This window comes from Streptomyces sp. NPDC050145 (assembly GCF_044460245.1).
GTDB lineage: Bacteria > Actinomycetota > Actinomycetes > Streptomycetales > Streptomycetaceae > Streptomyces.
In genome coordinates this window covers 100,554-155,359 of sequence record NZ_JBITJS010000015.1, presented here as the reverse complement: position 1 = coordinate 155,359, position 54,806 = coordinate 100,554, and the positions used below count along the sequence as shown (strand labels likewise).

General features: G+C 72.3%; 53 protein-coding genes and 1 pseudogene (1 of these 54 only partly in view). 25 read left to right on the top strand and 29 right to left on the bottom strand.

Annotated elements, in window-relative coordinates; genetic code table 11:
* The 6 genes from ACIBTU_RS28460 to hemL form a co-directional block, all read right to left on the bottom strand.
* Positions 1-536, bottom strand: partial view of a cytochrome c biogenesis protein ResB gene (locus tag ACIBTU_RS28460; RefSeq protein WP_399129362.1) — the 5' portion only. 1,213 nt of this gene lie to the left of the window's left edge; only the first 536 of its 1,749 coding nucleotides appear in the window; it begins with the start codon at positions 534-536; its stop codon lies off the left edge, out of view.
* Between the two features lie 3 nt (positions 537-539).
* Positions 540-1,313 carry a cytochrome c biogenesis CcdA family protein gene (locus ACIBTU_RS28455; RefSeq protein ID WP_399129361.1) on the bottom strand — a complete coding sequence of 258 codons (774 nt, stop codon included), beginning with the start codon at positions 1,311-1,313 and terminating at the stop codon, positions 540-542.
* A 6-nt stretch (positions 1,314-1,319) separates the two neighbouring features.
* Positions 1,320-1,943, bottom strand: coding sequence for a TlpA family protein disulfide reductase (locus tag ACIBTU_RS28450; protein WP_399129360.1), 624 nt, complete (start codon positions 1,941-1,943; stop codon positions 1,320-1,322).
* A gap of 66 nt (positions 1,944-2,009) precedes the next feature.
* Positions 2,010-3,263, bottom strand: a complete 1,254-nt coding sequence (locus ACIBTU_RS28445) for a hypothetical protein (protein ID WP_399129359.1) — start codon at positions 3,261-3,263, stop codon at positions 2,010-2,012.
* A gap of 231 nt (positions 3,264-3,494) precedes the next feature.
* Positions 3,495-4,202: a histidine phosphatase family protein gene (locus ACIBTU_RS28440; protein WP_399129358.1), complete on the bottom strand. Its 708-nt coding sequence runs from the start codon at positions 4,200-4,202 to the stop codon at positions 3,495-3,497.
* Positions 4,199-5,524 carry a glutamate-1-semialdehyde 2,1-aminomutase gene (gene hemL, locus ACIBTU_RS28435; protein WP_399129356.1) on the bottom strand — a complete coding sequence of 442 codons (1,326 nt, stop codon included), beginning with the start codon at positions 5,522-5,524 and terminating at the stop codon, positions 4,199-4,201. Before hemL ends, ACIBTU_RS28440 begins: the two co-directional genes overlap by 4 nt.
* 237 nt (positions 5,525-5,761) lie before the next feature.
* Here hemL and ACIBTU_RS28430 point away from each other — a divergent pair, with 237 nt between their 5' ends.
* Complete coding sequence (locus tag ACIBTU_RS28430; RefSeq protein ID WP_399129355.1) at positions 5,762-6,388, top strand: hypothetical protein; 627 nt, start codon at positions 5,762-5,764, stop codon at positions 6,386-6,388.
* A 4-nt stretch (positions 6,389-6,392) separates the two neighbouring features.
* On the opposite strand, the gene ACIBTU_RS28425 is transcribed toward ACIBTU_RS28430, so the two are convergent.
* The 3 genes from ACIBTU_RS28425 to ACIBTU_RS28415 all read right to left on the bottom strand — a co-directional run bounded on the left by ACIBTU_RS28425 (position 6,393) and on the right by ACIBTU_RS28415 (position 9,661).
* Positions 6,393-7,259, bottom strand: a complete 867-nt coding sequence (locus ACIBTU_RS28425) for an LLM class flavin-dependent oxidoreductase (protein ID WP_399129354.1) — start codon at positions 7,257-7,259, stop codon at positions 6,393-6,395.
* Between the two features lie 225 nt (positions 7,260-7,484).
* Positions 7,485-8,942, bottom strand: a complete 1,458-nt coding sequence (locus tag ACIBTU_RS28420; RefSeq protein WP_399129353.1) for an ATP-binding protein — start codon at positions 8,940-8,942, stop codon at positions 7,485-7,487.
* The gene (locus tag ACIBTU_RS28415) at positions 8,939-9,661 is read right to left on the bottom strand and encodes a response regulator transcription factor (protein ID WP_399129352.1); all 723 of its coding nucleotides are present in this window, start codon (positions 9,659-9,661) and stop codon (positions 8,939-8,941) included. Before ACIBTU_RS28415 ends, ACIBTU_RS28420 begins: the two co-directional genes overlap by 4 nt.
* A 177-nt stretch (positions 9,662-9,838) precedes the next feature.
* Here ACIBTU_RS28415 and ACIBTU_RS28410 point away from each other — a divergent pair, with 177 nt between their 5' ends.
* Both ACIBTU_RS28410 and ACIBTU_RS28405 read left to right on the top strand, forming a co-directional pair.
* On the top strand, positions 9,839-11,200 hold the full coding sequence (locus tag ACIBTU_RS28410) for a glycosyltransferase family 4 protein (protein ID WP_399129351.1): 1,362 nt from the start codon (positions 9,839-9,841) through the stop codon (positions 11,198-11,200).
* 9 nt (positions 11,201-11,209) lie between these two features.
* Positions 11,210-12,805, top strand: a complete 1,596-nt coding sequence (locus ACIBTU_RS28405) for a hypothetical protein (protein WP_399129349.1) — start codon at positions 11,210-11,212, stop codon at positions 12,803-12,805.
* A gap of 11 nt (positions 12,806-12,816) precedes the next feature.
* Here the strand turns inward: ACIBTU_RS28405 and ACIBTU_RS28400 are convergent, their stop codons facing one another.
* Positions 12,817-13,485: an FMN reductase gene (locus tag ACIBTU_RS28400; protein ID WP_399129348.1), complete on the bottom strand. Its 669-nt coding sequence runs from the start codon at positions 13,483-13,485 to the stop codon at positions 12,817-12,819.
* Positions 13,482-14,573, bottom strand: coding sequence for an LLM class flavin-dependent oxidoreductase (locus ACIBTU_RS28395; protein ID WP_399129434.1), 1,092 nt, complete (start codon positions 14,571-14,573; stop codon positions 13,482-13,484). Before ACIBTU_RS28395 ends, ACIBTU_RS28400 begins: the two co-directional genes overlap by 4 nt.
* Before the next feature lie 107 nt (positions 14,574-14,680).
* Here ACIBTU_RS28395 and ACIBTU_RS28390 point away from each other — a divergent pair, with 107 nt between their 5' ends.
* Complete coding sequence (locus ACIBTU_RS28390) at positions 14,681-15,574, top strand: DUF6597 domain-containing transcriptional factor (protein ID WP_399129347.1); 894 nt, start codon at positions 14,681-14,683, stop codon at positions 15,572-15,574.
* Between the two features lie 34 nt (positions 15,575-15,608).
* Here the strand turns inward: ACIBTU_RS28390 and ACIBTU_RS28385 are convergent, their stop codons facing one another.
* From ACIBTU_RS28385 to ACIBTU_RS28375, 3 genes and pseudogenes are all read right to left on the bottom strand, one after another.
* Positions 15,609-15,815: a hypothetical protein gene (locus tag ACIBTU_RS28385; RefSeq protein WP_399129346.1), complete on the bottom strand. Its 207-nt coding sequence runs from the start codon at positions 15,813-15,815 to the stop codon at positions 15,609-15,611.
* Positions 15,816-15,817: 2 nt separating this feature from the next.
* Positions 15,818-16,585 (bottom strand): SDR family NAD(P)-dependent oxidoreductase, encoded by a 768-nt coding sequence (locus ACIBTU_RS28380; RefSeq protein ID WP_399129344.1) that lies wholly within the window; start codon positions 16,583-16,585, stop codon positions 15,818-15,820.
* Between the two features lie 56 nt (positions 16,586-16,641).
* A pseudogene (locus ACIBTU_RS28375) lies at positions 16,642-16,971 on the bottom strand (YnfA family protein); the annotation flags it as partial.
* Between the two features lie 77 nt (positions 16,972-17,048).
* Between ACIBTU_RS28375 and ACIBTU_RS28370 the strand changes: the two are divergent.
* Both ACIBTU_RS28370 and ACIBTU_RS28365 read left to right on the top strand, forming a co-directional pair.
* The gene (locus tag ACIBTU_RS28370) at positions 17,049-17,525 is read left to right on the top strand and encodes a hypothetical protein (RefSeq protein ID WP_399129343.1); all 477 of its coding nucleotides are present in this window, start codon (positions 17,049-17,051) and stop codon (positions 17,523-17,525) included.
* 78 nt (positions 17,526-17,603) lie between these two features.
* Entirely contained in the window at positions 17,604-18,026 is a 423-nt protein-coding gene (locus ACIBTU_RS28365) for a MarR family winged helix-turn-helix transcriptional regulator (protein WP_399129433.1), read from the top strand.
* Positions 18,027-18,080: 54 nt separating this feature from the next.
* Here the strand turns inward: ACIBTU_RS28365 and ACIBTU_RS28360 are convergent, their stop codons facing one another.
* Positions 18,081-19,274 carry an RtcB family protein gene (locus ACIBTU_RS28360; RefSeq protein WP_399129342.1) on the bottom strand — a complete coding sequence of 398 codons (1,194 nt, stop codon included), beginning with the start codon at positions 19,272-19,274 and terminating at the stop codon, positions 18,081-18,083.
* A gap of 185 nt (positions 19,275-19,459) precedes the next feature.
* On the opposite strand from ACIBTU_RS28360, the gene ACIBTU_RS28355 reads away from it, so the two are divergent.
* From ACIBTU_RS28355 to ACIBTU_RS28345, 3 genes are all read left to right on the top strand, one after another.
* Positions 19,460-20,326, top strand: coding sequence for a DUF3558 domain-containing protein (locus ACIBTU_RS28355; protein WP_399129341.1), 867 nt, complete (start codon positions 19,460-19,462; stop codon positions 20,324-20,326).
* 153 nt (positions 20,327-20,479) lie between these two features.
* Positions 20,480-21,331: a DUF3558 domain-containing protein gene (locus ACIBTU_RS28350; protein ID WP_399129340.1), complete on the top strand. Its 852-nt coding sequence runs from the start codon at positions 20,480-20,482 to the stop codon at positions 21,329-21,331.
* Between the two features lie 131 nt (positions 21,332-21,462).
* A complete protein-coding gene (locus ACIBTU_RS28345; protein ID WP_399129339.1) occupies positions 21,463-22,806 on the top strand; it encodes a DUF2637 domain-containing protein in 1,344 nt (447 codons plus the stop codon).
* 74 nt (positions 22,807-22,880) lie between these two features.
* Here the strand turns inward: ACIBTU_RS28345 and lysS are convergent, their stop codons facing one another.
* Positions 22,881-24,719 carry a lysine--tRNA ligase gene (gene lysS / locus ACIBTU_RS28340; RefSeq protein WP_399129338.1) on the bottom strand — a complete coding sequence of 613 codons (1,839 nt, stop codon included), beginning with the start codon at positions 24,717-24,719 and terminating at the stop codon, positions 22,881-22,883.
* A 140-nt stretch (positions 24,720-24,859) separates the two neighbouring features.
* On the opposite strand from lysS, the gene argS reads away from it, so the two are divergent.
* Positions 24,860-26,629: an arginine--tRNA ligase gene (gene argS / locus ACIBTU_RS28335; protein ID WP_399129337.1), complete on the top strand. Its 1,770-nt coding sequence runs from the start codon at positions 24,860-24,862 to the stop codon at positions 26,627-26,629.
* A 42-nt stretch (positions 26,630-26,671) separates the two neighbouring features.
* Here the strand turns inward: argS and ACIBTU_RS28330 are convergent, their stop codons facing one another.
* Positions 26,672-27,991 carry a helix-turn-helix domain-containing protein gene (locus ACIBTU_RS28330; RefSeq protein ID WP_399129336.1) on the bottom strand — a complete coding sequence of 440 codons (1,320 nt, stop codon included), beginning with the start codon at positions 27,989-27,991 and terminating at the stop codon, positions 26,672-26,674.
* Positions 27,992-28,179: 188 nt separating this feature from the next.
* Here ACIBTU_RS28330 and ACIBTU_RS28325 point away from each other — a divergent pair, with 188 nt between their 5' ends.
* The 3 genes from ACIBTU_RS28325 to ACIBTU_RS28315 all read left to right on the top strand — a co-directional run bounded on the left by ACIBTU_RS28325 (position 28,180) and on the right by ACIBTU_RS28315 (position 30,038).
* The gene (locus ACIBTU_RS28325; RefSeq protein WP_399129335.1) at positions 28,180-28,905 is read left to right on the top strand and encodes a DUF4232 domain-containing protein; all 726 of its coding nucleotides are present in this window, start codon (positions 28,180-28,182) and stop codon (positions 28,903-28,905) included.
* A 107-nt stretch (positions 28,906-29,012) separates the two neighbouring features.
* Complete coding sequence (locus ACIBTU_RS28320) at positions 29,013-29,378, top strand: PH domain-containing protein (protein WP_188337521.1); 366 nt, start codon at positions 29,013-29,015, stop codon at positions 29,376-29,378.
* Positions 29,379-29,381: 3 nt separating this feature from the next.
* Positions 29,382-30,038, top strand: a complete 657-nt coding sequence (locus ACIBTU_RS28315) for a nucleoside/nucleotide kinase family protein (RefSeq protein ID WP_399129334.1) — start codon at positions 29,382-29,384, stop codon at positions 30,036-30,038.
* 131 nt (positions 30,039-30,169) lie between these two features.
* Here the strand turns inward: ACIBTU_RS28315 and ACIBTU_RS28310 are convergent, their stop codons facing one another.
* Entirely contained in the window at positions 30,170-31,753 is a 1,584-nt protein-coding gene (locus ACIBTU_RS28310) for a FadD3 family acyl-CoA ligase (protein WP_399129333.1), read from the bottom strand.
* Between the two features lie 128 nt (positions 31,754-31,881).
* On the opposite strand from ACIBTU_RS28310, the gene ACIBTU_RS28305 reads away from it, so the two are divergent.
* The 3 genes from ACIBTU_RS28305 to ACIBTU_RS28295 are packed head-to-tail and all read left to right on the top strand — an operon-like array spanning position 31,882 to position 34,316.
* Positions 31,882-33,033 carry a lipid-transfer protein gene (locus ACIBTU_RS28305; RefSeq protein WP_399129332.1) on the top strand — a complete coding sequence of 384 codons (1,152 nt, stop codon included), beginning with the start codon at positions 31,882-31,884 and terminating at the stop codon, positions 33,031-33,033.
* 54 nt (positions 33,034-33,087) lie between these two features.
* Positions 33,088-33,531, top strand: coding sequence for a Zn-ribbon domain-containing OB-fold protein (locus ACIBTU_RS28300; RefSeq protein ID WP_399129331.1), 444 nt, complete (start codon positions 33,088-33,090; stop codon positions 33,529-33,531).
* A complete protein-coding gene (locus ACIBTU_RS28295; RefSeq protein ID WP_399129330.1) occupies positions 33,528-34,316 on the top strand; it encodes an enoyl-CoA hydratase/isomerase family protein in 789 nt (262 codons plus the stop codon). The genes ACIBTU_RS28300 and ACIBTU_RS28295 overlap by 4 nt, the downstream gene beginning before the upstream one ends.
* A gap of 8 nt (positions 34,317-34,324) precedes the next feature.
* On the opposite strand, the gene ACIBTU_RS28290 is transcribed toward ACIBTU_RS28295, so the two are convergent.
* From ACIBTU_RS28290 to ACIBTU_RS28280, 3 genes are all read right to left on the bottom strand, one after another.
* Positions 34,325-34,891, bottom strand: a complete 567-nt coding sequence (locus ACIBTU_RS28290; RefSeq protein ID WP_399129432.1) for a hypothetical protein — start codon at positions 34,889-34,891, stop codon at positions 34,325-34,327.
* A 41-nt stretch (positions 34,892-34,932) separates the two neighbouring features.
* The gene (locus tag ACIBTU_RS28285) at positions 34,933-37,311 is read right to left on the bottom strand and encodes a PQQ-binding-like beta-propeller repeat protein (RefSeq protein ID WP_399129329.1); all 2,379 of its coding nucleotides are present in this window, start codon (positions 37,309-37,311) and stop codon (positions 34,933-34,935) included.
* A gap of 162 nt (positions 37,312-37,473) precedes the next feature.
* Entirely contained in the window at positions 37,474-38,265 is a 792-nt protein-coding gene (locus tag ACIBTU_RS28280; RefSeq protein ID WP_399129327.1) for a VOC family protein, read from the bottom strand.
* Between the two features lie 163 nt (positions 38,266-38,428).
* On the opposite strand from ACIBTU_RS28280, the gene ACIBTU_RS28275 reads away from it, so the two are divergent.
* Positions 38,429-39,076: a TetR family transcriptional regulator gene (locus ACIBTU_RS28275; RefSeq protein WP_188337529.1), complete on the top strand. Its 648-nt coding sequence runs from the start codon at positions 38,429-38,431 to the stop codon at positions 39,074-39,076.
* A gap of 88 nt (positions 39,077-39,164) precedes the next feature.
* Here the strand turns inward: ACIBTU_RS28275 and ACIBTU_RS28270 are convergent, their stop codons facing one another.
* Positions 39,165-39,647: a nitroreductase family deazaflavin-dependent oxidoreductase gene (locus ACIBTU_RS28270; protein WP_399129326.1), complete on the bottom strand. Its 483-nt coding sequence runs from the start codon at positions 39,645-39,647 to the stop codon at positions 39,165-39,167.
* Positions 39,647-40,837: an acyl-CoA dehydrogenase family protein gene (locus ACIBTU_RS28265; RefSeq protein ID WP_399129325.1), complete on the bottom strand. Its 1,191-nt coding sequence runs from the start codon at positions 40,835-40,837 to the stop codon at positions 39,647-39,649. The genes ACIBTU_RS28270 and ACIBTU_RS28265 overlap by 1 nt, the downstream gene beginning before the upstream one ends.
* A gap of 103 nt (positions 40,838-40,940) precedes the next feature.
* Here ACIBTU_RS28265 and ACIBTU_RS28260 point away from each other — a divergent pair, with 103 nt between their 5' ends.
* Positions 40,941-42,143: a thiolase C-terminal domain-containing protein gene (locus tag ACIBTU_RS28260; RefSeq protein ID WP_399129324.1), complete on the top strand. Its 1,203-nt coding sequence runs from the start codon at positions 40,941-40,943 to the stop codon at positions 42,141-42,143.
* Positions 42,144-42,197: 54 nt separating this feature from the next.
* Positions 42,198-42,863: a pyridoxal 5'-phosphate synthase gene (locus tag ACIBTU_RS28255; RefSeq protein ID WP_399129323.1), complete on the top strand. Its 666-nt coding sequence runs from the start codon at positions 42,198-42,200 to the stop codon at positions 42,861-42,863.
* 1 nt (position 42,864) lies between these two features.
* Here the strand turns inward: ACIBTU_RS28255 and ACIBTU_RS28250 are convergent, their stop codons facing one another.
* The 3 genes from ACIBTU_RS28250 to ACIBTU_RS28240 form a co-directional block, all read right to left on the bottom strand.
* The gene (locus tag ACIBTU_RS28250) at positions 42,865-43,773 is read right to left on the bottom strand and encodes a GNAT family N-acetyltransferase (RefSeq protein ID WP_399129322.1); all 909 of its coding nucleotides are present in this window, start codon (positions 43,771-43,773) and stop codon (positions 42,865-42,867) included.
* A gap of 84 nt (positions 43,774-43,857) precedes the next feature.
* Positions 43,858-44,268, bottom strand: coding sequence for a Zn-ribbon domain-containing OB-fold protein (locus tag ACIBTU_RS28245; protein WP_399129321.1), 411 nt, complete (start codon positions 44,266-44,268; stop codon positions 43,858-43,860).
* Positions 44,268-44,717 carry a DoxX family protein gene (locus tag ACIBTU_RS28240; protein WP_399129320.1) on the bottom strand — a complete coding sequence of 150 codons (450 nt, stop codon included), beginning with the start codon at positions 44,715-44,717 and terminating at the stop codon, positions 44,268-44,270. Before ACIBTU_RS28240 ends, ACIBTU_RS28245 begins: the two co-directional genes overlap by 1 nt.
* A 256-nt stretch (positions 44,718-44,973) precedes the next feature.
* Between ACIBTU_RS28240 and ACIBTU_RS28235 the strand changes: the two genes are divergently transcribed.
* The gene (locus tag ACIBTU_RS28235) at positions 44,974-46,164 is read left to right on the top strand and encodes a flavin-containing monooxygenase (protein ID WP_399129319.1); all 1,191 of its coding nucleotides are present in this window, start codon (positions 44,974-44,976) and stop codon (positions 46,162-46,164) included.
* A 14-nt stretch (positions 46,165-46,178) separates the two neighbouring features.
* On the opposite strand, the gene ACIBTU_RS28230 is transcribed toward ACIBTU_RS28235, so the two are convergent.
* Positions 46,179-47,273: an epoxide hydrolase family protein gene (locus tag ACIBTU_RS28230; RefSeq protein ID WP_399129431.1), complete on the bottom strand. Its 1,095-nt coding sequence runs from the start codon at positions 47,271-47,273 to the stop codon at positions 46,179-46,181.
* Positions 47,274-47,396: 123 nt separating this feature from the next.
* Between ACIBTU_RS28230 and ACIBTU_RS28225 the strand changes: the two genes are divergently transcribed.
* From ACIBTU_RS28225 to ACIBTU_RS28215, 3 genes are all read left to right on the top strand, one after another.
* Positions 47,397-47,855, top strand: a complete 459-nt coding sequence (locus tag ACIBTU_RS28225) for a MarR family winged helix-turn-helix transcriptional regulator (RefSeq protein ID WP_399129318.1) — start codon at positions 47,397-47,399, stop codon at positions 47,853-47,855.
* 142 nt (positions 47,856-47,997) lie between these two features.
* On the top strand, positions 47,998-50,220 hold the full coding sequence (locus tag ACIBTU_RS28220; protein ID WP_399129317.1) for an acetate--CoA ligase family protein: 2,223 nt from the start codon (positions 47,998-48,000) through the stop codon (positions 50,218-50,220).
* A gap of 195 nt (positions 50,221-50,415) precedes the next feature.
* The gene (locus ACIBTU_RS28215) at positions 50,416-51,219 is read left to right on the top strand and encodes an enoyl-CoA hydratase/isomerase family protein (RefSeq protein WP_399129316.1); all 804 of its coding nucleotides are present in this window, start codon (positions 50,416-50,418) and stop codon (positions 51,217-51,219) included.
* A gap of 6 nt (positions 51,220-51,225) precedes the next feature.
* Here ACIBTU_RS28215 and ACIBTU_RS28210 read toward each other — a convergent pair whose 3' ends face one another.
* Positions 51,226-52,131, bottom strand: coding sequence for a hypothetical protein (locus tag ACIBTU_RS28210; protein ID WP_399129315.1), 906 nt, complete (start codon positions 52,129-52,131; stop codon positions 51,226-51,228).
* An 83-nt stretch (positions 52,132-52,214) separates the two neighbouring features.
* Between ACIBTU_RS28210 and ACIBTU_RS28205 the strand changes: the two genes are divergently transcribed.
* Entirely contained in the window at positions 52,215-52,817 is a 603-nt protein-coding gene (locus tag ACIBTU_RS28205; RefSeq protein WP_399129430.1) for a flavin reductase family protein, read from the top strand.
* Between the two features lie 18 nt (positions 52,818-52,835).
* Here ACIBTU_RS28205 and ACIBTU_RS28200 read toward each other — a convergent pair whose 3' ends face one another.
* On the bottom strand, positions 52,836-53,486 hold the full coding sequence (locus ACIBTU_RS28200) for an NAD(P)-dependent oxidoreductase (RefSeq protein WP_399129314.1): 651 nt from the start codon (positions 53,484-53,486) through the stop codon (positions 52,836-52,838).
* 155 nt (positions 53,487-53,641) lie between these two features.
* On the opposite strand from ACIBTU_RS28200, the gene ACIBTU_RS28195 reads away from it, so the two are divergent.
* Positions 53,642-54,547, top strand: a complete 906-nt coding sequence (locus ACIBTU_RS28195; RefSeq protein ID WP_399129312.1) for a helix-turn-helix transcriptional regulator — start codon at positions 53,642-53,644, stop codon at positions 54,545-54,547.
* Positions 54,548-54,806: the final 259 nt, after the last annotated feature.

Below are 54,806 nucleotides of genomic sequence, written 5' to 3'. Positions count from 1 at the left end.
CCCTCGGTGCGCCAGGTCGCGTAGGCGGGCAGCCGGGTCAGGATCCGGGGGGCGCCCGGGGGCCGGCCGCGGAGCTGGCCGACGAACTGCCAGGTGCGCGGGACGATGCAGCCGATGAGCGAGATGAACAGCAGGATGTAGATCGCGGAGAACCACACCGAGCTGTAGACGTGGAAGAGCCCGAGCTTCTCGTAGACCGGCGCGAGCGTGGTGTGCGCCTTCTGGAAGTCCTCGACCTTGAGCGGGTCGGTGCCGGTCTGCGGGATCAGCGATCCGGGGATCGCGCCGAGGGAGAGCAGGAAGAGCAGGATCAGCGCGACCCGCATGGAGGTCAGCTGCCGCCAGAACCAGCGGACCCAGCCGATGACGCCGAGCCGCGGCAGGGTGGGGCCGCTGTCCTCCCGGGGCGCGGTGGACAGGCGGTCAGCCGCCGTCTCCTGTTCGGACGCCTCGGTCGCGGCGGTCTCGGCCGGCTCCTGCGCCGGGCCGGGCGTCGCGTCCGTGGCGCTCTTGTTGCCGCTGTTCGTGGTGCTCATGGATCAGATTCCCACCGAGAAGCCGTTGGACCAGGTCTGCATCTGCTGCACCAGGGTGTCCCAGACACCTGTGAGCAGGAGGACGCCGGTCAGGATCATCATGATGCCGCCGATCCGCATCACCCAGGCGTAGTGCTTCTTGACCCAGCCGAAGGCGCCGAGCGCCTTGCGGAAGGCGACCGCGGCGAGCACGAAGGGCAGGCCGAGCCCGAGGCAGTAGGCGACCATCAGTATGGCGCCGCGGCCCGCGCTGCCCTCCTGGAACGCCAGGGTGTTGACCGAGGCGAGGGTGGGGCCGATGCACGGGGTCCAGCCGATGCCGAAGAGGGCGCCCAGTATCGGGGCCCCGACGAGTCCGGTCACCGGCCGCTTGTGGATACGGAACTCACGCTGGGTCATCCAGGGCATGAAGCCCATGAAGAAGACCCCCATGACGATCATGAGGATGCCGAGGATCCGGGTCAGGACGTCCTGGTACTCCTGGAGCGTCTGCCCGAAGAAGCCGAAGAGGGCGCCGCCGGACACGAAGACTGCGGTGAACCCGAGTACGAAGAGGGCGGCGCCGGCGGCCATCCGTCCGCGCCGGGCCTCGGCCAGGTCGGTGCCGGAGACGCCGGTGACGTAGGAGAGGTAGCCGGGCACGAGCGGCAGCACGCACGGGGAGAAGAAGGAGACGAGGCCACCGAGCACCGCGATGGGCAGGGCCACGACCAGGGCACCGTTCTCCACGGTGCCGCCGAGGCCGTCAGCGGCGAGGGTGACGAGAGTGGGGGACACCGTCGATCACTTTTCCGCGATGACGGGGTCGATCAGCTGGTGCAGGGTCTTCTCGTTGAGCGCCTTCAGCGAGCGCGCGGCGATCTTGCCGTCGCGGTCGATGACCAGGGTGTTGGGGATGCCCTGCGGGTTGAGCGTGCCCTTCTTGAACTTCAGGAGGAGCTTGCCCGAGGGGTCGTAGAAGCTCGGGTAGGGGATCCCGTAGTCCTTCTCGAAGGCGATCGCCTGGTCGGTCTGCGGGTCCCGGGTGTCGATGCCGAGGAACTGGACGTCCTTCGGGTCGGACTCCTTGGCGACCTTGGCGAAGTACTTGGCCTCGGCGCGGCAGGGCGGACACCAGGAGCCCCACACGTTGATGACGAGGACCTTGCCCTCGTGGTCGGCCGTGCTGAGCGGCTTGCCCTCGAGGTCCTTGCCGGACAGCACCGGCGCGGTGCCACGGTCGCTCTTGGCGACGGTGGAGATGCCGCCGGTGCTGGACACGAAGTTGGTGCTGTCGCCGCCCCCGGAGGTACCGCCGGGCCCGCAGGCGGTCAGCAGCAGCGCCGCGACGGCGGCGCCGGTGGCGAGGACGGCGGTGCGGCGCTTGGTCGCGGGGGTGGTGCGGGGGGCGCGTCGGGCGGCACTCATGTGAAAAGTTTCGCATGTCTGTTTAGGGGATCTTCCGCACCCCCCTCGCGCGGAGAAAATCCCAGTTCAGGAAGGGTTTGTCAGGAACTTGGCCCACCCCTGCGCGGGCTTCTGACCCACGTCCAGAGTGCGCATTTTGTCCAGCACGGCGGGGTCCTGAGCGTCCATCCAGTCGACGAACTGGCGGAAGGACACGAGCCGTACGTCCTTGTTCTTGTCGGCCTTCGCGGCGATGTGCTTGAGCGCGCCCTCGACGGCGTCCATGTAGATGCCGCCGTTCCATTCCTCGAAGTGGTTGCCTATGAAGAACGGCGCGCGGTTCGACTCGTAGGCGCGGTCGAAGCCGGCTATGTAGGCGTCGGTGGCCTGGCGGCGCCAGCGCGGGTAGTTGTGCGCGGGGGCCCGCGTCGAGTTCACGGACTGGTTGGCCAGCATGTTGTAGTCCATCGACAGGACCTCGAAGCCGCGGCCCGGGAAGGGGACGGCCTGCAGCGGCAGGTCCCACACCCCGTTGCTCTTCACCGGCCAGCGCTGGACGCCGCCGGGCGAGGAGGCGTCGTAGCGCCAGCCGAGCTCGCGGGCGGTCGGCAGCAGGTTCTGCTGGCCGAGCAGACAGGGGGCGCGGCCGCCGATGAGTTCCTTGTCGTAGTCGAAGGGCAGGGACGGCAGGTCGGTCCAGCCGGTGTTCGTCCGCCACTCCTTGACGAAGGACTTCGCCTGGTCGATCTCGCTGCGCCACTGCGCGGAGGTCCAGTTGGCGACGGAGCCGGAGCCGCCGCAGAAGTGCCCGTTGAAGTGCGTGCCGATCTCGTGGCCCTCCAGCCAGGCCCGGCGCACGTTCTTCAGGGTCTCCTTGACGTGGGCGTCGGTGAGGTAGCCGATGTCGGAGGCGCCGACCGGATTGTTCGGCGGCTGGTAGAGCCGCTTCTTGGACTCCGGCAGGAGGTAGATCCCGGACAGGAAGAAGGTCATGCCGGCGTTGTGCTCACGGGCCAGGTCGAGGAAGCGGGGGAACAGCCCGTTGCCCACCTCGCCCGCGCCGTCCCAGGAGAAGATCACGAACTGGGGCGGGGTCTGCCCCGGCTCCAGGCGCTCCGGCGGGGCCGGCTGGTGCGGCTGCTTGCCGGTGTACGCGGTCGAGCCGTCGCCGATCGGCTTGGCGGCGGGCGGGGTGGGTGTGCCCGGGGCGCTGGTCCCGCCCTGGCCGGGCTTCCCCGTCGAGACGGACGGCGCCTTCCCCGATCCGCAGCCGGCCAGAGCCAGGGCGGTGGCCGCCCCCGCTCCCAGTCCGAGCATTCCCCTGCGGCTGACATCGCGCATCGCGTCCCCATTCATCACGCCGCGCACCCGGTCTCGGTGCGCACTGCATTAGAGGGAGCGCCGGGCCGCCGGGTTCCTCGAATCGCGATGCTTTGGGCAGGTTTTGCCGAGCGGGCGGACGAGTGCGTGGGCGAGCACGTGGGCGAGCACGTGGGCGAGCACGTGGGCGAGCACGTGGGCGAGCACGCAAAAGGGCCGCCACGAAGTGACGGCCCTTCAGCTGGCAGCGGCTCAGGCGCCGAACGCCTTGTCCTTCCCCTTCACCGGCTTGGCGCCGGCGAGGAGGTGGGCGGGGACGAGGTCGCGGGCGGGCTCGGTGTAGCCCACGGACACGATCTTGTCGCCGAGGTAGGTGAACGTGGTGAGCGAGGCGAGCGTGCACTGCCGCTTGCGCGGGTCGTGCCACAGCCGGCGCCGCTCCACGTACGAGCGCACGATCCAGATCGGCAGCTGGTGGCTGACCAGGACCGCCTCGTGGCCGCGCGCCACGTCCTTCGCCGCGTCGAGCGCGCCCATCATCCGCACGACCTGGTCGACGTAGGGCTCGCCCCAGGACGGCTTGAACGGGTTGACGAGGTGCTTCCAGTTGTCCGGCTTCTTCAGGGCGCCGTCGCCGACACCGAAGGTCTTGCCCTGGAACACGTTGCCCGCCTCGATGAGCCGCGCGTCCGTGTTCAGGTCCAGGCCGTGGGCCTTCGCGATCGGCGTCGCCGTCTCCTGCGCCCGCTCCAGCGGGGAGGCCACGACGTGCGTGATGTCACGCGGGGCGAGGTGCTCGGCGACCCGGTCGGCCATCTGCCGGCCCAGCTCGGACAGGTGGTAGTCGGGCAGCCGCCCGTACAGGATCCCCTCCGGGTTGTGGACCTCACCGTGACGCATCACGTGGACGACGGTGATGTCCTTGTCGCCCTGCCCGGAGCCGCTGTTCAGGATGCTCATGCGGTGGCCTCCGCGGCGGCGCGGGCGGCGGCGGGCAGCGCGGCGGCGACGCGCTCGACCGCCCGCTCGTCGTGCGCGGTCGACACGAACCAGGACTCGAACGCGGACGGCGGGAGGTAGACGCCCTGAGCCAGCATCGAGTGGAAGAACGCGGTGAAGCGGAACGACTCCTGCGCCTTCGCGTCGTCGTAGTCGCGCACCTCATTCTCCGTGAAGAACACGGAGAACATGTTGGACGCGTTCTGCAGGCGGTGGGCGACGCCCTCCTTGGTGAACGCGTCGGTGACCAGGGTGCGCAGCTGCTCGCTGACCGCGTCGACCTTCGCGTACGCGGCGTCGTCGAGGAGGCGCAGCTGGGCGAGGCCGGCGGCGGTCGCGACCGGGTTACCGGACAGGGTGCCCGCCTGGTAGACGGGGCCGGCGGGGGCGAGGTGGGCCATCACGTCGGCGCGGCCGCCGAAGGCCGCGGCCGGGAAGCCGCCGCCCATGACCTTGCCGAAGGTCATCAGGTCGGGCGCGACGCCGTCGACGCCGAACCAGCCGGCCTTCGACGTACGGAAGCCGGTCATGACCTCGTCGGAGATGTACAGCGCGCCGTTCTCCGCGCAGACCGCCTTGAGGCCGGCGTTGAAGCCGTCGGCCGGCGGGACGACGCCCATGTTGCCCGGCGAGGCCTCGGTGATGACGCAGGCGATCTCGCCGGGGTGGGCGGCGAACGCGGCGCGGACGGCCTCGAGGTCGTTGTACGGCAGGACGATCGTGTCGCCGGCCTGGGCGCCGGTGACGCCCGGGGTGTCGGGCAGGCCGAAGGTGGCCAGGCCGGAGCCGGCGGCGGCGAGCAGCGCGTCCACGTGCCCGTGGTAGCAGCCGGCGAACTTGATCACCTTGGCGCGGCCGGTGAAGCCGCGGGCCAGCCGGATCGCGGACATGGTGGCCTCGGTGCCGGAGGACACGAGCCGCACCTGCTCGACCGGGGCGATCCGGTCGACGATCTCCTCGGCGAGCGCGACCTCGCCCTCGCCGGGCGTGCCGAAGGAGGTGCCGCGCGCGACGGCCTCCTGCACGGCCGCGAGGACCTCGGGGTGGGAATGGCCGAGGATCATCGGCCCCCACGAGCAGACGAGGTCCACGTACTCGCGGCCGTCCGCGTCCGTCAGATAGGGACCGGTACCGGACACCATGAAACGGGGCGTACCGCCCACGGCTCGGAACGCGCGCACCGGGGAGTTCACGCCACCGGGCGTGACCACGGACGCACGGTCGAAGAGCCCCTGAGATACGGGCGCCTCATAGGGATAGGGGGTGTTGTTCGCCTCTGCCATGCCTCTCAGGTTACGGCCCGTCCCTGCGGGCCTGCCGCGCAGACCCGGAGCCGCCTAGACTCGGGGTCCTGGGCCCGACAGGTCCGGGGGGCCGACCGCTCGCGCAGTTGTTTCACTCGCACGTTTCGGCGGGTGAGGGTGGGGGAGGTCACTGACACGATGATCGGGTTGCGCGTCGGCGGTCGCGCGGCCTAGAAAAGGGCCTTGGTGCCCTTGGAACAGCAGTCGGGTGGAGATATGCATCGCGGTGGCGGCGGACTGGGCGAGGGGACCGACGACCTGGGCCCGCGGCGTGCCCGGCGGGGGAAGCACCGGCGCGACGACAGAGCGGCCCGGACCCAGCGTGCCCCGGACGGCACGGACGACGAGGGCGGGGCAGGCGTCGACAGCGCGGCGGGCGGGGAGAGCGGCGGGAATGGTGGCCGGGTGGGGGTGACCTACAAGTACTTCGGCGCGCCCGACGGCGCGACGGCGGCCCGCGTCCCCATCTCCATGCGCCCCGAGGAGCTCGGCGGGGACGAGCTGGGCATGGGCGGCATGTTCACCAAGATCAAGCCGGAGACGATGGCCGCGATGGTCCTCACCGGCATCGAGGGCATACCCCTGCACAAGGTGCCGCCGCTGGAGCTGGTCGTGCTCCACCCCGACTACGCGGTGGTCAAGCTCCCCATGACGGTCGTCGACCCGCTGCGCGGGGTCGGCGAGGAGGCGGTCGGCGCGGCGGCGTTCATCTGGTCGACGGTCCCCGACCGCGGCGGGCCGCGCGACGCGTTCAACGTGTACCAGCTCCTGCACGAGTGGCAGGACTTCAGCCACCGCCTCCACGAGGCGGGGCATCAGCCGTACTGCTTGGTCTGGCCGTAGGGCCTCAGATCTTCGGCGGGCCCGCCTCGATGCGGCGCAGGACCGCCTCGTAGGAGTCGACGGAGCCGCCGCTCTGCAGCTGGCGCTCGTCCCACCAGGTGGCGCCCACGTCGGCGAGCGGGCCGACGATGTCACGGGCCGCGGCCGGGTCGGCCGGGGTGAGGCCGCCGGTGACGATCTCGAAGGGGGCGTTCGGGTCCTCCCGGTGCGCCCGTACGTACGCGACGGCCTCCGCGAGCAGCTCCGGCTCGGGCGGCACCCCGTGCAGCGCGTCCGCGAACAGCGGGGCCGCGCCGTCCCAGCGGGCCGCGCGGCGCATCGGGCGCCGGTGCGGCCAGAAGCCGCCGATCCACACGGGCGGGCGGGGGCGCTGCGTCGTCGCGGGCAGCAGCTGGGTCTCCTCGACGCGGTAGTGGGCGCCGGTGTGGGTGACGGTCTCGCCGGACCAGTAGCGGGTCAGCAGGCCGAGGCCCTCGTCGAGGCGTTCCGCGTGCACGGTGCGGTCGGTCGTGTCGCCGAAGCTGCCGTACTCGTCCTCGGCGGGGCCGCCGAGTCCGGCCCCGAGGATCAGCCGGCCGCCGCTGAGGGTGTCCAGGGTGGCGGTCTGGCGGGCGAGCTGTTCGGGGCGGTAGCGGGGGACGGCCGCGACGAGGGGGCCGAGGCGGATCCGGGTCGTGGCGAGGGCCGCCGCGGTCAGCAGCATCCAGGGGTCGCCGAAGGGTTTGCCCTGCTGCTCCTTCTTGTCGTGCACGACGTGGTCCCAGACGAACAGACCGTCCCAGCCGGCCTGTTCGGCGGCCTCGGCGGTGCGGGCGACGGTGCGCGGGTCTGCGAAGTCGCCGAAGTTCGGGATGTTGATGGAGTAGCGCATGCGTGACATCGTCCCCGCCAACTCCCCACCCGGGCCAGTCAATTGTGGGCCTGCGTCAATCGACTTCGCCTGCGGGCCGGTGGGGCTTCTCGCGCAGTTCCCCGCGCCCCTGAAATGCAGACCCTTCGGGTCGCATTTCCCCGATGAGGCGCAGCCTCATCAGGGGCGCGGGGAACTGCGCGACCAGCCACCGCGGACCGGTGGTCGGGCGACGGACCGGCGAAGCTACGGCGAGTCCGCGACCCCCGGTTCGGCACCCCGCACCGTGAAGCCGAAGACAGACCCGCCGCCCTCGCGCGCGGCGGCGAACACGACCCCCCGGTGCGCCGCCGCAACATCCCGCACGATGGAGAGCCCGAGCCCCGACCCCGGCAGGCTCCGCGCCGCCGGTGCCCGGTAGAAGCGGTCGAAGACCCGCTCCGCGTCGTCGGCGGCGAGCCCGGGCCCCCGGTCCAGGACCTCCACCCGCACGGACGGCGAGCCCGCGCTCCGGCTCACCACGATCTCGATCCCGGCGGAGCCCCCCGGATCGAACTTCGCCGCGTTCTCCACCAGGTTGGACAGCGCCCGCTGCAACTGCGCGGCCCGCCCCCGTACGACCGTGTCGCCCTCGGCCCGCACCGTCACGGAACGCCCCGTGCGGCGCCGGGCCAGGGTCGCGACGTCCTCGGCCGTGTCGGCGAGGGCGACGGTGACGACCGGTTCCTCGTCCTCCTTGCCGGCCGCGAGGTCCACCAACTCGTTGACCAGGTCGGTCAGTTCGCGGGACTCGTCGGCGAGGTCGGCGACGAGCTCCTCACGGGCGGCGGGCGGCAGCTCCTCGATGCGGCGCAGCATCGAGATGTTGGTGCGCAGCGAGGTGAGCGGGGTGCGCAGTTCGTGGCCCGCGTCCTGGACGAGGCGCCGCTGGTCCTCGACGGAGCGGGCGAGCCGGCCGAGCATCCGGTCGAAGGAGCGGCCCAGGCTGCCGACCTCGTCGCCGCCCTCCACGGGCACGGCCACGTCGAGCCGCCCGGTGGACGCGACGTGTTCGGCGGTGCCGGCGAGACGCACGAGCCGGGACGTGACGCGGCGGGCCAGCCACCAGCCGAACAGGCCCGCGGCGGCGACCACCGCCAGCGCGAACAGCACGGTGCGTTTCTGCAGTTCGCGCAGCAGGTCCTCGGTGTCGCTGAACTCCTGCGCGACCTGCACCGCGCCGCGCCCGCCGCCGAGCGCGACGGTCTCCATCCGGTACGCGTCGCCGTCGATCACGACCTCGTCGTCCTTGGCGCGGGTGCCGGCCTTCGCGGTGTCGGCGGTGCGGCGGGCGGCCGCGTCGACGGGGAGCCTCGGGTCGCCCGGGTCGACGACGGCGCCGCCGGGGCCGAGGACCTGCACATCGGTGCCGGCCGGCCGGGTCAGGTCGTCGCGCGGCCCGTCGTGGTCGGGGTCGCCGGAGGTGAAGTCGCCCGGGTGCAGCGTCTGCTGCGTGACCTGCTGGCGCAGATCGTGGACGACCTCGTCGAACACGGCCTGCTGGTCGACGCGGACCAGCCGGGCGGCGGCGTCGTAGGAGAGGAAGCCGACGAGGGCGGTCACCCCGGCGGCGACGGCGGCGAACGACAGGGCGAGCTTGGTGCGCAGGCTGCGCGGTGACCGGGCGCGGGGCGGCTCGGGGGCTGCCCCGGGCGGCCCGTTCACGCTTCCCGCAGGACGTAGCCGACGCCGCGCACGGTGTGCAGGAGCGGCGGGCCGTCGGGGGCGTCGACCTTGCGGCGCAGGTAGCCGACGTACACCGCGAGGTTCTTGGATCCGGGACCGAAGTCGTAGCCCCAGATGCGGTCGTAGATCGTGGCGTGGTCGAGGACGATGCCGTGGTTGCGGGCGAGGAGTTCGAGGAGGTCGAACTCGGTGCGGGTCAGTTCCAGCTCGCGGCTGCCGCGCCAGGCGCGCCGGGCCTGCGGGTCGATGCGCAGGTCGGCGGCGATCACCTGGCCGTCGACGGCGGGCCCGAGCGGTTCCGGCTCCGGCGCCGGGGCCGTGCGGCGCAGCAGGGCGCGCAGCCGGGCGAAGACCTCCTCGACGTCGAACGGCTTGACGACGTAGTCGTCGGCGCCCGCGTCCAGGCCCGCGATCCGGTCCGGGGTCTCCACGAGCGCGGTCAGCATCAGGATCGGCGTGGGGTCGCCCTCGGCGCGCAGCACCCGGCAGACCTGGAGGCCGTCGATGCCCGGCATCATCACGTCGAGGACGAGGACGTCGGGCCGCGCGCGGTGGGCGGCGGCCAGCGCCTGGACGCCGTCGGCGACGGCGGTGACGGCGTAGCCCTCCAGGGTCAGGGCGCGTTCGAGGGCGTTGCGGATCGCCCGGTCGTCCTCGGCGAGCAGCACGGTGGGGGCGGGTGCGGCGGAATCGGACACCTGCCCAGTGTGCCCCGGTGACGTGCGCGGCTCCCCCGTTCGGAGGTCGGCCGAACGGCTTCTTACCCGGCTCTCACCCGTCCCGGAGCAGCGGCTTACCCGCGAGGAGCACGGTGAGGCGGGACATCGCACCGCCGGACCGCGTCCGCCGGGGAAGGCACGGGGAAGGCACTACGCATGAAGATCGTGTTCCTGCTGCACAACGCGTACGCCATCGGCGGCACGGTGCGCACCACGCTCAATCTCGCCGCCGCGCTCGCCGAGCACGGCGGGCACGAGGTGGAGATCGTGTCGATGAACCGGCACCGCGAGCACCCCCGGTTCGCCCTCGACCCGAGGATCTCGCTGCTCCCGCTCGTCGACGCGCGCGAGGGCGGCACGGACCGGGATCTGGACGCCTTCGCGCGGCCGGCCCGTGCCTTCCCGTCCGCCGAGAAGCGGTTCAAGCAGTACTCGCTGCTGCACGACGAGCGGGTGCGCGCGTATCTGGAGCACTGCGACGCGGACGTCGTGATCGGTACGCGCCCCGGGCTCAACGTCTATCTGTCGCTGTGGGGCCCGCGGCGCGCCCTGCGCATCGGTCAGGAGCACCTGCGGCACGACGCGCACGGCAAGAAGCTGCGGGCGCAGCTGGCCCGGCACTACCGGTTCCTCGACGCGGTCGTCACGACGACGGAGGCGGACGCGGCCGTGTACCGGGCGCGGATGCCGCTGCCCGGCGTACGGATCCTGGCCGTGCCGAACATCGTCCCGTCGGCCGACGTCCCCCCGTCGGACGGCTCCTCCCGCATCATCGCGGCGGCGGGCCGGCTCGCCCCCGGCAAGCGCTACGACCTGCTCCTGGAGGCGTTCGCCGCGGTCTCCGCGAAGGAACCGGACTGGGAACTGCGGATCTACGGCGGCGGCCCGCAGGAGGCGCGGCTGCGCGATCTCGTGGGCGGCCTCGGACTCACCGGGCGGGCCCGTCTCATGGGCGCGGTGTCGCCGATCGAGCCGGAGTTCGCGCGGGCGTCGATCGTGGTCAGCGCCTCGGACGCCGAGTCGTTCGGCATGACGCTCGTCGAGGCGATGCGCTGCGGCGTGCCTGTCGTCAGCACCGACGCGCCGCTCGGCCCCGCCGAGATCATCACGGACGGCGTCGACGGCCGGCTCGTCCCGCTCGGCGACACCCGCGCCCTCGCGGAGGCGCTCGTCGCCCTGATCGAGGACGCCCCGGCCCGCCGCGCGATGGGCACCGCCGCCCTCGCCTCGGCCCACCGCTTCGATCCGGCCCCGATCGTCTCCCGCTACACCCTCCTCTTCGCCGAGCTGCGCGAGACCCGCCACCGCCGCACCTGGCAGCGCTTCACCGCCCGCGCCACGGGCTGGGCCCGCCGCCACGCCCGCGCCCTGCGCGGCCCCGGAAGCGGCACCCCGGGAAGCGGCGGCCCCGGAAGCGGCAGCCGGGCAAGCGGCGGTCCGCAGGCCGAGCGGCCCGCCGACCCGCCCGGTGACCGGCGCCGGCACACCGGCACCGCCGCGCACCCCCGGCACCCCTAGGGACCTCCCATGCCCTCCGAACCGCCCGCACCCTCGGGATCCACGGCCTTCGGGTCCCGGGGGCGGCGGGTGCCCCAGGGGCGGGAGACGGGTCGACAAAGTCGGTGGCGACCCGTCTCCCGGCCCGCTCCCGACAGCGGAGCCCGCACCGGCCCGCGCTCCCGCCCGCGCACCAGCCGGCGCACCGGACCGCGCATCGATGCGCTCGCCGTCGTCGCCACCCTCGACGGGCTCCTCGCGCTCGTCCTCGTCGTACCGCGGCTGCGCCACGGGCTCGGCTGGGACGAGGCCGTCTACCTCTCGCAGTACGACCCGCGCCATCCTGCCGCGTTCTTCAGTGCCCCGCGCTCGCGCGGCACGAGCCTGCTCACCGCGCCGGTCGTCGCGCTCACCGCCTCCACGACCGTGCTGCGCGTCGTCCTCACCGTCCTGTCCTCGCTCGCGCTCTACGCCTCGTTCCGCGTATGGCGCCCGCTGCTGGGAACGCGCACGACGGCGCTGGCCGCGCTGCTCTTCGCGAGCCTGTGGATCACGATGCTGTCCGGCCCGATGGCCATGCCCAACCTGTGGGTGGCATTCGGCGCGGTCGGCGCCGTCGGCTGTTTCCTGCGCGGCCGGGGTGTCCTGCTGGCCTGCTGCGTCGCGGGCGTCGCCCTGTTCCGGGCGCCGGACGCGGTGTGGCTGGTGCTGCCGATGGCGGTCTGCGCCGCGGCCGCACGGAGGCGGCGGCGAATGCTGGCGTTCCTGGCGGTGGGGCTCGCCGCGGGACTGGCCCAGTGGATCGTCGAGGCGTACGCGCGCTGGGGCGGCATCCGCGCCCGCCTGCACGTGTCCAGCGCCACCGAGGGCGACATCGGCCTCCACCCGAACCTCGGCACGGCCTGGCACGCCCTGAACGGCCCCCTCCTGTGCCGCCCCTGCACCACCGGCCCGCCCGACCTCGCCTGGACGTCCCTGTGGTGGCTCGCCCTCCCCCTGCTCGCGGCGGCGGCCGTGGTCCTGGCCCTGCGCGACCGCCGGCGCGGACGGACCGTCCCCCTCGCCCCGATCCTGCTGTGCGTCGCCTGCGCCGCCGCGCTCAGCGTCTCGTACCTGCTGCTCATCGGGTACTCCGCGCCGCGCTTCCTCGTCCCCGCGTACGCGCTCCTTGCCCTGCCGATCGCCACGCTGCCGGTGCGGATCGCACGGCCTCGGGCGCTCGCCGCGCTGGTGATCGCCCTGTGCGCGGTGCAGCTCGGCGGGCAGTACCTCGTGCTCGAGAGGCAGACGGCCGAAACGGCGGCGAAGGACGCCCGCTACGTCGCGGCGGCACACGGGCTGCGCTCCCTCGGGCTGACGCCGCCGTGCCTGGTCACGGGCCCGCGCGCGCTGCCCATCGCCTACGCCGCCGGGTGCGCTTCCGCGGAGCTCACCGGCAACAACGCCTCCACCACCAGGGCCGAGCTGCTGCGCCGCGCGGCCCGGATGCCGACGGCGCTGCTCACCTCACGCGGGCAGCGGCCGCCGCACTACGCCCGCACCTGGACCCCGTACGAACTGCCGGGCACCCCCGGCTGGACGGCCTGGAAAGCGCCGGGCCGGGAGCAGTTGCCACCCGGCCCGTAGCGCCTCCCGCTCTACTCGGCCCGGAGCGCGGCGAGCTGCTGCTCGAAGGGGACGACCTGGAAGCCGTCCGCCGGGTCGACCGAGGTGATCGCGCCGTGCAGCGAGCGGGGCGCGATCGCCGCCGCCGTGTCCACGTCCGGGGTGCCGGGGCGGGGCACCGTGGCGGCCGGGGACAGGAAGCGGGCCAGTTCGGCGCCGGCGCGGGCGATGCGCCGGTCCAGACCCTCGTCGCCCCAGTCCTCCGAGGCGGCGTACACCGCGGTCGGCAGGACGAGGGCCCGCAGATAGGTGAACAGCGGGCGCAGGGCGTGCTCGGTCACCAGCGAGTGCCGGGCCGTGCCGCCGGTCGCGCCGACGAGCACCGGCTTCCCGGTGAGCGCGTCCTTGTCGATGACGTCGAAGAACGACTTGAACAGTCCGCTGTACGACGCCGCGAACACCGGCGAGACCGCGATCAGGCCGTCCGAGGCCGCCACCGCGTCGAGCGCGGCGGCGAGCCGGGAGGACGGGAACCCGGTGACGAAGTGCTGGGCGATCTCCGTCGCCAGGTCCCGCAGCTCGATGACCTGTACGTCGATGTCGCTCCCGGCGTGCTCCCGGGTGGCGGCGGCCAGCCGGTCGGCGAGCAGCCGGGTGGAGGACGGGGAGCTCAGCCCCGCCGAGACGACGACGAGCTTCATGCGCTCTTGACCTCCTCGTTCTTGGCCGCGACACGGGCGGCGTGGGTCGGGGCGTCCGGCACGTTCGCCGGCTTGAGGTTCGCGAACTCCTTGCGCAGCACCGGGACGACCTCCTCGCCGAGCAGGTCGAGCTGCTCCAGGACCGTCTTGAGCGGCAGGCCGGCGTGGTCCATCAGGAACAGCTGGCGCTGGTAGTCGCCCACGACGTCACGGAACGACAGGGTCCGCTCGATGACCTCCTGCGGGGAGCCGACGGTCAGCGGCGTCTCGCGGGTGAACTCCTCCAGCGAGGGGCCGTGGCCGTAGACCGGCGCGTTGTCGAAGTAGGGGCGGAACTCGCGCACCGCGTCCTGCGAGTTCTTCCGCATGAACACCTGGCCGCCGAGGCCGACGATCGCCTGCTCCGGGGTGCCGTGCCCGTAGTGGGCGTAGCGCTGGCGGTACAGGTTCACCATCTGCTGGGTGTGGCTGGCGGGCCAGAAGATGTTGTTGTGGAAGAAGCCGTCTCCGTAGTAGGCGGCCTGCTCGGCGATCTCCGGGGAGCGGATGGAGCCGTGCCAGACGAACGGCGCGACGCCGTCGAGCGGGCGCGGGGTGGACGTGAAGGACTGGAGCGGCGTGCGGAACTTGCCCTTCCAGGTGACGACGTCCTCGTCCCACAGGCGGCGGACCAGCGCGTAGCTCTCGATCGCGAGGTCGATGCCGTCACGGATGTCCTTGCCGAACCAGGGATAGACCGGGCCGGTGTTGCCGCGGCCCATCATCACGTCGACGCGGCCGTCCGAGACGTGCTGCAGCATCGCGAAGTCCTCGGCGATCTTCACCGGGTCGTTCGTGGTGATCAGGGTCGTGGACGTGGACAGGATCAGGTTCTCGGTGCGGGCGGCGATGTAGCCGAGCATCGTCGTCGGGGAGGACGGGACGAACGGCGGGTTGTGGTGCTCACCGGTCGCGAAGACGTCGAGTCCGACCTCCTCCGCCTTCTGCGCGATCGCGAGCATCGCCTTGATGCGCTCGTGCTCGGTCGGGGCACGGCCGGTCGTGGGGTCGACGGTGACGTCACCGACGGTGAAGATCCCGAACTGCATTTCGCTCATCCTCCGGGTTGTTGACGATTCAACTATACCCTTGAACGTGGGCCCCCCGCGAGCTATTCCCTGTGGGCGCTGTCAGTGGCCCGCCGTACGATCCGGGCATGGAACGCGACCGCGACCGCGGCCGGGACAACGGCCGGGGCAAGGGCGACCGAGGCCGGTGGGACGAGGGTCCGGGCAGCCAGGACACGCGAGGCATCGTCGACCCCGCCGCCCTGCTCAGCCGCGTCCGCTTCCGCCGGCTCCCGCCCGCCGCACCCCTGCGCCCCTACGTCGAGCACTACTGGCTCATCGACTGGGACCTGCCCGCCCCCTACGCGTCCCACATCGTCCCGCACCCCGCCGTCCACCTCACCTTCCAGTGGGACGAGGACGAAGGACCGCCCTACGGCGAACTCACCGGCGTCAGCGCACCCGGCCTCTACACCCGCAAGATCGGCGGCCGCGGCCGCGTCTGCGGCATCAAGTTCCACCCGGGCGCCTTCCGCCCCTTCGCCCCCGAGACACCCGTCTCCCACTGGACCGGGCGCGTCCTGCCCTACGACGCCGCCTTCCCCACCACCGTCTTCCCCACCACCGACATCCCCGCCCTCGTCGGCCCCACCCACGACCAGGACCGCGCCGCCGCCCTCGACACCTACCTGCTCCCCCTCGCCCCGGCCGCCCCCGACCCCCAGACCGAACAGGCCCGCCGCCTCGTCGCCCGCATCCGCACCGACCGCACCGTCCAGCGCGTCGCCGACCTCGCCCACGACGAAGCCCTGTCCGTACGCGCCCTGCAACGCCTCTTCGCCGGACACGTCGGCGTCAGCCCCAAATGGTGCATCCTGCGCTACCGCATCCACGACGCCCTCGAAGCCGCCGCCACCCGCACCACCGTCGACTGGGCCACCCTCGCCGCCGACCTCGGCTACGCGGACCAGGCCCACCTCGTCCGCGACTTCACCACCACCATCGGCGTCTCCCCCGCCGCCTACGCCGGCGAGTCAGGCTGAGCGCACCGCCGCCGGCGGACTACTTGCGGACGGACTACTTCGCGTGCGTGACCGCGTAGATCATGACGAACGCGACGATGTGGATCCCGAAGAGGAAGTAACCCAGGTACCACCACATGTACCGCTCCCCCTTCTTCTCCTGCGCCGCCCGCCGCGCGTCGTACTCACGCTGCAACGCGTCCAGCGGATCAGGAGCCTGCGGATCCGGGGAACCAGGGGTGGCCTGCGCGCCGTCCGACATCGTCACAGCTCCCTGTGCAGTTTCGTGTTCGAGGCCTGCGCACGCGGACGGACCACCAGCAGATCGACGTTCACGTGCGGCGGCCGCGTCACCGCCCAGGTGATCGTGTCCGCGACATCGTCCGCCGTCAGCGGCTCCGCGACCCCCGCGTACACCTTCTCCGCCTTCTCCTTGTCCCCACCGAACCGCGTCAGCGCGAACTCGTCCGTCTTCACCAGACCCGGCGCCACCTCGATCACCCGCACCGGCGTCCCCACGATCTCCAGCCGCAGCGTCTCCGCCAGCACGTGCTCCGCGTGCTTCGCGGCCACATACCCGCCGCCACCCTCGTACGTCCCGTGCCCCGCCGTCGACGAAAGAATCACCACCGTGCCGTCACCCGACCCGGTCAGCGCCGGCAGCAGCGCCTGCGTCACGTTCAACGTGCCCAGCACGTTCGTCTCGTACATCCGACGCCACTGCTCCGGGTCACCCGTCGCCACCGGGTCCGCACCCAGCGCCCCACCCGCGTTGTTCACCAGCACCCCGACCGTCCGGAACGCCCGCGCGAACTCGTCCACCGCCGCCCGGTCCGTGATGTCCAGGCCGTACGCCACCGCATCGTGCCCCGCCGCCGTGATCTCCTCGGCCAGCGCCTCGATCCGGTCCTTGCGACGCGCCGTCAGCACCACCCGGTAACCGGCAGCGGCCAGCTGCCGCGCCGTGGCAGCACCGATCCCACTGCTCGCACCGGTGACGACGGCGATACGGGACGCGGCTGCGGGGGCCATGGCTGCTCCATGCGGTACGGGACAACAGGTCCCGTCCAGAGTACGCGCGCTAACTCACCCCGCGGCGCGTACATGATCACCGCCATCCCCACCAGACAGACCACCGCACCCACCACGTCCCACCGCGTCGGCCGGTACCCGTCCGCGACCATCCCCCACGCGATCGACCCCGCCACGAACACCCCGCCGTACGCCGCCAGGATCCGCCCGAACTCCGCGTCCGGCTGCAACGTCGCCACGAACCCGTACAGCCCGAGCGCGACCACACCCGCCCCCACCCACACCCAGCCCCGCTGCTCCCGCACCCCCTGCCACACCAGCCACGCACCCCCGATCTCGAACAACGCGGCCAGCACGAACAGCACGACAGAACGGGCGACGACCATGCCCTCAGCGTCCCACGTGCGAGTCACACCCCCACGCCCCGCGCATCACCCCCAGCCCCAGGTGGAACACCGCCCCCATGAGACCGAGACGCACCACCACCACAGCACTCACGACAGCCGCCCTCCTCCTCACCGCCACCCCTCACGCCGCCGTCGCCGACGGCAACCAACCCGAGGCCGACCTCGCCCACCACGGCACCGCCACCCTCACCCCCGGCCGCACCACCCTCCACCTCACCCCGCAGAACCACGGCCCCACCGACATCCCCGACGCCACCGTCCGCCTCACCTGGAGCACCCCACTCGCCGACACCCAGACCCTCCCCACCGCCTGCCTGCGCACCGGCCCCCGCGCCATCTCCTGCCGCACCGGCCCCCTCCCCGCCGACACCACCGGCACCCCCCTCACCCTCGACCTCCGCCTCGCCGGCACCCCCAGCGAACTCACCCTCACCGTCGACACCGTCTTCACCGGCGGCCCCACCGACCACAACCCCGACAACGACCACCACCGCCTCCTCGTCCTGGACACCGGCGACACCTACACCTTCTGACGCCGCTACGTTGAACCCGTGTCCAAGCCCACCCGCACCGCCCTGCTCGACGAGCTCTTCACCACGTCGCGCCGCTACATGGCCGCCTACGCCCTCTTCAACCAGGCCGTCGCCGACCACATCGGCCTGCACCCCACCGACCTGCAGTGCCTCAACCTCCTCACCCTCGAAGAGGCCCCCGTCACCACCGGCCGCATCGCCGAACTCACCGGCCTGACCACCGGCTCCGCGACCCGCCTCGTCGACCGCCTCCAGAAGGCCGGCTACGTCACCCGGGAACGCGACACCACCGACCGCCGCCGCGTCCTCGTCACCCTCGTCCCCGAAAAAACCGCAGAGTTCGGCGCGGTCTGGGACCGCCTCGCCACCGACTGGTCCGCCCTCTTCGAAGACCTCGAGAACACCGAACTGGCCCTGATCACAGCCCACATGAAACGCACGGTCGCCTTCAGCACCAACCAGATCGAACGCCTCCGCAGCGGCGAACTCGACGCCCCCTAGACAGACAGAGGGGCCCGAGCCGTCGAACGGCTCGGGCCCCTCTCGTGTTCGCGCTCAGCCCTTCACGCAGACGACCTGCTTCAGCTTCGCCACGACCTCGACCAGGTCGCGCTGCTGCTCGATGACCTGCTCGATCGGCTTGTACGCGCCGGGGATCTCGTCCACGACGCCGGAGTCCTTGCGGCACTCCACGCCGCGTGTCTGCTCCTCCAGGTCCCGCGTCGAGAAGCGCTTCTTCGCCGCGTTCCGGCTCATCTTCCGACCGGCGCCGTGCGACGCGGAGTTGAAGGACGCCGCGTTGCCGAGGCCCTTCACGATGTACGAACCCGTGCCCATGGAGCCCGGGATGATCCCGTACTCGCCGGAACCTGCGCGGATCGCTCCCTTACGGGTGACCAGCAGGTCCATGCCGTCGTAGCGCTCCTCGCTGACGTAGTTGTGATGAGCGCTGATTTCAGGAGCGAACGAAACCTTTGCCTTCTTGAACTCCCGCCGAATGACGTCCTTGAAAAGGTTCATCATCAGGGTGCGGTTGTACCGCGCGTACTCCTGAGCCCAGTACAGGTCGTTCCGGTACGCCGCCATCTGCGGAGTGTCGGAAATGAAGACGGCCAGGTCACGGTCGACCAGGTTCTGGTTGTGCGGGAGGCTCTGGGCGACGCCGATGTGGTGGTCGGCCAGCTCCTTGCCGATGTTCCGCGAACCGGAGTGCAGCATCAGCCACACGGACCCCGTCTCATCGAGGCAGAACTCGATGAAGTGATTTCCGGAGCCGAGCGTTCCCATTTGCTTGGTGGCCCGTCCCTCCCGGAACTTCACCGCGTCCGCGACCCCTTCGAACCGCCCCCAGAAGTCCTCCCACGGGGCCGTCGAGAAGCCGTGCAGGCGGGTCGGGTCGACGGCCTCGTCGTGCATGCCGCGGCCCACCGGGATCGCCTGTTCGATCTTGGAGCGGAGGCGGGAGAGGTCGCCGGGGAGGTCGTTGGCCGTGAGGGAGGTCTTGACCGCGCTCATGCCGCAGCCGATGTCGACGCCGACCGCCGCCGGGCACACCGCGCCCTGCATCGCGATCACCGAGCCGACCGTCGCGCCCTTGCCGTAGTGGACGTCCGGCATGACGGCCAGGCCCTTGATCCAGGGCAGGGTCGCCACGTTGCGCAGCTGCTGCATCGCCGCGTCCTCGACCGACGTCGGGTCGGTCCACATCCGGATGGGAACCTTCGCCCCCGGTACCTCTACGTACGTCATGAAATCCCCCGATGTCGGGCCTGCGTCCGGCCTGACCGGACCTGAAGTCTGAAAACGCAAATACCGGAGCCAAGGTCGACGAATCGGTCGCCGGACCGGCGTCCACGGCAGTGCGTGCGATAGACATTGTGGTCATCGGCCGCACCAGGGCGGCAACCGATTTAGCCCAGCGAGGAGCCCCTACGGTGCAGCGGAAGTCTTACGCGTACGTGCCCGGCGTCGCCGTGCTCCTGACGGCGCTGCTCGCCGGGTGCACCGGGAGCCCGGACTCGGGTGACGGCGCGGACGACTCGAAGCCGGGTGAGGTCAGCGCGTCGGCGTCGGCCGCGAAGCCGGGACGGTACCGGACGCTGCCCGAGCCGTGCGCGCAGCCGGAGCGGGCGACGCTGGACGGGATGCTGCCGGGTATCGCGGAGGTTCCGGATCAGCGGCAGCGCGAGAAGGCGTACGAGGGGACGGCTTCGGCGACGTACGACACGGACCGGCGCGTGGGGTGCAGTTGGAAGGACGACTCGGCCGAGGGCGGGGTGCACCGGCTGACGCTGGACTTCGAGCGGGTGGTGTCCTACGACGCGCGGGTCAGTGACGACGCGCGGGCCGAGGGTGTGTACGTGGCGAAGGCGGGGCGGGCCGGTCTCGAGGTGACGCCGACGGAGTCCCCCGAGGGTTCGGCGAGCTCGGATACGGCCTCACCTGATTCCCCTGGTTCCTCCAAGAGTGCTTCTGCCTCCGCTTCTGAGTCCCCCTCCAAGGAGAAGAAGGAGAAGGGGGGCGCTGACGCCTCGTCGGGGGCGCCGTCCGCGGACGAGGCCGAGCTGGGGCCGCGGCTGCTCGGGGATCTGGGGGACGAGGCGTTCCTGAACGACGTTCTGGCGGGTCCGGAGGCGGCGCAGCGGCGGACGGTGACTGTGGTGTTCCGCACGTCGAACGCGTTGGTGACGGTCGAGTACGAGGCGCAGTCGGCGTTGTCGGGTGAGGTGCCGGACAGCAAGGAAATGCAGGACACAGCGCGTGAGCTGGCGCAGAAGCTGGTGGGGAAGTTCGGGGAGTAGCACGGGTGGGGGCGGGTGTCCGGCGTTCGGTGAGGCTCGGCGGGCGGGGCGGCTTCGGCGTACGGTGGCTGCTCGGACCCGGGTTCGGGGTGGTGCGTGTGTGCTGCCGCGGAGTCGGGGCCGTGGCCCTGTCAGCGACCTGGTGAAGGAACCATGCACCGTCCGACCAAGCGACTCACCCGCATTCTCGTCTGCGCGGCCGCCGTGCCGGCGGTTCTCGTCGTAGCCGGCTGTTCGTCCGACTCCGGCTCGGGCTCCGACGAGGGGGCGAAGAAGGGCTCGGGGGCGAAGGCGTCCGCCTCGGCCGCTCAGGGAGCGGCGAAGAAGAAGGTGGAGCCGGCGAAGTTCGCGACGCTGCCGCAGGCGTGTGCGGCGTTGTCGAAGAAGACGCTGGACGATCTGGTCCCGAAGGGGAACAGCAAGGCGGGTTCGTCGGACGACGAGACGGCTCGGGCGAGCTGTTCGTGGTCGAGCCTGGACAACAACGGTGTGAAGGGTTCGCAGTACCGCTGGCTGAATGTCTCGTTGGTCCGGTTCGACTCGGATGTGAACCGGGGCAGTGGTGCGGAGCTGGCGGCGGACTACTTCGCGAAGCAGGTGAAGGACGCGCAGGCGACCGACGGTGCGAAGGACGTGAAGACGTCCGCCGTGTCGGGCACGGGCGACGAGGCGACGCTGGTGCGTTACGACCGGGCGTACAAGGACAAGAAGAAGGACGTCACGTCGAAGCAGCAGACGGTCGTGACGCGGGTGGCCAACGTCGTGGTGACGGTGGACTTCAACGGTTCGGGTCTGGCGGGCGACGCGACGCCGGACGCGGGTGAGCTGTCGAAGGACGCGGAGAAGGCGGCGAAGGAGGCCGTGGCCGCGGTCGAGAAGTCGGGCGAGGCGGGTTCCGGTGCGGGTGACGCGTCGGCGAGTGCGTCTCCGTCGAAGGATGCGTCGAAGGGGGCGTCGAAGGATTCTTCGAAGTCGCCCGATGACAAGGCGTCGAGCAAGAACTAGCTCTCGCTTCAACGGATTTGAGGAGCCCGGCCCCTTTTGGGTGCCGGGCTCCCGGCGTACCGGCCCGCGGTGGCCGGAAGGCATGTGCCAGTCTGTTGGCCGCAACATGCCCAACTGGGAGGGGAGCTGGAGTGGCCGGGCCACTGAAGCTGACACGGACGCACCGGATACTCGTGGGAGTGGTGGTCGCCGGTGCGGTGGTCATCGCGGGGATCGGTTTCGCCGGTTCGTACGCGGCCGTGCGCGAGCTGGCCATCAAGAAGGGCTTCGGGAACTTCTCGTACGTCTTTCCGATCGGTATCGACGCGGGTATCTGTGTGCTGCTCGCGATGGATCTGCTGTTGACGTGGATCCGGATTCCGTTTCCGATGCTGCGGCAGACGGCGTGGCTGCTGACGGCGGCGACGATCGCGTTCAACGGTGCTGCGGCGTGGCCGGATCCGTTGGGTGTCGGGATGCACGCGGTGATTCCGGTGCTGTTCGTGGTGGCGGTCGAGGCGGCTCGGCACGCGATCGGGCGGATCGCGGACATCACGGCGGACAAGCACATGGAGGGCGTGCGGATCACGCGGTGGCTGTTGTCGCCGTTGCCGACGTTTCTGCTGTGGCGGCGGATGAAGCTGTGGGAGCTGCGTTCGTACGAGCAGGTGATCAAGCTGGAGCAGGAGCGGCTGGTGTATCAGGCGCGGCTGCGGTCGCGGTTCGGGCGGGCGTGGCGCCGTAAGGCTCCGGTGGAGTCGTTGATGCCGCTGAGGCTGGCGCGGTACGGGGTGCCGTTGGCGGAGACGGCTCCGGCGGGGCTTGCCGCGGCGGGGATCGAGGAGTTGCCGGTTCCGGTGTTGCCGGTGGCGGCGGGTCCGCAGCGGCAGCAATTGCCGGCGGGTCAGGGTCAGGTTCAGGGTCAGGTTCCTGTTCAGGCCCAGGCGCAGGCGCACTCCCAGCACTCCCAGGCTCAGGCGCAGGCCGGTGAGGTGGCGGGGGAGGTACCGAGCCAGTGGTTCGCGCAGCAGCGTCAGGTGGAGTACCACGGCGGGTACGACCCGGGTTTCGAGCCGCCGACGTTCGTGCCGGAGGAGGAGCACCAGGACTGGTACGAGGAGCAGCCTCAGCAGATTCCGGTGCCAGTGCCAGTGCCCGTGCCGCGTCCGCGTGCGGCGGAGCCGGAGCCGGTGCCGGAGCCGGAGTTGGTGGTTCAGCAGGAGTTCCCGGTGCCGGACGGTGCGGGCGGTACGCGTCCGCTGGGCGACGGCGCCCCGCAGGTTCAGGCCGAGGCTGCCACGGCGGTGTCGGACGAGGACCTGTACCAGGTGTTCCGGTACTCGATAGAGGGCGAGGGCATGCCGTCCCTCCCCGCGTTCCTGGCGAACGTCGAGGCCACGTACCCGGCGCAGCTGGAGCGGCGTGATCTCGAGCGCTATCACGAGCTGTTCAGTCAGCGTCTGAACGCGGAGATGGTGGACGACCACATCGCCTAGTCGGCGGCGCGGGTACGGCGAAGGGGCGGCACCGGAGGTTTCCGGTGCCGCCCCTTCCCGTTGTACGCGGAGCGTTACGCGGCGAGCAGCTTGCGCACGCGGTCCGCGCCGACGGCGAGGAGGAGCGTGGGCAGGCGCGGGCCGGTGTCGCGGCCGACGAGCAGGTGGTAGAGCAGCGCGAAGAAGGTGCGCTGGGCAGTCTTGATCTTGGCCGGGAGTTCCTTGGCGGTGGCGTCGGCGGGGTAGCCGGCCTGGACCTTGGGGACGCCGTAGACGAGGTGGGTGAGTCCGTCGAGGGACCAGTGCTCGTCGAGGCCGTCGAGGAGCAGGGCGATCGAGGCGCGGGAGGCATCGTCGAGGCCGGCGAGGGCCTCGGTGTCGGGCTCGGTGCGCACGATGGTGCGGGACTCGGCGGGGACGTACTTGCTGATCCAGGCCTCTGCCTTGTTCAGCCGGGGCCGGACGGGGGCGAGGTCGGTGACGGGGTTCTCCGGGTCGAGCTCGGAGAGGATGCGCAGGATCTGCTCCTCGTCGCCGGCGGTGACGTCGGCGGCGGCCGCGAGGGTGCGGTAGGCGAGGGGGCGCTCGGTGCGGGGCAGCTCGCCGGCGGCGGTGCCGACGGCGCGGCTGTAGGCGGCGGCGTCGGCGGGTAGGACGGTGCCGTCGGCGACCTTGGCGGTGAGCTTGTCCCACTCGTCGTAGAGCCGCTGGATCTCCTGGTCGAAGGCGATCTTGAACGACTGGTTGGGGCGGCGGCGGGCGTAGAGCCAGCGCAGGATCTGCGGCTCCATGATCTCGAGGGCGTCCGAGGGGGTGGGGACGCCGCCCTTGCTGGAGGACATCTTGGCCATGCCGCTGATGCCGACGAAGGCGTACATGGGGCCGATGGGCTGCTTGCCGCCGAAGATCCGGTCGACGATCTGGCCGCCGACCTGGAAGGAGGAGCCGGGCGAGGAGTGGTCGACGCCGGAGGGCTCGAAGATGACGCCCTCGTAGGCCCAGCGCATGGGCCAGTCGACCTTCCAGACCAGCTTGCCGCGGTTGAACTCGGACAGGCGGACGGTCTCGGTGTAGCCGTCGAGGGTGCAGGTGTAGGACAGCTCGGTGGTGTCGTCGTCGTAGGACGTGACGGTGGTGAGGTCCTTGCCGCACTCGCCGCAGAACGGCTTGTACGGGTAGTAGCCGCCGGTGCCGCCGCTGCCGTCGTCCTCGGACGCGGCGCCGGAGCCTTCGGCGGCCTCGAGCTCGGCCTCGTCGACCGGCTTCTGGCCCTGCTGCTGCTTCTGGCCCTGCTGCTTCGGGGCCTTCTGCGGGTCCTTCTGCGGGTCCTTCTTCGTCCGGTACTGGTCGAGGATGGCGTCGATGTCGCCGCGGTGCTTCATCGCGTGCAGGATCTGCTCGCGGTAGGTGCCGGACGTGTACTGCTCGGTCTGGCTGATGCCGTCGAACTCGACGCCGAGGTCGGCCAGGGCCTGGACCATGGCGGCCTTGAAGTGCTCCGCCCAGCTCGCGTACGCGGAGCCGGCCGGGGCCGGGACCGCGGTGAGCGGCTTGCCGATGTGCTCGGCCCAGGACGCGTCGGTGCCGGGGACGCCGTTCGGAACCTTGCGGTAGCGGTCGTAGTCGTCCCAGGAGATCAGGTGCCGCACCGTGTACCCGCGGCGGCGGATCTCGTCGGCGACCAGGTGCGGGGTCATGACCTCGCGGAGGTTGCCGAGGTGGATCGGGCCGGACGGGGAGAGGCCGGAGGCCACGACGACCGGTTTGCCCGGGGCGCGGCGCTCGGACTCGGCGATGACATCGTCCGCGTAACGGGACACCCAGTCCTGGGTGTCCGCGCCTGTGCTCTGGGCCACGGTTCGGTCGTCCTTCTCTGCGATGCGGGTGGAGCGGGTGGGTTCTGCCGGGACCATTCTCCCAGTTACCCGGGGCTGGGGGGAAACCCGTTGTCGCCCCGCGCGGGGCGATCTGCGGAAAAACCCCGTTGCCGCCCCGTGGGATACTGAGCGGGACTAACGAAAACCAGCCCCGACCAGAACGGCAGCCCATACCCATGGCCCCGGTCACGTCCATCACCGCCAACGTCAACGCACGCCTCGCCGACGCCCTGTCCTCCGCCCTGCCGGAGGCCGGCGGCGCCGACCCGCTGCTGCGACGAAGCGACCGGGCCGACTACCAGGCCAACGGGATCCTGGCGCTCGCCAAGAAGGCGAAGGCGAACCCGCGGGAGCTGGCCGCGCAGGTGGTGGAGCGGATCACGACCGGTGACCTGCTCGCCGACATCGAGGTGTCGGGCCCCGGCTTCCTGAACGTGACGGTCACCGACAAGGCGATCACCGAGACGCTGGCCGCGCGCGCCGCGGACGGCGACCGGCTGGGCGTGCCGCTGAAGGAGAACCCGGGCGTCACGGTCGTCGACTACGCGCAGCCGAACGTGGCGAAGGAGATGCACGTCGGTCACCTGCGGTCGGCGGTCATCGGTGACGCGCTGCGCGGCATGCTCGACTTCACGGGCGAGAAGACGATCGGCCGGCACCACATCGGCGACTGGGGCACCCAGTTCGGCATGCTCATCCAGTACCTGATCGAGAACCCGGACCAGCTGTCCGCGGAGACCGACACGGACGGCGAGCAGGCCATGTCGAACCTGAACCGGGTGTACAAGGCGTCGCGTGCCGTGTTCGACGCGGACGAGGACTTCAAGGAGCGGGCCCGTAAGCGGGTCGTGGCGCTCCAGTCCGGCGACAAGGAGACGCTCGACCTGTGGCAGCGTTTCGTCGACGAGTCGAAGGTCTACTTCTACTCGGTCTTCGAGAAGCTCGACATGGAGATCCGCGACGAGGAGATCGTCGGCGAGTCGGCGTACAACGAGGGCATGCCGGAGACGGCCCGCCTCCTGGAGGAGATGGGTGTCGCCGTCCGCTCCGAGGGCGCGCTCGTCGTGTTCTTCGACGACATCAAGGGCAAGGACGACAAGCCGGTCCCGCTGATCGTGCAGAAGGCGGACGGTGGCTTCGGCTACGCGGCCTCCGACCTGACGGCGATCCGTGACCGTGTCCAGAACCTGCACGCGACCGAGCTGATCTACGTCGTGGACGTGCGGCAGTCGCTGCACTTCAAGATGGTCTTCGAGACGGCGCGGCGCGCGGGCTGGCTGAGCGACGACGTGACGGCCCACAACATGGGCTACGGCACGGTGCTCGGCGCGGACGGCAAGCCGTTCAAGACGCGTGAGGGCGAGACGGTCAAGCTGGAGGACCTGCTCGACGAGGCGGCGGAGCGGGCCACGGCGGTCGTGCGGGAGAAGGCCGAGAAGGTGGGCCTGACCGAGCAGGAGATCGTGGAGAACGGCCGGTACGTGGGCATCGGCGCGGTGAAGTACGCCGACCTGTCGACGTCGCCGAGCCGGGACTACAAGTTCGACCTGGACCAGATGGTGTCGCTGAACGGCGACACGTCCGTGTACCTGCAGTACGCGTACGCGCGGATCAAGTCGATCCTGCGCCGCGCCGACGCCTCGGACGCCCCGGTCGCGCACCCGGAGCTGGCGCTGGAGCCGGCGGAGCGGGCGCTGGGTCTGCACCTGGACGCGTTCGGCGACACGGTCTTCGAGGCCGCCGCCGAGTACGCGCCGCACAAGCTGGCCGCGTACCTGTACCAGCTGGCGTCGCTGTACACGACGTTCTACGACCAGTGCCCGGTGGTCCGGCCGCGCCCGGCGCAGGAGGTCGTGGAGAACCGTCTGTTCCTGTGCGAGCTGACGGCCCGCACTCTCCACCAGGGCATGGCCCTGCTGGGCATCCGGACGCCCGAGAAGCTCTGACCTCGGTTCTCTGTCACTTCACTGATCGCTTCACTGATCACTTCACTGCTGTTCGACGCGTTCGATCCAGTCGCTGCCGCCCAGGGGATAGTCGAACCCTGGGCGGCCTTCGTTGGCGCTGGTGCGGAACGGGGTGCCGTGGTCGTCGACGCGGACGGTGCCGTGGCGTGAGCCGCTGGACCAGTCGAGGGTGAGGTACCAGCGCACGTCGTGGGCCTTGGTGTGCGCGGTGATGTAGAAGACCTCGGGGTCGGACTCGCTGACCTTGTACGGGAAGTCGCGCTGGCCGTTGATGCCGCTGACGGTGGGGCTGCCGGCGTCGAGGGGGACGTCGAAGGACTTGGTGTCGACGCCGCCGCCGCAGCCCACGCCCATCGCGTAGTCGTTCCAGGCGAGCGGGGCGGACTTCCCGGCGATCGTGACGTGGAGCGCCTCGAGTACGACGGTGTCGTCGCCGGTGCCCTGGAGAGTGAGCGCGACGCGCTGTTCGCCGCCGGAGACGGCGCCGTAGACGGAGGCCCACTTGGCCGCGGTCTCCTCGTTCGCGGGCGGGCCGACCTGGGCGGGCTCGCTGTCGACGAGGAAGTGCTGACTGCAGGGCTGGTCGTAGACGTAGGCGCGGGTGCCGACGGTGAACGGGGTGCCGGTGGCGTGCCCGCCTGATCCCGCCTCCGGACCGGTCTCCGCGGCGCCGCCCTTGTCGGCACCCTTCCGGCCTTCCTCCTTCCCGCCCTTGTCCTTGCCTCCGTCGTCCTTCTCCTTGGCGCTCTCGCGCTTGTCGGTGGCGGACGGTGAGGCGGATACGGAGGTGGAGGCGCCGGGGGCGGAGGACTGCTGGGTGCCGGCCGCCCGCTGCCGGTCGGAGTCGTCCCCGTCGTCTCCTCGGAAGAGGCTGACGCCGAGGACCGTGGTGCCGAGGACGGCGGCGACGGCGAGGACGGCGATCAGGGCGGTGCGGCGGCGGGGGCGGGGTGCGTCGGGGGCCGGGTCCGGAGCTTGGGTTGTATCTGGCGCTGGCGCTGGCGCTGGGACTGGTTCTGGGACTGGTTCTGGGACTGGTTCTGGGGCTGGTTCTGGGACTGGTTCTGGTGCCGGGGAGGGCTTCCGGCTGCTCCCCCGGTTGGCGTCGGCGAGGATCCACCGGCGATGGAGTTCGACCAGTTCCTCGGGGGTCGCGCGGCACACGCGGGCGAGCCGTTCGACGGGCGCGTAGTCGGTCGGCACGGCCGTGCCGTTGCAGTACCTGTGAAGCGTGGACGTGCTCATGTGCAGCCGCTTCGCGAGCGTGCCGTAGCTGAGTCCGGAGCGGTCCTTGAGCGCGCGCAACAGCTCCGCGAACCCGTCCCCTGTTCCCCCTGACACCTGTTCCTCCATCCCCCCGTGTCCCGTTCCGCCGTTCCAGGGGACACGCGTTCTGCCTGGTCAGAGCCCGTATCGGCGTTCCAGTGTCCCCAACTGCCCGGCGGGCGTGGCGGTTGGGACGGATCACCGCGCAGGCTCCTCTCATCCAAGCACCACCCCGCACCGGAAGCCGAAGGGGCTCGACCGACATGACCAGCACCCGCACCGCCCGCACCCGCCTGTTCCTCTCCGCCGCGACCGTCGCTCTGGCCGCGCTGTCACTGACCGCGTGCGACGACGGTTCGGGCGTCGAGGACGAGGGGACGGCGGGGGCGTCGTCCTCGACGGGCGACGCGAAGCCGGCGGCCACCGCTCCGTCGGGCGCGCCGGCGTCCGGCGCACCGGCCTCTGGCAACGGCGTGGCGAAGGGCGAGAAGACGCCGTCCGCCGCCGACGGGAAGGCGGACGGGGGATCCGGCAAGGAAACCGGCGGCAGCACGGCCTCGACCCATCCGGTCACCTGCGACGGCTCGAACACCAAGACGGTCGCGGCCCCGCTCACCCGACCCGTGAACCACATGCTCCTCACGGTCACCAACACCGGCACGCGCCCCTGCTTCCTCTACGGCTACCCGTCGGTGAGGTTCGGCGAGGCGCAGTCCGTCCCGCCGGTGATCGCCGACTCGAAGCCGCAGGCGGTCGTGACGCTGTCGCCGGGCGAGTCCGGCTACTCCTCGGTGAACCTCTCGGCGGCCGACGGCAGCGGCGCGAACGGCTACACGGCGAAGTCCCTGACGGTCTACTTCCAGTCCCGCTCGGGCGAGGGCCTGACCGCGGGCGCCACCCCGCCCGTCCCCCCAAAGGGCGTCTACGTGGACGACTCCCTCAAGGTGACGTACTGGCAGCAGTCCCTGGACGACGCCGTGTCCTGGTGACGCTGACAGGGGGCGGGGCCGGGTCTCCGGGGAACTCGCCCACGGCCTCACCCGTTCTCCGAAGGACCGGAGAACGAGACGGCACGGGACGACACACGGGGGCCTTCATGGCGCTGTTCGGGAACGCTCACACCATCGATCCGGGCAAAGCCGCGCACGAGTACGCGCGGTTGCTCGGGCAGGGGGAGCAGGTCTATGGGGCGTATCAGTTGGTCCGGGACGCCATTCTGCTCACGGACCGGCGCATGATCATGATCGACAAGCAGGGGATGACCGGGAAGAAGGTCGAGTACCACTCGCTGCCGTACCGGAGCATCACGCACTTCTCCGTGGAGACGGCGGGGCATTTCGATCTGGACGCGGAGCTGAAGATCTGGGTGTCGGGGACCGCGGCGCCGATCGAGAAGACCTTCACCAAGGGGGTCGACATCTATGAGGTGCAGGCGATCCTGACGCAGTTCGTCACGCGCTGACCGATGGCTCACGCGTACGTGGAGGAACTCGCGGCCCGCGCCGAGGCGTTGATCGTGCCGGGTGCCCGGCGGATCATCGGGATCGCCGGGCCGCCCGGTGCGGGCAAGTCGACGCTGGCCGGGGCCGTCGTGGGGGCGCTGGGCGGGGCGGCGGTGCTGGTGCCGATGGACGGGTTCCATCTGGCCGACGCGGAGTTGGCCCGGCTGGGGCGCGCGGAGCGCAAGGGGGCGCCGGACACGTTCGACGCGTACGGGTACGCGGCGCTGCTGGCGCGGCTGCGGAAGCCGCGGGCGGGCGAGACGGTGTACGCGCCGTCGTTCGAGCGGGACCTGGAGCAGCCGGTCGCGGGTGCGCTGCCCGTGCCGCCCGAGGTGCCGCTCGTCGTGACGGAGGGAAACTATCTGCTGCTCGACGAGCCGCCCTGGCCGGACGAGGTGCGGCCGCTGCTCGACGAGGTGTGGTGGGTGGCGGTGGACGAGGCGACGCGGGTGCGCCGGCTGATCGCGCGGCACGTCGAGTTCGGCAAGGAACCCGACGCGGCCCGCGCGTGGGTGCTGCGCTCGGACGAGGCGAATGCCCGGCGGGTGGCCTCCGGGCGTTCGCGGGCCGATGTGATCGTGGACCTGGACAGCGGGACGCTGTGTCAGGCCCGCTCGTAGGGTCAGAAGCGCCGGGGTGGATGCGCCCCGCCAGCGGGTGCGGGGCTGTGTCATCAGCGGCTTCGCCGCGGGGCGCGATCAGCCACGACAGCGCGGCACTCGGCGACGGGTGGCAAGCCCCACGGCGCCTGTCAGCCCCCGGACCGCAGCGCCCCCTTCACCACCTTCCCGCTCGCGTTCCGCGGAAGTTCCGTCACGAAGGTGACCTCTCGCGGGACCTTGTAGTTGGCCATCTCGCGGCGGGACCAGGCGATCAGGTCGTCGGCGGTGGAGACCGCGCCGGGGCGGCGGACCACGTACGCCTTGCCCACCTCGCCGAGGCGGCCGTCGGGGATGCCGACGACGGCGACGTCGGCCACATCGGGGTGCAGGCCGAGGAGTTGCTCGATCTCGGCGGGGTACGCGTTGAAGCCGCCGACGATGAACATGTCCTTGATGCGGTCGGTGATGCGGAGGTAGCCGTCGGCGTCCATCACGCCGACGTCGCCTGTGCGCAGCCACCCGTCCTCGGTGATCGCCTCGGCGGTGGCGCCCGGGTCCTCGAAGTAGCCGCGCATGACGTTGAAGCCGCGGACGAGGACTTCGCCGGGTTCGCCGGGTGCGGGCGCGTCGACCCGGACCTCGGTGCCGGGTATCGCCCGGCCGGACGTCGCGGCGATGAGCTCGGCGGGGTCCCCGCGCCGGCACATGGAGACGATGCCACTGGCCTCCGAGAGGCCGTACGCCGTGAGGACCGTGCCGACGCCGAGTTCGCCGCGCAGCCGTTCGACGAGTTGCAGCGGGACGACGGCGGCGCCGGTGACGACGAGGCGCAGGGCGGACAGGTCGTGGGCGTCGCGGGCCGGGTGGTCGAGGAGGGACTGGTGGAGGGTGGGGGGTCCGGGCAGGACGGAGATGCGTTCGGCGGCGATGTTGGCGAGGGCCGTGTCCACGTTGAAGACGGGCTGCGGGACCATCGTGGCGCCGCGCATGAGGCAGGCGATGACGCCGGCCTTGTAGCCGAAGGTGTGGAAGAACGGGTTGACGATGAGGTAGCGGTCGCCTTCGCGCAGGCCGGCGAGGTCGGACCAGATCGCGTAGCCGCGCAGGGTCTGGGCGTGGGTGATGACGGCGCCCTTGGGGCGGCCGGTGGTGCCCGAGGTGAAGATGATGTCGGAGGGGGCGGAGGCGGGGATCGCCGCGGCGTGCTCGCGCACCTGCTCCCCCGTGACGGCGTCTCCCCCGGCGAGGAACTCCTTCCAGGTGCCGAAGCCGGGCGCGTCCGGCGCGGTGTCGCCGAGGACGACGACCCGTTCCAGGTCGGGCAGCGCGGCCCCGTTCTCCTGGGCGCGGCGCAGCGAGGCGACGTAGGAGGTGCCGAGGAAGGTGCCGGTGACGAAGAGGAGTCGGGCGCGGCAGCGGGCCAGGACGTCGGCGGCCTCGGCGCCCTTGAAGCGGGTGTTGAGGGGGACGAGGACGGCGCCGGAGGTGACGGCGCCGAGCGCGGAGACGATCCAGTCGAGGGTGTTCGGCGCCCAGATCGCGACGCGGTCGCCGGGGTGCACGCCCGCGGCGAGGCAGGCGGCGGCGGCCCGTTCGACCCGTTCGCCGAGCTCGGCGAAGGTGATCCGGGTGCGGCCCTCGACGACGGCCTCGTGCGCGGCGTACCGTGCGGCCGCGTCCCACACGAGTTCGGGGATCGTGCCCCACTCGCCCTCCGTACGGTCCGTACGCATCGAACGACCTCCCATCACGCCGTAACGCCGTAGCTGACTATCCGTCAGATTAGCTGTAGCCTGACGCGCTGTCAGCAGACGGAGCCACCGGATCACGGTGGACCGGGCCGTTCCAGGTGGGGGTGCCCATGGCGGGACTGAAGGACGCGACAGCCATCGTCGGCATAGGCCAGACGGCCTTCGCGAAACAACTCCCGGAGTCCGAGAGGACGTTGGCGTGCCGGGCGATCCTGGCCGCGCTCGACGACGCGGGCATCGCGCCGTCGGAGGTCGACGGGTTCGCCTCGTACACGATGGAGGAGACGGACGAGGTGGAGGTGGCCAAGGCCATCGGCGCCGGTGACGTCACCTTCTTCTCCAAGGTCGGCTACGGCGGCGGCGGTTCGTGCGCGACCGTCGCGCATCTGGCCGCCGCGGTCGCGACGGGACAGGCGAGCGTCGGGGTCGCCTGGCGCTCGCGCAAGCGGGGCTCGGGGCCGCGCCCCTGGAAGAACACCGCGGTGCAACTGCCGACCCCGGCCCAGTGGACCCGCCCCTTCGGGCTGCTGCGCCCGGCCGACGAGATCGGCATGCTCGCGCGCCGCTACATGCACGAGTACGGGGCCACCCGCGACCACCTCTTCAACGTGGCCCTCGCCTGCCGCAACCGGGCCAACCAGAACCCGGACGCGATCATGTACGAGCGCCCGATGACCCGGGAGATGTACATGAACTCCCGCTGGATCAGCGAGCCGCTCTGCCTCTTCGACAACTGCCTGGAGACCGACGGCGCGCTCGCCTGCGTCATCGTCTCCGCCGAACGGGCCCGCGACTGCCGGCGGAAGCCCGTCTACGTCCACTCCGCCGCGCAGGGCCTGCCCGCCCAGCACCACGGCATGGTCAACTACTGGAACGACGACCCGCTCACCGGCCCCGCCTGGACCGCGGCCCGCCACCTCTGGAAGAACTCCGACCTCACCCCCGAGGACGTCGACGTCGCCCAGATCTACGACGCGTTCACCCCCCTCATCCCGCTCTCCCTCGAGGGGTACGGGTTCTGCGGGCGCGGCGAGGGCGCGGCGTTCACCGAGGGCGGCGCCCTGGAGATCGGCGGCCGGCTCCCCATCAACACGGGCGGCGGCGGCCTCTCGGAGGCGTACGTCCACGGCTTCAACCTCATCAACGAGGGCGTCAAACAGCTCCGCGGCACGAGCACGGCCCAGGTCCCGAACGCCGCCTCCTGCCTCGTCACCGCGGGCGAGGGCGTCCCGACCTCGGCCCTGCTGCTCCGGGCCCCGTAGCGGACAGCCGCGCGACCAGCCACGACGAAGCCGCTCCCGAAAGAGGACCGACACATGGCAGACGCTCTCCTCACCCCCGTCACCGACGACGACGGCGCCCCCTTCTGGGAGTACGCCGCCCAGGGCGAACTCCGCATCCAGGCCTGCGCCGCCCCCGCCTGCGGCGAACTCCGCTTCCCGCCCCGCCCCTGCTGCCCCCACTGCCAGTCCTTCGACTCCGAGTGGCGGAAGATGAGCGGCCGGGGCCGCATCTGGTCGTATGTCGTCCCGCACCCCCCGCTGCTCCCCGCCTACGCGGCCCAGGCCCCCTACAACGCGATCGTCGTCGAGCTCGCCGACGCCCCCCGCATCCGCCTGGTCGGCAACCTGGTCACCCGCGCCGACGCCCCGCTCGACTCGGTCGACCCGGCGAAGATCCGCATCGGCGCCAAGGTGCAGGCCGTGTTCGCCGAGGTGGAAGGCGTGGTCGTGCCCCGCTGGACCCTGGAGCGCCCGTGACCGCGCCCGCCCCCCTGCGTGTCGAGACCGACAAGGAGACCGGCGTCGCGGTCGTCACCCTCGACCGCCCGCAGCGCCACAACGCCATCGACACCGCGCTCGCCGACGCGCTGCGGGCGGCCTGGCGCGGCTTCCGCTTCGACGACGGCGTCCGGGCCGTCGTCCTGACCGGCGCCGGCGACAAGGCGTTCTGCACCGGCATCGACCGCGACGTCGACGTGCCGCAGCCCTCCTCCCCGTACGCGATGGACGACCCGCTGCTCACGATCGGACCGAAGGCCAACGACCTGTGGAAGCCGGTGATCGCGGCGGTCGGCGGGATGGCCTGCGGCGGGGCGTTCTACCTGCTCGGCGAGGCCGACTTCGTGATCGCCGACGAGCACGCGACGTTCTTCGACCCGCACACCACGTACGGCATGGTCAGCGCGTACGAGGCGATGCACCTGGCGCAGCGGATGCCGCCCGGCGAGGCGGCCCGGCTCGCCCTCATGGGTTCGGCGGAGCGGCTCTCGGCCCGCAGGGCGTACGAGAACGGCCTGGTCAGCGAGGTGACCGAGGCGGGCGGCGCGGTTGCGGCGGCGACCCGCTGCGCGGAGGTCATCGCCGGGCAGCCGACGGAGGCGGTGCAGGGGACGGTGCGGGCGGTGTGGGCGGCGACCGAGGCGGCCCGCGGCCACGCCTTCGCGCAGGCCCCGCACCTGATCGCCCTCGGCAACCTGCCGCCCGGCCGGCAGGCCGAACTGTTCGCGTCCCGCGGGGCGGGCGGCGGGTTCCGGGTGCGCTGAGAAGGGCTCTAGCTCAGGACATCGGCCTCGGGTTCGAGCACGCAGTCGTGCACCCCGGCGGCGAGCCCTTCGCCGCCGACCTTCACCTTCACGGTCGCGGTCCCCCGAGCCGGGACCTCCACATCCGCGAAGTGCCGGGTGATCTCGATGCCGCCCGCGTCGTCGAACTCGACGCGCGCGCGGAAGTCGGCGGTCCTGCCGTTCGGGTTGCTGACGCGGACCAGCGCGTACGGCGTCTTCGCGTCGGCGCACCGGATCAGCGTGGCCTGGCCGTCGCGCAGCCGGGACGTGCCGCCCGTGGACGTGGCCGTCGGCGTGGACCCGTAGTCGGGGCGGCGCGTGTAGCCGCCGGACGACGAACCCGACGAGCCGCTGCCGTAGGAGTCGTCGTCATCGTCGTGGTCGTACCGGGACGACGACGAACTGTCGTGGCTCTGGCTGGAGCTGCTGCAGCCGCCGCCCCCGCTCCCGCCGCTGGACTTGTGGCTGCCGCCGCGTCCCCGACCGGTCGAGAAACCTGTCAAGGCCATGACCACCAGGACCGCGAGCGCTGTGAGTTTGACTCCCCGTTTCATCACGCCGGGCACCCTACTACCGGGCCCGGCGGGCGAAACCGTCAGCGGCTGGTGCCCGTGCCCTTCTCCGCGTCCAGCGCGTACACGCAGCGGTCCTTGCTGCACGCGTACACGACGCCGTCCGTGACGACGGGCGTGCCGGTGATCTCGCCGCCGGTGGCGAGCTTCCAGCGCAGCCGGCCGTCGTCGGCCTTCAGCGTGTACAGCAGGTGGTCGGTGGAGCCGAAGTGGATGCGGCCGTCGGCGACGACCGGGGAGCCGACGATCTCGCCGCCGGCCTGGAAGCGCCACTTCGGGGTGCCGGTGACCGCGTCCAGCGTGTAGAGGCCCTGGCCGGAGCCGACGTGGACGTGCCCGTGCGAGACGAGCACCGGGTCGACGGAGCCGGGGCGCGGCTCGGTGGCGATGCGCCAGCGGTCGCGGCCGTCGGTCGCGTCGAGGGCGTAGACGGTGCCGAGGTGGTCGACGAGGTAGACGCCGCCGCCGGTGACGGCCGGGCCGGGCACGTACGCGGGCGGGCACAGGAAGACGGCGGGCGCCTCGAAGTGCCAGCGGACGTGGCCGGAGCCGGTCTCGACGGCGATGACGCGGGTGCCGGCCGACACGTAGACGTAGCCGTCGTCGGCGGGGGTGACACGGACGGGGACGCCGCCGCAGGAGGCCGCGTCGCCGATCGGGTACGACCAGCGCTCCTCGCCGGTGCGGGCCTCCAGGGCGCGCAGCCGGGCGCCCTGCCACACGTAGACGGTGCCGTCGTGGATGACGGGCCCGGCCTCGGGGGCCTCGAAGTCGGTCTGGCAGCCGGAGATGTCCCACAGCAGGTCGCCGTTGGCGGCCTCGCGGGCCTGGACGCCGCCGCCGCGGGTGGCGGTGACGACGGTGCCGCGGTCGGCGGCGAGGGCGTAGACCCAGGCGTCGGTCTGGCGGCGCCACAGTTCGGCGCCCTCGCGGGCGTCGAGCGCCCACAGGGTGGGGCCGTCGGAGGCGTGGATGCGGCCGTCGGCGACGGCCATGGCCCAGGCGACGTCGCGGGTCTTGAAGCGGCGCCGTCCGGTGGCCACGTCCAGGGCGTGGACCTCGAAGGAGGTGACGTAGACGAGGTCGCCGGCGACCTTGGGCGTGCCCCACACATCGTTCGACATGCGGAAACGCCAGGGGCGCCAGCCGGCCGGGGCCTCGGGGGCCACCGGGGCGGGCGCGGCGGGGTCCGTCCCGTTCACCGTCAGGCCCGCGGGGCGGGAGCCGCGCGACCAGGACGCGGCGAGGCCGTGCTCGGCGGGCGGCGCCTTCACGGCGGCGGCGCGCGCGTCCGCGACCCGGGGTCCGGGGCCGATCGGCACCTGCGCGCCGGCCAGGTGCACGGGCCCGTCGGCGGTGCGGCCCGCGGATCCGGCGGCGACCGGGGACGCGGACGGGTTCGGCCGCCAGCCGTCGGTGGACGGCGGGGCGGGCGGCTGCGGCGGCATCACGGGCATGCCGGAGCCGTGGCCGGGGGTGCGGCCGGTGGGGCGCTTGATGACGGGGCGGCCGCCGCGGCGGGTCTCGATGAGCGCGACGGAGCGTTCCGGCAGCCAGGCGGAGGCGGTGCCGGAGTCGTCGCTGCCGGAGCCGAAGAGGTGCGGGGCGAGCTGGGCCTGGAGGTCGGCGGGCGAGGGACGCAGCGTCGCGTCCATCTGCATACAGGAATCGATGAGCGGGCGGAGCTCGTCGGGCAGCCCCTCCAGGTCGGGGCCCTCGCGCAGCAGCATGAACACGGTCTCGACCGGGTTGGCGCCGTGGAAGGGGGCGTGGCCGGTCGCCGCGAAGACGAGGGTGGAGCCGAGGGAGAAGACGTCGGAGGCGCCGGTGACGCTGCGCGAGTCCTTCGCCTGCTCGGGCGACATGTAGGCGGGGGTGCCGACGGCCACGTTGGTCATCGTGAGCCGGGTGTTGGAGACACCGGAGGCGATGCCGAAGTCGATCACGCGCGGGCCGTCCTCGACGACCAGCACGTTCGACGGCTTGAGGTCGCGGTGGACGAGGCCCGCGCCGTGGATGGACTGCAGCGCCTCGGCGACACCGGCGGCGAGCCAGCGCACCGCCTGGGCCGGGAGGGGCCCGCACTCGTTCACTATTTCCTCGAGGGAGGGCGCCGGGACGTAGGCGGTGGCGAGCCACGGCACGGCCGCGCGCGGGTCGGCGTCGACGACGGCGGCCGTGTAGAAGCCGGACACCGCCCGGGCCGCCTCGACCTCGCGCGTGAAGCGCACCCGGAACAGCTGGTCCTCGGCGAGCTCCGTGCGCACCGTCTTGATCGCCACGCGCCGGCCCGAGGCCGAGCGGGCCAGATAGACCAGGCCCATGCCGCCCGCGCCGAGCCGTCCCAGGACCTCGAACGGACCGATCCGCCTCGGATCGTGCTGCGTCAGCTGATCCACCACTTGCCTGCCCACCTCCCCGTACGGGGCCTGCGCACTCACCGGCCCCCGCCAGCGTCTCACCACCGAAGCGCTACGGCGGCACGCACCCTGATTCTTCCTGTCCGGGGCGCCGGTTGCGAACCAGGGGGCACATCGGGGTGTCACGGGAGGATGCGGGGCGATTCAGGCGCGTTCCGGGTCCTGCTGTGGCGACTCACACACCGGCTCACGCACCGGCTCGGACACCGGCTCGGACGCGGGCTCGTCCCCTGTTCCGGGCACCGGCGTTCCGGGCACCGGTTCACAGAGGGCGAAGACCGCGCCCTGGTCGTCGCGGAGCACGGCGAGCGGCCCGTACGGGGAGTCGTGCGGGCCGGTGCGGACGCGGCCGCCGAGCCGGACGGCCTCGGCGCAGGCGGCGGCGGTGTCGGCGCAGGCGAAGTGGGGCAGCAGCCGGGCCGGGGCCGCCCGCGGCAAGGGGGCGGGACGCGGTGCGCGGCCGAAGACCCGCTCGTGGAAGAGGGTGCTGCCGGCGGGGTCCGGGGTGTGCAGCTCGGCGTGGTGGAAGGTGCCGGGGCTGCCGGTGCGCTCGAAGCCGCGGTGGGTGCCGGCCTGCCAGAGACCGAAGGCGGCGCCCTCGGGTCCGGTGGCGAGGGCGACGGTGGCCTGGGTGCCGCCGGGCAGGGGGCCCGCGGCGATGCGTCCGCCGGCCGCTGTCACCCGGTCGGCGGCGGCGTAGGCGTCCCGTACGGCGAGGTGCACCCGCCAGCCGGTCGGGGTGCCGGGGCCGGCGGGGCGGAGGGCGGCGGCGCTGCGGTCCTGGCTGTAGGCGGCGGTGTAGTAGTCGTGGTCGGCGCCCGCGCCCTCGTCGAAGGTCCACCCGAAGAGATCGCCGTAGAACCGCTTGCCCGCCTCGATGTCGGGCAGGGCGACCTCGGCCCAGCAGGGGGTGCCTTCGGGGAAGTCGGGGTGCATGGGCGTCACGGTAACCACGGGGGTTCGCGGCCCGGCCCCCATATTCGAACGTATGGCCAATTCCGCTCGCTTCCGGCGCGTCATTTGACCGGGGGCGATGCTCCCCAACCCCATTTGCAGTCGGTCAGATCGCGCTCCGATCACCCCTCGGTAAGCTGACGGCATGACAGGACAAGTACGGACCGTCGACGGCCGTGTGGCCGGACGGCGTGGTCAGGCGACACGTCAGAAGCTCCTCGAGTGCCTCGGCGAGATGCTCAGCTCCTCGCCCTACCGGGACGTCAAAGTCATTGATGTCGCGCGCAAGGCGGGCACCTCGCCCGCGACCTTCTACCAGTACTTCCCGGACGTCGAGGGCGCCGTCCTGGAGATCGCCGAGCAAATGGCCACCGAGGGCGCGGGGTTGACCGAGCTGGTCGCCGACCGCTCCTGGGTCGGCAAGGCCGGCTGGGCGACCGCGCAGGAACTCGTGGACGGTTTCCTGGAGTTCTGGCGCAGGAACGACGCGATCCTGCGCGTCGTCGACCTCGGCGCGGCCGAGGGCGACAAGCGCTTCTACAAGATCCGCATGAAGATCCTGAACTCGGTGAACAACTCCCTCGCGGACGCGGTCAAGGAGCTCCAGGACAAGGGCAAGGTCGACAAGGACGTCAGCCCGGCCGCGGTGGCCGGTTCGCTGGTCGCGATGCTCGCGGCGGTCGCCTCGCACCAGAAGGGCTTCCAGACCTGGGGCGTCAAGCAGGCCGAACTGAAGCCGAACCTCGCCCTGTTGGTCTATCTCGGAGTGACGGGCAAGAAGCCGACGAGGTAACCTTCCGCGCCTTTTCCTGTCGTACGGCGGCGGTTCACGTGCTCGGCGCGTGGACCGCCGCCGTTGCCTTTGCGCAGGGTTGCCCGGTTCATCTGCGTTCGAGGCGGAAGAGCCTGATCTCGCGGTCGATCCGGGCCTGATAGGCGGCGTACGGCGGCCAGAAGCGCAGGGCGGCCGCCCAGGCCTCGGCGCGCTCCTCCCCCGCGAGGAGCCGTGCGGTGACGGGGACGTCCTTGCCGCGCCAGTTGATCTCGACGTCCGGGTGGGCGAGCAGATTCGCGGTCCAGTTGGGGTGGCCGGGGCGCCCGAAGTTCGACCCGATGAGCAGCCAGCCGTCCCGTTCCTCCTCCGGCATGCAGGCGAGCGGGGTGCGCCGGGGCAGCCCGCTCTTCGCGCCGCGGGCGGTGAGGATGACGCCGGGCAGCATCCGCGCGCTGAGCAGCACCTTGCCGCGGGTGAGCCGGTGCACGGCGCGGTCCATCACCGGGATGACGTGCGGGGCGATCCGGGCGAAAGTGCGGGTCGAGGACACCTTCTGGACGATCCGGGTCGCGGTGGCGGAGGAGGCCATCAGACGGCCACCTCCGCGCCCGCCTCGAACAGGGCGGCGGACTGCGCGGCGCGGGCCCGCAGCAGGTGGACGGGGCCGAAGAGCAGCTCGTCGCCGGTGGCGCGCTTCACGTAGAGGTGGGCCTCGTGCTCCCAGGTGAAGCCGATGCCGCCGTGCAGCTGGACGGCCTCTGCGGCGGAGGTGCGCAGGGCTTCGAGGGCCTGCGCGAGGGCGAGCCCGCCGGCCCGTTCGGTGCCGGTGCCGGCCGCCCAGGCGGCGTAGTAGGCGGCCGAGCGGGCCGCCTGGACCTGTACGTAGACGTCGGCGAGGCGGTGCTTGACGGCCTGGAAGGAGCCGACGGGGCGGCCGAACTGCTCGCGCTCCTTGACGTAGGCGACCGTCCGCTCCAGGGCGCGGTCGGCGGCGCCGACGGCCTCGGCGGCGATGAGGGTGGCGACCGTGTCGCCGCCGGCGGCGAGCGCGGCGGTCACGTCGGCGTCCTGTTCGCCCAGCAACTCGGCCTCCACGTCGCGCAGTTCGACACGGGCCTGGGGGCGGGACTCGTCGAGGGCGGTCTGCCGGGTGCGGACGAGCCCGTCGGCGCCCGCACGGACCAGGAAGAGGAGGGTGCGGGAGCGGGCGAAGCCGCCGGTGTGCGCGGCGACGAGCAGCAGGTCGGCGCTGTGCCCGTCGAGGACCTGCTCGGCCTGCCCGTACAGGCGCCAGCCACTCTCGCCGCGGGTGGCCTGGACGCCGCCGGCCCGGCCGCCGCCGGACCAGTCGCCCGCGTTGTCGGCGACGAGGCCGAGCGCGGTGGCGAGGCCGGTGCCGGGGACGGCGAGCGCGGCGGTGAGGGCGCCGTCGGCGATGCGCGGCAGGATGCCGGCGCGCTGGTCCTCGGTGCCGAGCGCGGTGACGAGCGGGGCGACGAGACCGCTCGTCGCGAGCAGCGGGGTCGGGGCGAGGGCGCGGCCCAGCTCCTCCTCCGCGAGGGCGAGTTCGGTGACGCTCGCGCCCACGCCGCGGTGTGCCTCGGGCAGGGCGAGGCCGGGCAGGCCCAGTTCCTTGCCGAGCGCGCTCCACAGGGCGAGGTCGTGTCCGGACGGGGTGCGGGTGGCGGTCTTGACGTCGTCCGGGGTGCAGCGTTCGGTGATGAGTTCGCGCAGCGTGCGGCGGATCTGCTGCTGTTCCTCGGTGAACCTGGCGTCCATGCGGGGCTCCCTTTCTGACGGGCCGTCATATTAGGACCGCGGGGCGCGCATGCCCAGACCCCGGGAGGGGGCGGATCACAGAATCTGATGTACCGTCAGATTCATGCTGACTGGGACGATCGACAGGAACGGTGGCAGCGGCGCGGCCGGGCGCAAGGTGGCCGTCGCCGGAGTCGCCCTGTCCGACTGCGGACGCGTGGACGACGCCACCCCGTACGCCCTGCACGCGCAGGCGGCCCGCCGGGCGCTGGCCGACGCGGGGCTCACCCCCGACGTCGTCGACGGCTTCGCGAGCGCCGGGCTCGGCACGCTCGCGCCCGTCGAGGTCGCCGAGTACCTCGGGCTCAGACCCCGCTGGGTGGACTCCACCTCCGTGGGCGGCTCCACCTGGGAGGTCATGGCCGCGCACGCCGCGGACGCGATAGCCGCCGGGCACGCCCGCGCGGTCCTCCTCGTCTACGGCTCCACGGCCCGGGCCGACATCAAGGCGAAGCGCCGCACCTCGAACCTCTCCTTCGGCGCCCGCGGCCCCCTCCAGTTCGAGGTCCCGTACGGGCACTCGCTCATCGCCAAGTACGCGATGGCGGCCCGCCGCCACATGCACGAGTACGGCACGACGCTCGACCAGCTCGCCCAGGTGGCCGTCCAGGCCCGGCAGAACGCGTCCCGCAACCCCGACGCCATGTTCCGCGAGCCGATCACCGTCGACGACGTCCTCTCCGGCCCGATGATCGCCGACCCCTTCACCAAGCTCCACTGCTGCATCCGCTCCGACGGCGGCGCGGCGATCCTCCTGGTCGCCGAGGACCTCCTCCCCGACTGCGCGAAGCGGCCCACCTGGATCCTCGGCACCGGCGAACACGTCTCGCACACCACGATGTCCGAGTGGGACGACTTCACGGTCTCCCCCGCCGCCGTCAGCGGCCGCCTCGCCTTCGAACGCGCCGGCGTCACCCCCGACGACATCGACATCGCCGAGATCTACGACGCCTTCACGTACATGACCCTGGTGACCCTCGAGGACCTCGGCTTCTGCGCCAAGGGCGAGGGCGGCGCCTTCGTCGAGAAGGGCCGCCTCCGCCACGACGGCGAACTCCCCACGAACACCGACGGCGGCGGCCTCTCCGCCCAGCACCCCGGCATGCGCGGCCTCTTCCTCATGGTCGAGGCGGTCCGCCAGCTCCGGGGCGAGGCGGGCCCCCACCAGATCCACCGCCCGGACGGCTCCCTCCCACGCCTGGCGGTGGCATCGGGGACGGGGGGCTGGTTCTGCTCTTCGGGGACGGTGGTGCTGGGGCGGGACTAGATCTCGCCCCAGGATCAACGCCGGGCGCGGACGGGCACGCGCGACAATCGCCGCATGAACCATGACGCCCCCTCCATCGACACCCTGCTGCGATCCCTCCGGGTCTGGGACACCGAGTTGCCCGTGTTCGACGCCGGATCCGCGCCCGATGAACCCGTCGCGCTCTTCGCGGAGTGGTTCGGTGCGGCGGTCGCGGCCGGGCAGGTCGAGCCGCACACTCCCTCACTCGCCACCACCGATGCCGACGGGCACGCCGATGTGCGGGTCGTCATGCTGCACGGGGTCGATGAGGGTGCGTGGCACTTCGCCTCGCACGTGGGGAGTGCGAAGGGGCGGCAGTTGGCCGGGACGCCGTATGCCGCGCTGGGGTTCTACTGGCCCGTGCAGGGGCGGCAGGTGCGGGTGCGCGGGGGTGTGCGGACCGGGTCCGCCGAGGCGGCGCGGGCCGATCTGCACGCCCGGTCCACCGGCGCCCTCGCCTCCGCCCTCGTCGGACATCAGAGTGAAGTGCTGGACAGTTACGAGGAGTTGGAGGTCGCCTCCGACGCCGCCTGGGAGCGGGCTCGGCGGGAGCCCGGTGCCGTCGCCGAGTCGTGGACCGTCTATGAACTCCTGCCGGAGGAGGTCGAGTTCTTTCAGGGGGACGCCCGGCGGCGGCATGTGCGGCTTCGGTACCGGCGGGAAGGGGACCGCTGGGTCAAGGAGCTGCTGTGGCCGTGACCTACTCCGTCCTGAACTCCCAGACCGCGAAGTCCCGTACGGGGCGGTAGCCGAGCCGCTGGTAGAGCGCGTTGCTGGTGGGGTTGGCCAGGTCGGTGAAGAGGAGGATCTCGGGGGTGCCCGCGTCCCGCGCCGCCCGGCTGATCTCCGCCGTCACCGCCCCCGCGTACCCGCGTCCGCGCAGCTCGCGCGGGGTGTAGACCGGGGCCACGCGCACGCTCCCGGCGGCGGGGCGGGTGACGCCCGCCATCGACAGGGGGGTGCCGTCCTCGGCCTCCCACAGCAGCACGCCCTGGTACGAGAGGCGGTTGTCGACCCACTCCTCGGCCTGCTCCCGGCTCGTCTGCGCGCCGATGTGCGCGTCGTCGGCGAAGTCGAGGAACCAGCGGACCACCAGTTCGCGGTCCGCCTTCCCGGCCGGCCGGGCCCGTCCCGGCGGCAGCGGGTCGGGCGGGGTCAGCTCCGCGAGCCGGAACAGCCGCTGCGCCATGATGCGTTCGGCCCGCCCCTCGGGGTGCCGCGCGCGCCACGCCTCGGCGACGACCGCGGCCGTCTCCTCCGTCCCGTTCACCCCCGTCATCGGCTGGTCCGGCAGCGCGTCCCCGAGCAGGGTGACGAGGGCGTGCGCGGCATCCGGCCCGGGCACGATCGCGTACGGCAGTTGCGGCGGCGTCCAGAAGAAGTACCCGGCGCAGTTCCCGTCGGCGCCCGGCCAGACGCCGAAGGACGCGCCGGGGCTCGGCGCGTCCTTCGCCAGTTGCGCCGCGATCACGCTGAGGGCGACGGTGTGCAGGGCGGGGTCGGCGCGCAGGAAGTCCCCCGCGCGCTCTTCGAACTCCGCCGGGTCCCGGGTCAGCCACCAGCCGGACCAGGGGTGGGGGAAGGACGACTCGGACGATGCTGAGGCCATGCGTCATCATGGCGGGCATCCGCGAACCCCGGCCACGGGTTTACGCTCCGGCGCCGGTCCCGCGCCCCCTCACGCCCCGGGCCCTCACACCCCGGAAGACGGCCGGAACACCGGCACCGTGTCCCGGAACGCGGCCTCCAGCTCCATCCCCACCCGCAGATCCGCCTCCGCGCACTCCACGACCTCCGTCATCATCCGGGGCCCCTCCGCGAGATCGACGACAGCGGCGAAGTACGGGGTCCGCGCGGCGAACGGCGGCAGGTCGTTGCGGTGCACGACGGACCACGTGTAGAGCGTGGCCCGGCCGCTCGCCTCCCGCCAGCTCCCGTCCTCGCTCCAGCAGTACGGGCAGAACTCGCGCGGGTAGTGGTGGACCCGGTCGCAGGCGGCACAGTGCCGCAGAAGGAGGCGCCCCTCGGCCGCGGCGTCCCAGAAGGGCCGCGTGAAGGCGTCGGGTTCGGGCAGGTCGAAGCGGGGTGCGGCAGGGGCCGTCATCAGAACAGTCCGATCGCGTGGTCGAGGGACCAGGTCTGCCAGGACATGGCGAACAGCGCGACGAGCGAGATCAGGCCCATCATCGCGTTCTGCCCCTGCTCGGCCCAGTCGTGGATCATGAGGACGAGGTACAGGAGGTTGAGCAGCAGGCCGCCCACCAGCGCGACCGGCGTCAGGAACCCGACGACCAGGCCGAGCCCGAGGGCGAGTTCGGCGTACACGACGACGTACGCCATCGCCTTGGGCCGGGGTTTGACGACCACGTCGAAGCCGCTGCGCACCGCGTTCCACTTGTGCTTGCCGGCGACGTCGGCGGCCCAGGCGATCCCGGTCCCCCGCTCGAACCAGCCCTTCTTGTCCTTGTGCCGCCAGCTCTCCAGCCACCACAGGCCGAGGCCGATGCGCAGCACCGCGAGCCATTCGGCCCCGCTGAGCCCTATCGCGTCCATGTCGCTCCCCGCGTCGCCGCTCCGCCACTCCACATTTCCTGACGGACCGTCAGTTCAGCGCATGGCGCCGCCCGCCCGCAAGAGTCCGTACGCGCCGAAGCCCGCGCCCCACCCCCTTCCCCACACTTTCGCCGCCGCTCCCGCGCCCCCTCCCCCGCTCCCCCATCACCTTCACCCATGGACCGTGATCGATTCGCAACCGATTTCCCTCTTGACCGAGACCCATCAAGTGAAGGCGCGATTACCCTCCGATCACATGACCACCCCCACTCCCCCTCCGGCACGCAGCCACGAGCGGCCGCCCGTGTACGTCATCGGCGGCGGCCCCGGCGGACTCGCCGCGGCCGCGAGCCTGAAGGCGCACGGCGTCCGGGCCGTGGTGCTGGAGAAGTCCGACCGGGTCGGCGCCTCCTGGCGCACCCACTACGACCGCCTCCACCTGCACACCACACGCCGCCTGTCGGGCCTGCCCGGACTGCCGATCCCGCGCCGCTTCGGCCGCTGGGTCGCCCGCGACAACATGCTGCGCTACCTGGAGAAGTACGCCGAGCACCACGACCTGGAGGTCGTCACCGGCGTCGAGGTCACCCGGCTCGACCGCGCCGAGGACGGCTCCGGCTGGGTGCTGCGCGCCACCGGCGGCCGCGAACTGCGCTCCGCCGCCGTGATCGTGGCCACCGGCCACAACCACACCCCGCGCCTGCCCGACTGGCCCGGCACCGGCACGTACACGGGCAGGCTGCTGCACGCCGCCGAGTACCGCGCCCCGGGCCCGTACGCCGGTCAGGACGTGCTCGTCGTCGGCGTCGGGAACACCGGCGCCGAGATCGCCGTCGACCTCGTGGAGGGCGGCGCCGCCCGCGTCCGGCTCGCCGTGCGCACCGCCCCGCACCTCGTGCGCCGCTCCACGCTCGGCTGGCCCGCCCAGCGCACCGGCATCCTGTGCCGCCGCCTCCCGGTCGGGCTCGTCGACCGGCTCGCCGCCCCGCTGGCGAAGCTGAGCTTGCCCGACCTGAGCGAGAAGGGCCTGCCGCGCCCCGACACCGGTCTGTACTCGCGAGTGCGCGAGGGCGCGATCCCGGTGCAGGACGTGGGCCTGATCGACGCCGTGCGCGCCGGCACGGTCGAACCGGTCGCGGCGGTCGAGTCCTTCGACGGCGACGCGGTGGTCCTCGCGGACGGCACCCGCATCACCCCGGACGCGGTCGTCGCGGCGACGGGCTACGACCAGGGCCTGGAGTCCCTGCTCGGCCACCTCGGCGTCCTCGACCCGGCGACGAGCCGCCCCCGCGCCCAGGGCACCCACACCCTCCCGGACGCCCCGGGCCTGTACTTCCAGGGCTACACGAACCCCATCAGCGGGATGCTGCGCGAGATCGCGCGGGACGCGGAGCGCATCGCCCGCCGGGTGGCCGCCGATCCCGCGTACGGCGGCCGCCGGCGCTGACCCGGCGGGGCCGCTCACCCGCGGGCGAGCGCCCGGGCGAGGAAGAACTCCCGGACGTCCCGCGCGAACGGCTCCGGCACCTCCATCGCCGCGAAGTGCCCGCCGTGCTCGAACTCCGACCAGTGCACGACGTCGTACAGCCGCTCGGCCAGCGGCCGCACCGACTGCGTGATGTCGTGCGCGAACACGGCGACGCCGACCGGCACGGGGCACGGCAGCTTCGCGCCGCGTGCCGCGTCGTGGTGCAGCCGCGCGGAGGAGGCCGCCGTCGCCGTCAGCCAGTACAGCGACACGTCGGTGAGGACGCGCTCGTCGTCGACCGGCGTCGCGGGGTCGGTCCAGGCGGCGAAGCGCTCGGCGATCCACACGAGTTGGCCGACGGGCGAGTCGGTCAGCGCGTAGCCGATCGTCTGCGGGGTGAGGGCCTGGAGCGCCTGGTAGGGCGGCCGGTTCGCCATCAGCTGCCGGACCTTGTCGAGGCGGGCCTCGTCGCGCGCGGACAGGGTGAGTCCGGCCTCCGGGTCGGGGCGGGTCGGCAGGTAGTTGACGTGCACGCCGACGACCCGGTCGGGGGCGACCCCGCCGAGGGCGAGGGATATCCCGGCGCCGAAGTCCCCGCCCTGGGCGCCGTAGCGGTCGTACCCGAGCCGGTCCATCAGCTCGGCCCAGGCCCGCGCGATCCGCTCGGCGTCCCAGCCGCGCTCGTGGGTCGGCCCGGAGAAGCCGTAGCCCGGTATGGACGGGACGACGAGGTGGAAGTCCCGGGACAGCGGCTCGATGACGTCGAGGAACTCCAGGAACGAGCCGGGCCAGCCGTGCGTGAGGATCAGCGCGAGCGCGTCCGGTTTCGCGGACCGTACGTGGACGAAGTGGATGTCCTGGCCGTCGATCTCGGTGACGAAGTGCGGCAGTTCGTTGAGCCGCGCCTCGTGCGCGCGCCAGTCGTAGCGGGTGCGCCAGTGCTCGGCGAGCTCCTTGAGCCGGGCGAGCGGGAAGCCGTAGTCCCATCCGGCGTCCGCGACCTCATCGGGCCAGCGGGTGCGGGAGAGGCGGTCGGCCAGGTCGTCGAGAGCGGCCTGCGGGACGTCGATGCGGAACGGCTCGATCACGGTCTTCACTCGCCATCACTCCCGAATCCTTCATTAGTGGCTCTAACGTTCGTGCCACTAATGAAATTAGACTGTTAGTGTCACTAACGCAAGACCCGAGGAAGCGGCGGAAGCGGAGGCCCCATGAGCCCGACCCCGGAGCACACCCCCGGCCGGCTGCGCGCCATCCCCAGCCGGCTCCTCGCCGGAGCCTCGGCCGTCGCGGACCGGCTCGTCGGCGAGCGGCTCGCCGCCGAGGGCGCCCACAAGTGGCACTTCGCCGTACTCGTCGCACTCTCCGAGGGCGGCCCCGCGAGCCAGGCCGAGCTCAGCCGCCGCACCGGCATCTACCGCAGCGACATGGTCGCCGTCCTCAACGAGCTGTCGGACACCGACTGCGTGAGCCGCGCCCCCGACCCCGCCGACCGCCGGCGCAACGTCATCACGCTCACCGACACGGGCCGTCGCCGCCTGGAACAGCTCGACACACTCATCGCCGACGCCCAGAGCGAGCTGCTCGCACCGCTCGACGCGACCCAGCGGGACGAGCTCGTGCGCCTGCTCGCGGCCGTGGTGGAGCACCATCGCCCGGCGCATCCCTGAGAAGGCGCCGCACATCCGTCCCAGCCTTTGCCTGCAGCCCTGTTCCTGACACAGCGTCAGTTGAGTAATCTGACTGAGCGTCAGCTATTGGTATTTGCAGCGGCCATGCGCCACCGGCCAACCTCACAGGAGCGGGCGGACGATGCTTGGATCGACATACGGCACCCTGACCACCGACTCCCGCCGGGCCCGCGTGATCGCCTGCGGGGAACAGCCCGGCCCTGCCGTCCACGGCAGGGCCGGCACCGACGACGCCGACGTCAGCGGGCGCCCGCTGAGCGCGGACGTGCCGGACCTGGACCGGTTCTTCCGGCCCGAGTCCGTCGCGGTCGTCGGCGCCTCGGACGCCGAGGGACGGCCCAACACCGGGATCACCCGGCAGCTCATGGCCTGGGCGGAGCGGGTCGGCGCCCGCCTCCACCCGGTGCATCCGACCCGCGAGAGCGTGTTCGGCCTCGACTGCGTCCCGACCGTCGCCGATCTGCCCGAGCAGGTCGATCTCGCGGTCCTCCTCGTCGGGGATCCGCTGCCCGTCATCGAGCAACTCGCGGACACGAAGGTGAAGTTCGCCGTCGCGTTCGCCTCCGGGTTCGCGGAGACGGGTGAGGAGGGCGCGGCCGCGCAGGAGCGGCTCGCCGAGGCCGTGGCCCGCTCCGGGCTCCGGCTGCTCGGCCCGAACACCAACCTCAACGCCTTCGAGAAGTTCCGGGAGGACCTCGACGGGCCGGCCATCGCGCTGATCACCCAGTCGGGACACCAGGGCCGCCCCGTCTTCACCCTCCAGGAGCTCGGCATCCGGCTCTCGCACTGGGCGCCGACGGGCAACGAGGCCGATCTGGAGACCTCCGACTTCATCTCGTACTTCTCCCAGCGGCCCGAGGTCGGCGCCATCGCCTGTTACGTGGAGGGCCTCAAGGACGGCCGGTCCTTCCTGCTCGCCGCCGACCGGGCCGCGCGGGCCAAGGTGCCGGTCGTCGCCGTGAAGGTGGGCCGCACCGAGACCGGCGCCCGCACCGCCGCCTCCCACACCGGCAAGCTGACCGGCGCCGACACCGTCGTGGACGCGGCGATGCGGCAGTTCGGTGTGATCCGCGTCGACGGGCTCGACGAACTCCAGGACACCGCCGCCCTGTTGGCGCGGGCCAGGCCGCCGAAGGCCGACGGGGTCGTCGTCTACTCGATCTCCGGCGGCACCGGCGCCCACTTCTCCGACCTCGCGACGGCGGGCGGGCTGAACCTGCCCGTGCTGTCCGAGGCCAAGCAGACCGAACTGCACCAGTGGATACCGGAGTACCTGAACGTCTCGAACCCCGTCGACAACGGCGGGCACCCGGTGGGCGACTGGCGCGGCCGGAAGATCATCGACGCGATCCTCGCCGACCCGTCCGTCGGGGTGCTGATCTGCCCGATCACCGGCCCGTTCCCGCCGATGAGCGACAAGCTGGCGCAGGACCTCGTGGACGCGGCCGAACAGACCGACAAGCTGGTGTGCGTCATCTGGGGATCGCCGGTCGGCACCGAGGACGCGTACCGCACGACACTGCTCGGCTCGTCGCGGGTCGCGACGTTCCGTACGTTCGCCAACTGCGTCACCGCCGTCCGCGCCCACCTGGAACACCACCGCTTCACCGCCTCCTACCGCTCGCCGTTCGAGGACGCGCCGCGCACCCCGTCCCCGTCCTTCCGCAAGGCGCAGGCGCTGATGCGGCCCGGCAAACAGCTCAGCGAGCACGCGGCCAAGCAGCTGCTGCGCGCCTACGGGATCCGGGTGCCGCGCGAGCAGCTGGTGACCAGCGCGGCGGCGGCGGTGCGCGCGGCCTCGCTCGTCGGCTACCCGGTCGTCATGAAGGCGTCGGCGCCGCAGCTCGCCCACAAGTCCGAACTCGGCCTGGTGAAGGTCGGGTTGACATCGGCGAGCCAGGTGCGGGACGCGTACCGCGAACTGACCGACATCGCCCGCTACGAGGGGATCGAGCTGGACGGGGTCCTCGTCTGCCAGATGGTGGAACGCGGCGTCGAGATGGTCGTCGGCGTCACGCACGACGAGCTGTTCGGGCCGACCGTGACGGTGGGGCTCGGCGGGGTCCTCGTGGAGGTGCTCCAGGACACGGCGGTACGGGTGCCGCCGTTCGGCGAGGACCAGGCGCGGGCGCTGCTCGGGGAGCTGCGGGGGCGGGCGCTGCTCGACGGGGTGCGGGGGGCTCCGCCGGCCGATGTCGACGCACTGGTCGAGGTGATCCTGCGGGTCCAGCGGATGGCGCTGGAACTGCACGACGACCTGGCCGAGCTGGACATCAACCCACTGATGGTGCTGCCGCGCGGGCAGGGGGCGGTGGCGCTGGACGCGCTGGCCGTGTGCCGGTGAGGGGTGGGCCGGGCCCCGGGGGCCCGTCCCGTGGGGGCGTCCCCGGGGTGCGCCCCGTGAGGTGAATCGCCCCCGCCGCCCCTTCCCGTCCCGTCCCTGGGGGCTGCGCCCCCAGACCCCCTGTCGGCCTTCGGCCTCGTCCTCGAACGCCGGACGGACTGCAAGGGCCGAACCCCACGAACGGAGAGTCGCACCATGACCGAGACCGTCGCCGAGACCGTTCTGCACCGCTTCGAGGACGGGGTCTGCTGGATCACGCTCAACCGGCCCGAGGCGATGAACGCCGTCACCTGGGACCAGCGCGAGCGTGTCATCGCGCTGCTCGCCGACGCCTCCGCCGACCCGGACGTGCGCGCCGTCGTCCTCACCGCCACCGGCAAGGGCTTCTGCGCGGGCGCCGACCTGCGCGGCGGCCCGGCCGAGACACGGGAGCGGGTCACCGGGGACATCGCCCGGACCATCCAGCGGGGCGCGCAGCGGCTGATCGCGGCGGTCCTGGACTGCGAGAAGCCGGTGATCGCGGCGGTGAACGGCACGGCGGCCGGCATCGGCGCCCATCTCGCGCTCGCCTGCGACCTGGTGCTGGCCGCCGAGTCGGCGCGGTTCATCGAGGTGTTCGTACGGCGCGGCCTGGTGCCGGACGGGGGCGGCGCCTATCTGCTGCCCCGGCTGATCGGCCCGCAGCGCGCCAAGGAGCTGATGTTCTTCGGGGACGCGCTGCCCGCCGCGGAGGCGGAGCGGCTGGGCCTGGTCAACCGGATCGTGCCCGACGAGGAGCTGGCGAAGACGGCCCGCGCCTGGGCGGAGCGGCTCGCGACCGGCCCGACCCGGGCGCTGGCCCTGACCAAGCAGCTGGTGAACGCGTCCCTGGACAGCGACCGGACGGCGGCCTTCGCGGCGGAGGCAGTCGCACAGGAGCTCAACATGGGGACGCGGGACGCGCAGGAGGGCGTCGCCAGTTTCGTGGAGCGCCGCTCGGCGACGTACGAGGGACGGTGAACCGGCCTACCTGTCGCGGCGCGTGAGGATGTGCAGGTCGCCCGCGTCCGGGTCGCCGAACAGGACGTAGAGCTCGGGGTCCTCGCGGGTGCCGCCGATCGTCCAGTGCAGGGTGGTGTCGGTGCAGGCGGGCACGTCGATCTCGACGCCGGCGTCGAGAGAGCCGTCTCCGGCCTGCCGGGACCAGGTGCCGGTGCCGGTGCAGCGGGAGAACTCGGGGTCGCCCGGCTCGGCCGACGCGAACAGGTCCTCGGCCGGGAGCCGGGTCAGCCGGGCCCGGCCGTTGGCGTCCAGGCGCAGCACGGCGCCGTCGTCCGCGTCGCGCCACTCGGCGACCAGCTCGCCGCGCGTGAGCACGGGCGGCTCGTACACCGGCATGAGGCCGATGCCCTGGGCGGCGGCGCCGGCGACGAGGGTGAGCAGGGCGAGCAGGCCGCCGCCGAACAGGCCGGTGGCCCACATCCGCAGTCGTCGCCGCACCCACCGCCACGGGCGGGTGGCGGCGTACACGGGGAAGGCGCAGAAGGCCGCGCAGGCCAGGAGGCTCGTCGCGTACGAGGAGAGGCCGAGGGCGGTGGGCAGTACGGCCCAGACAGCGGCGACCAGGAGCGCGGCGAGGACGCGGCCGCGCCAACGAGGGCCCGGAACACGGACGGCCAGGACATCGCCGAGCGCCAGCGCGGGGAGCGCCTGCACGGCGCACTGCAGCCAGCCGAGGAACGGCAGCACGATCGGCGCGAAGATCATCACGCAGGCCAGGCCCATGCTGTTGAAGCCCTGGCCGTAACTGTTGTCGTCGAAGGTAGCGACCATCGCCAGCGCGCCCCCGACCGAGAGCTGCAGCGTGCACGCGGCGGCCATCAGTTCGGCGTCACCGGCTGCGCCCGGCTCCTTCTTCTTCTCCCACCCCATGTCCGGGAACCTACGCGAGCCGTCTTCCGGCGCCGTCGCACCCCTTCCCATCTGACGCACCGTCAGCTTCAATGAAAAACATGATGGGACACGCAGGGATGGCGGCCACCGTCGTCCGGTACCTCAGGTCGGTCGGCGCCCCCACCGCGGCCCCGGTCGAGGCGCTTCCCCGCCCCGATCTGCGGGCGGTCCGCGACGACGAGCGGGCGCCCGTGGATCCCGCGGAGTTCCGGCGCGTGCTCGGCTCGTTCGCGTCGGGGGTCACGATCGTCACCGCGCCCGGCGAACAGCCCGCCGGGTTCGCCTGCCAGTCCTTCGCCTCACTGTCCCTGGACCCGCCGCTCGTGGCGTTCATGGTCGCCCGTACGTCGACGACGTGGCCGCGGATCGCTCGCGCGGGCGTCTTCTGCGTCAACGTACTGGGGGCGGACCAGGGCGAACTGTGCCGGGGCTTCGCGGTCAGCGGGGCCGACAAGTTCGCGGGGGTCGCGTACGACGCGGCGCCCGTCTCCGGCTCGCCGCGCCTGGACGGCGCCGCCGCCTGGATCGACTGCGTGATCCACGCGGTCCACACCGGGGGCGACCACCTGATCGTGGTCGGCCGCGTCACGTCCCTGGGCACGGGCGCCGAGGACGCCGCCCCGCTCCTGTTCCACCAGGGCCGCTTCGCGACCCTCGCCGACTGAGGGCGCGGCCCGGGCCGGTCAGTAGCCGACGGTGAAGCGCTGCCCGCGGTGGCGGGGCGTCTCGATCTCGTCGAGGACGGCGACGGCGTAGTCCTCGACCGAGACGGCGCTCTCGCCGGCCGCGTCGGTGACCAGGTCGTCCAGGGCCGTGCGGTAGCCGCCCGTGCGCTCGCCGGGGGCGATGTGGGCGGCGGGGCTGATGTTCGTCCAGTCGACGTCGGTGACGGTCCGGTAGTGGTCCAGGGCGTCACCGTGGGCGTGCATGATCTCCAGCAGGAAGCCGGGGAGACCCGGGGCGTCCCAGACCTGCTTGCCGTCGGGGGTGCGCAGCGAGCCGGCGCCGCCGACCGCGATCAGGCGCGGGGCGTGCTCGCCGAGCGCCCGCAGTCCCTCGGTGAGAGCGACGGCGGAGGGCTTGATCGTCGCGATGTGGCCGGGGCCGTCGCCGCCGCCCACGGCGCTGACGACGACGTCCTGCCCCTTCGCGACGCCGGTGACCGAGCGGGCGTCGAGGGCGTCACCGGTGACGACGGTCAGTTCGGCGTGGTGCTCGGTGACCTTGGCGGGGTCGCGGACGACCGCGGTGACGGTGTGGCCGCGCTCCAGCGCCTCGCGGACGATGGCGGAACCGATGGTGCCGTTGGCGCCGAGGACAGCGATGTTCGTCATGGCAATACTCCGAAACTGCGTGGTAGAAGTCGTGGTAGAAGTCAGTCATCCATCTCGGGAGAGACGCTCGGCGTCCTGGTGACCGCCGACCCCCTTCTCCCACATCAAACATACGGAGCCCGGCGGCTTCCGCCCAGGTACGGCAAGGTCAGGCCATGGTGAAAAACGGACACGAAGCGATCCAGGAGGTCGCCTACGCTCCCCCGCCGGCCGCCGCGGCCGGGATCGAGGTGCTGACGATCGCCGAACTGCGCGAGCGCATGCTCCGCGGCGGCCCGGAAGCCGTCCGGGACGCCGAGGGAGCCGGACACCCGCAGCGCCCCGAGTTTCATCTGCTGCTCGCCGTGCGCCGGGGGCGGCTGTCGCACATGGTCGACTTCACGGACCACGTCCTCACCGACGGCGGCTGGCTGTGGGTACGGCCCGGGCAGGTGCAGCGGTTCGGCGACCTGAGCACGGCGTCCGGCACGCTGGTCCTGTTCCGGCCCGACGTCCTCGACCCCGCCACCGCGGCGGACGTCCACCTCGACGACCCCTTCGGCCGCACCCTGTGGCAGACCTCCGGCGAGGACGCCGCCGCCCTCCACCAGGCCCTCGGCCATCTCGCGGACGAGTACCGCGCCACCGGCCTGCCCGAGCACACCCGCGCGGCGATCCTCCAGCGCCTGCTCGCCGTGCTCCTGCTGCGCCTGACCCACCTGGCCGCCCCGGCGGGGACCACGAGCCCCGAGCACGCGGACACCTTCCAGCGGTTCCGGGCCGCCGTGGAGCGGGACTACACCCGGGCCCGGGACGTCGGGCACTACGCCCGCGCCCTCGGCTACGCGCCCCGCACGCTGACCCGCGCCGCGCTCGACGCCTCCGGCATCGGCGCCAAGGAGTTCATCGACCGCCGCGTCGTCCTGGAGGCCCAACGCCTCCTCGCCCACGGCGACGACCCCGTCTCCCAGATCGCCACCCGCCTCGGCTTCCTCGACACCAGCAACTTCGTCAAGTACTTCACCCAACGCACCACCACGACCCCGGCGACCTTCCGCTCCGCTTTCCGCCCGACTCCCTAGCCCCGCGCCCCTTGGGTGACTGTCACGCGCGGCCGTCGCTCGACTGCTGCGCCATCGTGGCTGGTCGCGCAGTTCCCCGCGCCCCTGAAATGCATGGCGCTTCGCGCCGCATTTCCCCGATGGGGCACCGCCCCGATGGAGATCGCGCACGAAGTGCGCATCTCCAGGGGCGCGGGGCTGTGTCCGATCAGCGACTCCGTCGAGGGGCGCGACCGGCAAGCCCCTGGGGCGCACGGAGTGTGCCTTCAGGGGCGCGGGG

Bases quoted from the DNA above. Each gene is read 5' to 3' on its own strand.
- ACIBTU_RS28450 (WP_399129360.1), bottom strand. From the start codon at position 1,943: ATGAGTGCCGCCCGACGCGCCCCCCGCACCACCCCCGCGACCAAGCGC.
- ACIBTU_RS28445 (WP_399129359.1), bottom strand. From the start codon at position 3,263: ATGCGCGATGTCAGCCGCAGGGGAATGCTCGGACTGGGAGCGGGGGCG.
- ACIBTU_RS28440 (WP_399129358.1), bottom strand. From the start codon at position 4,202: ATGAGCATCCTGAACAGCGGCTCCGGGCAGGGCGACAAGGACATCACC.
- hemL (WP_399129356.1), bottom strand. From the start codon at position 5,524: ATGGCAGAGGCGAACAACACCCCCTATCCCTATGAGGCGCCCGTATCT.
- ACIBTU_RS28430 (WP_399129355.1), top strand. From the start codon at position 5,762: ATGCATCGCGGTGGCGGCGGACTGGGCGAGGGGACCGACGACCTGGGC.
- ACIBTU_RS28425 (WP_399129354.1), bottom strand. From the start codon at position 7,259: ATGCGCTACTCCATCAACATCCCGAACTTCGGCGACTTCGCAGACCCG.
- ACIBTU_RS28410 (WP_399129351.1), top strand. From the start codon at position 9,839: ATGAAGATCGTGTTCCTGCTGCACAACGCGTACGCCATCGGCGGCACG.
- ACIBTU_RS28405 (WP_399129349.1), top strand. From the start codon at position 11,210: ATGCCCTCCGAACCGCCCGCACCCTCGGGATCCACGGCCTTCGGGTCC.
- ACIBTU_RS28400 (WP_399129348.1), bottom strand. From the start codon at position 13,485: ATGAAGCTCGTCGTCGTCTCGGCGGGGCTGAGCTCCCCGTCCTCCACC.
- ACIBTU_RS28395 (WP_399129434.1), bottom strand. From the start codon at position 14,573: ATGCAGTTCGGGATCTTCACCGTCGGTGACGTCACCGTCGACCCCACG.
- ACIBTU_RS28390 (WP_399129347.1), top strand. From the start codon at position 14,681: ATGGAACGCGACCGCGACCGCGGCCGGGACAACGGCCGGGGCAAGGGC.
- ACIBTU_RS28385 (WP_399129346.1), bottom strand. From the start codon at position 15,815: ATGTCGGACGGCGCGCAGGCCACCCCTGGTTCCCCGGATCCGCAGGCT.
- ACIBTU_RS28380 (WP_399129344.1), bottom strand. From the start codon at position 16,585: ATGGCCCCCGCAGCCGCGTCCCGTATCGCCGTCGTCACCGGTGCGAGC.
- ACIBTU_RS28370 (WP_399129343.1), top strand. From the start codon at position 17,049: ATGAGACCGAGACGCACCACCACCACAGCACTCACGACAGCCGCCCTC.
- ACIBTU_RS28365 (WP_399129433.1), top strand. From the start codon at position 17,604: ATGGCCGCCTACGCCCTCTTCAACCAGGCCGTCGCCGACCACATCGGC.
- ACIBTU_RS28360 (WP_399129342.1), bottom strand. From the start codon at position 19,274: ATGACGTACGTAGAGGTACCGGGGGCGAAGGTTCCCATCCGGATGTGG.
- ACIBTU_RS28350 (WP_399129340.1), top strand. From the start codon at position 20,480: ATGCACCGTCCGACCAAGCGACTCACCCGCATTCTCGTCTGCGCGGCC.
- lysS (WP_399129338.1), bottom strand. From the start codon at position 24,719: ATGGTCCCGGCAGAACCCACCCGCTCCACCCGCATCGCAGAGAAGGAC.
- argS (WP_399129337.1), top strand. From the start codon at position 24,860: ATGGCCCCGGTCACGTCCATCACCGCCAACGTCAACGCACGCCTCGCC.
- ACIBTU_RS28325 (WP_399129335.1), top strand. From the start codon at position 28,180: ATGACCAGCACCCGCACCGCCCGCACCCGCCTGTTCCTCTCCGCCGCG.
- ACIBTU_RS28320 (WP_188337521.1), top strand. From the start codon at position 29,013: ATGGCGCTGTTCGGGAACGCTCACACCATCGATCCGGGCAAAGCCGCG.
- ACIBTU_RS28315 (WP_399129334.1), top strand. From the start codon at position 29,382: ATGGCTCACGCGTACGTGGAGGAACTCGCGGCCCGCGCCGAGGCGTTG.
- ACIBTU_RS28310 (WP_399129333.1), bottom strand. From the start codon at position 31,753: ATGCGTACGGACCGTACGGAGGGCGAGTGGGGCACGATCCCCGAACTC.
- ACIBTU_RS28305 (WP_399129332.1), top strand. From the start codon at position 31,882: ATGGCGGGACTGAAGGACGCGACAGCCATCGTCGGCATAGGCCAGACG.
- ACIBTU_RS28300 (WP_399129331.1), top strand. From the start codon at position 33,088: ATGGCAGACGCTCTCCTCACCCCCGTCACCGACGACGACGGCGCCCCC.
- ACIBTU_RS28290 (WP_399129432.1), bottom strand. From the start codon at position 34,891: ATGAAACGGGGAGTCAAACTCACAGCGCTCGCGGTCCTGGTGGTCATG.
- ACIBTU_RS28280 (WP_399129327.1), bottom strand. From the start codon at position 38,265: ATGCACCCCGACTTCCCCGAAGGCACCCCCTGCTGGGCCGAGGTCGCC.
- ACIBTU_RS28275 (WP_188337529.1), top strand. From the start codon at position 38,429: ATGACAGGACAAGTACGGACCGTCGACGGCCGTGTGGCCGGACGGCGT.
- ACIBTU_RS28270 (WP_399129326.1), bottom strand. From the start codon at position 39,647: ATGGCCTCCTCCGCCACCGCGACCCGGATCGTCCAGAAGGTGTCCTCG.
- ACIBTU_RS28265 (WP_399129325.1), bottom strand. From the start codon at position 40,837: ATGGACGCCAGGTTCACCGAGGAACAGCAGCAGATCCGCCGCACGCTG.
- ACIBTU_RS28260 (WP_399129324.1), top strand. From the start codon at position 40,941: ATGCTGACTGGGACGATCGACAGGAACGGTGGCAGCGGCGCGGCCGGG.
- ACIBTU_RS28255 (WP_399129323.1), top strand. From the start codon at position 42,198: ATGAACCATGACGCCCCCTCCATCGACACCCTGCTGCGATCCCTCCGG.
- ACIBTU_RS28250 (WP_399129322.1), bottom strand. From the start codon at position 43,773: ATGGCCTCAGCATCGTCCGAGTCGTCCTTCCCCCACCCCTGGTCCGGC.
- ACIBTU_RS28245 (WP_399129321.1), bottom strand. From the start codon at position 44,268: ATGACGGCCCCTGCCGCACCCCGCTTCGACCTGCCCGAACCCGACGCC.
- ACIBTU_RS28240 (WP_399129320.1), bottom strand. From the start codon at position 44,717: ATGGACGCGATAGGGCTCAGCGGGGCCGAATGGCTCGCGGTGCTGCGC.
- ACIBTU_RS28235 (WP_399129319.1), top strand. From the start codon at position 44,974: ATGACCACCCCCACTCCCCCTCCGGCACGCAGCCACGAGCGGCCGCCC.
- ACIBTU_RS28225 (WP_399129318.1), top strand. From the start codon at position 47,397: ATGAGCCCGACCCCGGAGCACACCCCCGGCCGGCTGCGCGCCATCCCC.
- ACIBTU_RS28220 (WP_399129317.1), top strand. From the start codon at position 47,998: ATGCTTGGATCGACATACGGCACCCTGACCACCGACTCCCGCCGGGCC.
- ACIBTU_RS28215 (WP_399129316.1), top strand. From the start codon at position 50,416: ATGACCGAGACCGTCGCCGAGACCGTTCTGCACCGCTTCGAGGACGGG.
- ACIBTU_RS28210 (WP_399129315.1), bottom strand. From the start codon at position 52,131: ATGGGGTGGGAGAAGAAGAAGGAGCCGGGCGCAGCCGGTGACGCCGAA.
- ACIBTU_RS28205 (WP_399129430.1), top strand. From the start codon at position 52,215: ATGGGACACGCAGGGATGGCGGCCACCGTCGTCCGGTACCTCAGGTCG.
- ACIBTU_RS28200 (WP_399129314.1), bottom strand. From the start codon at position 53,486: ATGACGAACATCGCTGTCCTCGGCGCCAACGGCACCATCGGTTCCGCC.
- ACIBTU_RS28195 (WP_399129312.1), top strand. From the start codon at position 53,642: ATGGTGAAAAACGGACACGAAGCGATCCAGGAGGTCGCCTACGCTCCC.